The organism is Geodermatophilus sp. SYSU D00697, assembly GCF_054050175.1.
Window position 1 is genome coordinate 1 of sequence record NZ_JBJGYV010000030.1, and the last position, 56,781, is coordinate 56,781.

The 56,781-nt window shown below is 74.1% G+C and carries 51 protein-coding genes; 35 read left to right on the plus strand and 16 right to left on the minus strand.

Annotation, left to right across the window (positions count from 1 at the left end):
* Positions 1–196: 196 nt before the first annotated feature.
* Positions 197–1,435, minus strand: coding sequence for a polyhydroxyalkanoate depolymerase (locus ACI79C_RS20445; protein ID WP_456947523.1), 1,239 nt, complete (start codon positions 1,433–1,435; stop codon positions 197–199).
* 173 nt (positions 1,436–1,608) lie between these two features.
* On the opposite strand from ACI79C_RS20445, the gene ACI79C_RS20450 reads away from it, so the two are divergent.
* The 5 genes from ACI79C_RS20450 (at position 1,609) to ACI79C_RS20470 (ending at position 5,495) form a co-directional block, all read left to right on the plus strand.
* Positions 1,609–2,859 (plus strand): alpha-hydroxy acid oxidase, encoded by a 1,251-nt coding sequence (locus ACI79C_RS20450; protein ID WP_456947524.1) that lies wholly within the window; start codon positions 1,609–1,611, stop codon positions 2,857–2,859.
* Positions 2,860–2,867: 8 nt separating this feature from the next.
* On the plus strand, positions 2,868–3,869 hold the full coding sequence (locus ACI79C_RS20455; protein ID WP_456947525.1) for an acetamidase/formamidase family protein: 1,002 nt from the start codon (positions 2,868–2,870) through the stop codon (positions 3,867–3,869).
* Between the two features lie 28 nt (positions 3,870–3,897).
* A complete protein-coding gene (locus tag ACI79C_RS20460) occupies positions 3,898–4,659 on the plus strand; it encodes an SDR family NAD(P)-dependent oxidoreductase (protein ID WP_456947526.1) in 762 nt (253 codons plus the stop codon).
* A gap of 9 nt (positions 4,660–4,668) precedes the next feature.
* The gene (locus ACI79C_RS20465) at positions 4,669–4,947 is read left to right on the plus strand and encodes a hypothetical protein (protein WP_456947527.1); all 279 of its coding nucleotides are present in this window, start codon (positions 4,669–4,671) and stop codon (positions 4,945–4,947) included.
* 119 nt (positions 4,948–5,066) lie between these two features.
* A complete protein-coding gene (locus tag ACI79C_RS20470; RefSeq protein ID WP_456947528.1) occupies positions 5,067–5,495 on the plus strand; it encodes an ester cyclase in 429 nt (142 codons plus the stop codon).
* 4 nt (positions 5,496–5,499) lie between these two features.
* Here the strand turns inward: ACI79C_RS20470 and ACI79C_RS20475 are convergent, their stop codons facing one another.
* Positions 5,500–5,937, minus strand: coding sequence for a hypothetical protein (locus ACI79C_RS20475; protein ID WP_456947529.1), 438 nt, complete (start codon positions 5,935–5,937; stop codon positions 5,500–5,502).
* Between the two features lie 908 nt (positions 5,938–6,845).
* Positions 6,846–7,514, minus strand: a complete 669-nt coding sequence (locus tag ACI79C_RS20480) for an MBL fold metallo-hydrolase (RefSeq protein ID WP_456947530.1) — start codon at positions 7,512–7,514, stop codon at positions 6,846–6,848.
* A gap of 48 nt (positions 7,515–7,562) precedes the next feature.
* On the opposite strand from ACI79C_RS20480, the gene ACI79C_RS20485 reads away from it, so the two are divergent.
* From ACI79C_RS20485 to ACI79C_RS20525, 9 genes are all read left to right on the plus strand, one after another.
* A complete protein-coding gene (locus tag ACI79C_RS20485) occupies positions 7,563–8,987 on the plus strand; it encodes an amidase (protein ID WP_456947531.1) in 1,425 nt (474 codons plus the stop codon).
* Between the two features lie 138 nt (positions 8,988–9,125).
* A complete protein-coding gene (gene uvrA, locus ACI79C_RS20490; protein ID WP_456947532.1) occupies positions 9,126–12,017 on the plus strand; it encodes an excinuclease ABC subunit UvrA in 2,892 nt (963 codons plus the stop codon).
* 159 nt (positions 12,018–12,176) lie between these two features.
* Positions 12,177–12,479 (plus strand): hypothetical protein, encoded by a 303-nt coding sequence (locus ACI79C_RS20495; RefSeq protein ID WP_456947533.1) that lies wholly within the window; start codon positions 12,177–12,179, stop codon positions 12,477–12,479.
* The gene (locus ACI79C_RS20500) at positions 12,476–13,318 is read left to right on the plus strand and encodes a VOC family protein (RefSeq protein ID WP_456947534.1); all 843 of its coding nucleotides are present in this window, start codon (positions 12,476–12,478) and stop codon (positions 13,316–13,318) included. The genes ACI79C_RS20495 and ACI79C_RS20500 overlap by 4 nt, the downstream gene beginning before the upstream one ends.
* Positions 13,319–13,399: 81 nt before the next feature.
* A complete protein-coding gene (locus ACI79C_RS20505; RefSeq protein ID WP_456947535.1) occupies positions 13,400–14,377 on the plus strand; it encodes a Bug family tripartite tricarboxylate transporter substrate binding protein in 978 nt (325 codons plus the stop codon).
* 74 nt (positions 14,378–14,451) lie between these two features.
* Positions 14,452–14,919, plus strand: coding sequence for a tripartite tricarboxylate transporter TctB family protein (locus tag ACI79C_RS20510; RefSeq protein WP_456947536.1), 468 nt, complete (start codon positions 14,452–14,454; stop codon positions 14,917–14,919).
* Complete coding sequence (locus ACI79C_RS20515; RefSeq protein ID WP_456947537.1) at positions 14,919–16,484, plus strand: tripartite tricarboxylate transporter permease; 1,566 nt, start codon at positions 14,919–14,921, stop codon at positions 16,482–16,484. The genes ACI79C_RS20510 and ACI79C_RS20515 overlap by 1 nt, the downstream gene beginning before the upstream one ends.
* Positions 16,485–16,895, plus strand: coding sequence for a universal stress protein (locus ACI79C_RS20520; protein WP_456947538.1), 411 nt, complete (start codon positions 16,485–16,487; stop codon positions 16,893–16,895).
* Positions 16,896–16,908: 13 nt separating this feature from the next.
* Positions 16,909–17,829: an alpha/beta fold hydrolase gene (locus tag ACI79C_RS20525; RefSeq protein WP_456947539.1), complete on the plus strand. Its 921-nt coding sequence runs from the start codon at positions 16,909–16,911 to the stop codon at positions 17,827–17,829.
* A 3-nt stretch (positions 17,830–17,832) separates the two neighbouring features.
* Here the strand turns inward: ACI79C_RS20525 and ACI79C_RS20530 are convergent, their stop codons facing one another.
* From ACI79C_RS20530 to ACI79C_RS20540, 3 genes are read right to left on the minus strand one after another with little or no spacing between them, the layout of a single operon-like run.
* Positions 17,833–18,723, minus strand: a complete 891-nt coding sequence (locus ACI79C_RS20530) for an alpha/beta fold hydrolase (protein WP_456947540.1) — start codon at positions 18,721–18,723, stop codon at positions 17,833–17,835.
* Between the two features lie 26 nt (positions 18,724–18,749).
* Positions 18,750–19,634 carry an alpha/beta fold hydrolase gene (locus ACI79C_RS20535; RefSeq protein ID WP_456947541.1) on the minus strand — a complete coding sequence of 295 codons (885 nt, stop codon included), beginning with the start codon at positions 19,632–19,634 and terminating at the stop codon, positions 18,750–18,752.
* Positions 19,635–19,647: 13 nt separating this feature from the next.
* Entirely contained in the window at positions 19,648–20,988 is a 1,341-nt protein-coding gene (locus tag ACI79C_RS20540) for a hypothetical protein (RefSeq protein WP_456947542.1), read from the minus strand.
* Between the two features lie 165 nt (positions 20,989–21,153).
* Between ACI79C_RS20540 and uvrC the strand changes: the two genes are divergently transcribed.
* The 10 genes from uvrC (at position 21,154) to ACI79C_RS20590 (ending at position 32,385) form a co-directional block, all read left to right on the plus strand.
* On the plus strand, positions 21,154–23,232 hold the full coding sequence (gene uvrC, locus ACI79C_RS20545) for an excinuclease ABC subunit UvrC (protein ID WP_456947543.1): 2,079 nt from the start codon (positions 21,154–21,156) through the stop codon (positions 23,230–23,232).
* Entirely contained in the window at positions 23,229–24,359 is a 1,131-nt protein-coding gene (gene rapZ, locus ACI79C_RS20550; RefSeq protein WP_456947544.1) for an RNase adapter RapZ, read from the plus strand. Before uvrC ends, rapZ begins: the two co-directional genes overlap by 4 nt.
* An 8-nt stretch (positions 24,360–24,367) precedes the next feature.
* Positions 24,368–25,330 (plus strand): gluconeogenesis factor YvcK family protein, encoded by a 963-nt coding sequence (locus ACI79C_RS20555; protein WP_456947545.1) that lies wholly within the window; start codon positions 24,368–24,370, stop codon positions 25,328–25,330.
* A gap of 128 nt (positions 25,331–25,458) precedes the next feature.
* Entirely contained in the window at positions 25,459–26,439 is a 981-nt protein-coding gene (gene whiA, locus ACI79C_RS20560) for a DNA-binding protein WhiA (RefSeq protein WP_456947546.1), read from the plus strand.
* A gap of 197 nt (positions 26,440–26,636) precedes the next feature.
* The gene (gene gap, locus ACI79C_RS20565; RefSeq protein WP_456947547.1) at positions 26,637–27,641 is read left to right on the plus strand and encodes a type I glyceraldehyde-3-phosphate dehydrogenase; all 1,005 of its coding nucleotides are present in this window, start codon (positions 26,637–26,639) and stop codon (positions 27,639–27,641) included.
* A gap of 2 nt (positions 27,642–27,643) precedes the next feature.
* On the plus strand, positions 27,644–28,849 hold the full coding sequence (locus ACI79C_RS20570; RefSeq protein WP_456947548.1) for a phosphoglycerate kinase: 1,206 nt from the start codon (positions 27,644–27,646) through the stop codon (positions 28,847–28,849).
* Positions 28,849–29,658: a triose-phosphate isomerase gene (gene tpiA / locus ACI79C_RS20575; RefSeq protein WP_456947549.1), complete on the plus strand. Its 810-nt coding sequence runs from the start codon at positions 28,849–28,851 to the stop codon at positions 29,656–29,658. Before ACI79C_RS20570 ends, tpiA begins: the two co-directional genes overlap by 1 nt.
* A 32-nt stretch (positions 29,659–29,690) precedes the next feature.
* Positions 29,691–31,487 (plus strand): ABC transporter substrate-binding protein, encoded by a 1,797-nt coding sequence (locus ACI79C_RS20580; RefSeq protein ID WP_456947550.1) that lies wholly within the window; start codon positions 29,691–29,693, stop codon positions 31,485–31,487.
* Positions 31,488–31,694: 207 nt separating this feature from the next.
* A complete protein-coding gene (gene secG / locus ACI79C_RS20585) occupies positions 31,695–31,928 on the plus strand; it encodes a preprotein translocase subunit SecG (protein WP_456947551.1) in 234 nt (77 codons plus the stop codon).
* A gap of 115 nt (positions 31,929–32,043) precedes the next feature.
* Positions 32,044–32,385: an RNA polymerase-binding protein RbpA gene (locus ACI79C_RS20590; RefSeq protein ID WP_456947552.1), complete on the plus strand. Its 342-nt coding sequence runs from the start codon at positions 32,044–32,046 to the stop codon at positions 32,383–32,385.
* Positions 32,386–32,477: 92 nt separating this feature from the next.
* Here ACI79C_RS20590 and ACI79C_RS20595 read toward each other — a convergent pair whose 3' ends face one another.
* The 7 genes from ACI79C_RS20595 to tkt all read right to left on the minus strand — a co-directional run bounded on the left by ACI79C_RS20595 (position 32,478) and on the right by tkt (position 39,940).
* Positions 32,478–32,657: a hypothetical protein gene (locus ACI79C_RS20595; RefSeq protein WP_456947553.1), complete on the minus strand. Its 180-nt coding sequence runs from the start codon at positions 32,655–32,657 to the stop codon at positions 32,478–32,480.
* A 234-nt stretch (positions 32,658–32,891) separates the two neighbouring features.
* The gene (pgl, locus tag ACI79C_RS20600) at positions 32,892–33,704 is read right to left on the minus strand and encodes a 6-phosphogluconolactonase (protein WP_456947554.1); all 813 of its coding nucleotides are present in this window, start codon (positions 33,702–33,704) and stop codon (positions 32,892–32,894) included.
* Positions 33,701–34,798, minus strand: coding sequence for a glucose-6-phosphate dehydrogenase assembly protein OpcA (locus tag ACI79C_RS20605; protein WP_456947555.1), 1,098 nt, complete (start codon positions 34,796–34,798; stop codon positions 33,701–33,703). The genes pgl and ACI79C_RS20605 overlap by 4 nt, the downstream gene beginning before the upstream one ends.
* Positions 34,799–34,829: 31 nt before the next feature.
* Positions 34,830–36,347 carry a glucose-6-phosphate dehydrogenase gene (gene zwf / locus ACI79C_RS20610; protein ID WP_456947556.1) on the minus strand — a complete coding sequence of 506 codons (1,518 nt, stop codon included), beginning with the start codon at positions 36,345–36,347 and terminating at the stop codon, positions 34,830–34,832.
* A gap of 71 nt (positions 36,348–36,418) precedes the next feature.
* Positions 36,419–36,562 (minus strand): hypothetical protein, encoded by a 144-nt coding sequence (locus ACI79C_RS20615; RefSeq protein ID WP_456947557.1) that lies wholly within the window; start codon positions 36,560–36,562, stop codon positions 36,419–36,421.
* Positions 36,559–37,659 carry a transaldolase gene (gene tal, locus ACI79C_RS20620; RefSeq protein ID WP_456947558.1) on the minus strand — a complete coding sequence of 367 codons (1,101 nt, stop codon included), beginning with the start codon at positions 37,657–37,659 and terminating at the stop codon, positions 36,559–36,561. Before tal ends, ACI79C_RS20615 begins: the two co-directional genes overlap by 4 nt.
* A gap of 67 nt (positions 37,660–37,726) precedes the next feature.
* Positions 37,727–39,940 (minus strand): transketolase, encoded by a 2,214-nt coding sequence (tkt, locus tag ACI79C_RS20625; protein ID WP_456947559.1) that lies wholly within the window; start codon positions 39,938–39,940, stop codon positions 37,727–37,729.
* A 362-nt stretch (positions 39,941–40,302) separates the two neighbouring features.
* Here tkt and ACI79C_RS20630 point away from each other — a divergent pair, with 362 nt between their 5' ends.
* Positions 40,303–41,223 carry a heme o synthase gene (locus ACI79C_RS20630; protein WP_456947560.1) on the plus strand — a complete coding sequence of 307 codons (921 nt, stop codon included), beginning with the start codon at positions 40,303–40,305 and terminating at the stop codon, positions 41,221–41,223.
* A gap of 184 nt (positions 41,224–41,407) precedes the next feature.
* On the opposite strand, the gene ACI79C_RS20635 is transcribed toward ACI79C_RS20630, so the two are convergent.
* On the minus strand, positions 41,408–42,319 hold the full coding sequence (locus ACI79C_RS20635; RefSeq protein ID WP_456947561.1) for a COX15/CtaA family protein: 912 nt from the start codon (positions 42,317–42,319) through the stop codon (positions 41,408–41,410).
* Between the two features lie 138 nt (positions 42,320–42,457).
* On the opposite strand from ACI79C_RS20635, the gene ACI79C_RS20640 reads away from it, so the two are divergent.
* The 9 genes from ACI79C_RS20640 (at position 42,458) to ACI79C_RS20680 (ending at position 52,069) form a co-directional block, all read left to right on the plus strand.
* Positions 42,458–45,001 carry an ATP-dependent Clp protease ATP-binding subunit gene (locus tag ACI79C_RS20640; RefSeq protein ID WP_456947562.1) on the plus strand — a complete coding sequence of 848 codons (2,544 nt, stop codon included), beginning with the start codon at positions 42,458–42,460 and terminating at the stop codon, positions 44,999–45,001.
* A gap of 119 nt (positions 45,002–45,120) precedes the next feature.
* The gene (locus ACI79C_RS20645) at positions 45,121–45,975 is read left to right on the plus strand and encodes a helix-turn-helix transcriptional regulator (protein WP_456947563.1); all 855 of its coding nucleotides are present in this window, start codon (positions 45,121–45,123) and stop codon (positions 45,973–45,975) included.
* Positions 45,972–47,414 carry a Fe-S cluster assembly protein SufB gene (gene sufB / locus ACI79C_RS20650; RefSeq protein ID WP_456947564.1) on the plus strand — a complete coding sequence of 481 codons (1,443 nt, stop codon included), beginning with the start codon at positions 45,972–45,974 and terminating at the stop codon, positions 47,412–47,414. The genes ACI79C_RS20645 and sufB overlap by 4 nt, the downstream gene beginning before the upstream one ends.
* A complete protein-coding gene (gene sufD / locus ACI79C_RS20655) occupies positions 47,414–48,739 on the plus strand; it encodes a Fe-S cluster assembly protein SufD (RefSeq protein ID WP_456947565.1) in 1,326 nt (441 codons plus the stop codon). The genes sufB and sufD overlap by 1 nt, the downstream gene beginning before the upstream one ends.
* Positions 48,736–49,095: a non-heme iron oxygenase ferredoxin subunit gene (locus ACI79C_RS20660; RefSeq protein WP_456947566.1), complete on the plus strand. Its 360-nt coding sequence runs from the start codon at positions 48,736–48,738 to the stop codon at positions 49,093–49,095. Before sufD ends, ACI79C_RS20660 begins: the two co-directional genes overlap by 4 nt.
* Positions 49,096–49,110: 15 nt before the next feature.
* Positions 49,111–49,884 carry a Fe-S cluster assembly ATPase SufC gene (gene sufC / locus ACI79C_RS20665; RefSeq protein ID WP_456947567.1) on the plus strand — a complete coding sequence of 258 codons (774 nt, stop codon included), beginning with the start codon at positions 49,111–49,113 and terminating at the stop codon, positions 49,882–49,884.
* A complete protein-coding gene (locus ACI79C_RS20670) occupies positions 49,881–51,209 on the plus strand; it encodes a cysteine desulfurase (protein WP_456947568.1) in 1,329 nt (442 codons plus the stop codon). Before sufC ends, ACI79C_RS20670 begins: the two co-directional genes overlap by 4 nt.
* A 3-nt stretch (positions 51,210–51,212) precedes the next feature.
* Positions 51,213–51,683, plus strand: coding sequence for a Fe-S cluster assembly sulfur transfer protein SufU (sufU, locus tag ACI79C_RS20675; protein ID WP_456947569.1), 471 nt, complete (start codon positions 51,213–51,215; stop codon positions 51,681–51,683).
* Positions 51,680–52,069: a metal-sulfur cluster assembly factor gene (locus ACI79C_RS20680; RefSeq protein WP_456947570.1), complete on the plus strand. Its 390-nt coding sequence runs from the start codon at positions 51,680–51,682 to the stop codon at positions 52,067–52,069. Before sufU ends, ACI79C_RS20680 begins: the two co-directional genes overlap by 4 nt.
* A gap of 171 nt (positions 52,070–52,240) precedes the next feature.
* On the opposite strand, the gene ACI79C_RS20685 is transcribed toward ACI79C_RS20680, so the two are convergent.
* Both ACI79C_RS20685 and ACI79C_RS20690 read right to left on the minus strand, forming a co-directional pair.
* Positions 52,241–54,034 (minus strand): SCO7613 C-terminal domain-containing membrane protein, encoded by a 1,794-nt coding sequence (locus ACI79C_RS20685; RefSeq protein ID WP_456947571.1) that lies wholly within the window; start codon positions 54,032–54,034, stop codon positions 52,241–52,243.
* Between the two features lie 85 nt (positions 54,035–54,119).
* Complete coding sequence (locus tag ACI79C_RS20690; RefSeq protein ID WP_456947572.1) at positions 54,120–54,731, minus strand: hypothetical protein; 612 nt, start codon at positions 54,729–54,731, stop codon at positions 54,120–54,122.
* 232 nt (positions 54,732–54,963) lie between these two features.
* Between ACI79C_RS20690 and ACI79C_RS20695 the strand changes: the two genes are divergently transcribed.
* Positions 54,964–56,565, plus strand: coding sequence for an ABC-F family ATP-binding cassette domain-containing protein (locus tag ACI79C_RS20695; protein ID WP_456947573.1), 1,602 nt, complete (start codon positions 54,964–54,966; stop codon positions 56,563–56,565).
* Positions 56,566–56,781 lie beyond the last annotated feature (216 nt).

Sequence of the window (56,781 nt, forward strand, 5' to 3'; positions counted from 1 at the left end):
CCTCGCTCGTACCTCGCTGCGATGCTCCCGCGGCTGTCAGCCGGCGGTCACCCTGGCCGGCTTGCGCGCCGCGGTCCGCTCCTCGCTCGTACCTCGCTGCGATGCTCCCGCGGCTGTCAGCCGGCGGTCACCCTGGCCGGCTTGCGCGCCGCGGTCCGCTCCTCGCTCGTACCTCGCTGCGATGCTCCCGCGGCTGTCAGCCGGCGGCGGCCCGCTGGGGCGCGTGCTCGGCGACGAAGTCGCGCAGCACCGGGTACACCTCGGCCTCCCAGCGCGAACCGCTGAACACGCCGTAGTGCCCGACGCCCGGCTGCAGGTGGTGCCGCTTGTGCTCCTCGGGGATCCCGGTGCACAGGGCGTGGGCCGCCTCGGTCTGGCCGGGGGAGCAGATGTCGTCGCGGGCGCCCTCGACGGTCAGCAGCGCGGTCCGCCGGATGGCGCCGGGGTCGACCGGCTGCCCGCGCCAGGTGAACCTGCCGTTGGCGAAGTCGTGCTGCTGGAAGATGCGGCCGACCGTCTCCAGGTAGAACTCGGCGGGCACGTCCATCACGGCCCCGTACTCGTCGTAGAAGGCCCGGGTGGTGGCCGCCCGCTCGGCGTTGCCCGTCACCAGGTCGCGGTACATCTGCAGGTGCGCGCTCCAGTGCCGGCGCGGGTTCATCGACATGAAGGCGGTCAGCTGCACCACGCCCGGGTAGACCCGCCGCCCGGCGCCGGGATAGCGCGCGGGCACCGTGTCGATGAGCCGGCGCTCGTAGGCCGACAGTGGCCGCTTCTCGGCCGCCTGGTTGACCCGGTTGGGGTTGACCCGGGTGTCGACCGGTCCGGCCATGAGGGTGAGGCTCGCCGGCTGGGCGTCGTCGTCCGCGGCGGCCAGCAGCGACACCGCCGCGAGCACCGGGACGGCGGGCTGGCAGACGGCCACGACGTGCGTGTCCGGTCCCAGGTGTCGGAGGGCCGCCATGACGTGCTCGATGTACTCGTCGAGCCCGAAGGGGCCGTGCTGGACCGGGATGTCGCGGGCGTTGTGCCAGTCGAGGACGTGCACGTCGTGGTCGGACAGCAGGGTGCGGATCGTCGGCCGGATCAGCGTGGTGAAGTGACCGGACATCGGCCCGACGACGAGCACCCGCGGCTGGTCGGTCACCGAGGGCTTGCGGAAGTGCAGCAGGGTGGCGAACGCGGTGGCCGTCAGGTGCTCCTCGCGCACGTCGGCCAGCCGGCCGCCCACCGGCACGGCGTCGATGCCGTACTCCGGCCGGTCGTGCGTGGGCCGGGACCGCGCCACGATGTCGCAGGCCGCACGCAGGTGGCGCACCGGACCCCGGCCGGCCAGCGGCGACGGCAGCGTGGACAACACCCGGGCGGTGAGCCCGGAGGCGGCCACGACGGGCGCTCCCGCCCGGCGGTTCCACTCGTACGCGGTGTAGAGCATCGGGGCCTGCCTGTTCCTCGGGTGCGGCGACGACGGTGACGCGCGTCACTGTGGCAGGACGTTAACGGCGGTTCGCGTGCGGCGCGCGGTGAGGGCCGCTCCGTCGTCCCACGGGTACCGGCCGTCCCACGTGTCCTGGCAGGGTGGGCGGACGCCGACAGGAGGAGGCCCGAGTGGTCGAGCGCCGAGTGCCCCGCTGGTCCGAGCTGCGCGAGCTCATCCGTCCCCGGCGGGTCCCCGGGGACGCGACCGACCGGCGGCTGGCGGCGGCGGCCTCCGTCGGCGACCTGCGGGAGATCGCCCGGCGCCGGGTGCCCCGGGCCGTGTTCGACTACACCGACGGCGCGGCCGGTGCGGAGGAGAGCCTGCGCCGCTCCCGCGCGGCGTTCGCGAGCCTGGAGTTCCGGCCCAGCGTGCTGCGCGACGTCTCCGTCGTCGATCCGTCGACGACCGTCCTCGGCCGCCGGTCGGCCCTGCCGCTGGTCTTCGCCCCGACCGGCTTCACCCGGCTCATGCACACCGAGGGGGAGGTCGCCGTCGGCCGGGTGGCCGAGCGGGTCGGCATCCCGCACGCCCTGTCGACCATGGGGACGACGACGATCGAGGCCCTCGCCGCGGCCGCCCCGGGCGGGCGCCGGTGGTTCCAGCTGTACCTGTGGCGGGACCGCGAGGCCAGCGCGGCGCTGGTCGCCCGGGCGGCCGCGGCCGGCTACGAGGCGCTGGTGCTCACCGTCGACACCCCGGTGGCCGGCCCGCGGCTGCGCGACGTCCGCAACGGGTTCACCATCCCGCCGGCGCTCACCCTGCGGACGATGGCCAACGCCGCCGTCCACCCGCACTGGTGGGTCGACCTGCTGACCACCGAACCGCTGGAGTTCGCCTCCCTGCGCTCGTGGGGCGGCACGGTCGCCGAGCTCGCCGACCGGGTGTTCGAGCCGGCCGCGACCCTCGCCGACGTCCGGGACCTGCGCGAGCGGTGGTCCGGCGCGCTGGTCGTCAAGGGCGTGCAGACGGCGGAGGACGCCCGCGCGGTGGTCGACGCGGGAGCCGACGCCGTCGTCGTCTCCAACCACGGCGGCCGCCAGCTGGACCGGGCACCCACCCCGCTGCTGGAGCTCCCCGCGGTCGTCGCGGCGGTGGGGGACCGGGCGGAGGTCTACCTCGACGGCGGCATCCTCGACGGCGCGGACGTCGTCGCCGCCGTGGCCCTCGGTGCGCGCGCCTGCCTGGTCGGCCGGGCCTACCTGTACGGGCTGATGGCCGGAGGCGAGCGCGGGGTGCAGCGGGTGGCCGACATCCTGTCCCGCGAGGTGGCGCGCACGCTGCAGCTGCTGGGCGTCCCGTCGGTCGCCGAGCTGACCCCGGACCGCGTCCGGCTGCCCGCCGCGGCCGAGCCGTTGCCGACCCCATCGGCGGCTCCCTAGGGTGCGGCATGGACGTCGTCGAGGTCGTGCCCACGTTCGAGCAGTACGCGTTCACCTTCGGCGGCGTGGCCCCGCTGCGGCGCATCCGCCCGGGGACGGCGCTACGGGTGTGGTCCGACGACGCGTTCTGCGGCGCGCTGCAGAAGACGACCGACCTGTGCTCCGAGAAGGTGGACCTGCGGTTCGTCAACCCGCAGACCGGACCCTTCTTCGTCGAGGGCGCCGAGCCCGGGGACACCCTCGCGCTGCACTTCGTCGCGATGGAGCCGGCCCGCGACTGGGGCGCCTCGGCGGCGATCCCCTTCTTCGGCGGGCTGACCAGCACCGACCGGACGGCGACGCTGCAGGACCCCCTGCCGGACACCACGTGGATCTACGAGCTGGACCGGGCCGCCAACACGGTCACCTTCGCCGCCCAGCACACCGACCTGCAGGTCGCGCTGCCGGTGGCGCCGATGCTCGGCACGGTCGGGGTCGCCCCGCCCGGCGGTGAGGTGCGCAGCTCCCTGGTGCCCGAGCGCTTCGGCGGCAACATGGACACCCCGCAGATGCGTCCCGGCACCACCTGCTTCCTCGGCGTCAACGTCGAGGGCGCGCTGTTCTCGATCGGTGACGGGCACTACCGCCAGGGCGAGGGTGAGGCGTGCGGCACGGCCGTCGAGGGCGCGATGACCACCACGCTCGTCGTCGAGCTCATCAAGGGCGGGGCGCCGCTGTGGCCGCGGCTCGAGGACGACACGCACTGGATGACCGTCGGTTCCAGCCGGCCCCTGGAGGACGCCTGGCGCATCGGCCAGGTCGAGCTGGTGCGCTGGTTCGAGGAGCTGTACGGGCTGCACCCGATGGACGGCTACCAGCTGCTCTCGCAGATCACCGAGGTGCCGATCGCCAACGTGGTCGACGCCAACTACAGCACCGTGGTGAAGGCCCGCAAGTCCCTCCTGCCGCGGGCCACGGCCTACGGCGGGCTGCACGACGACCTGCGCCGCCGCGCGGCCGCCCTGCTCTGAGATCCCGCCACCCCGAGAGGACCCCGCCATGGACCTGCAGCTCACCGGCTCCCGCGTGCTCGTCACCGGCGGCACCCGAGGCATCGGCCGGGCGATCGTCGAGTCGTTCGTCGACGAGGGGGCCGTCGTCGAGTTCTGCGCCCGCGACGCGGGGGAGATCGAGGTGGTGGAGAAGGCGGTCGCCGAGCGCGGGGGGCGGGCGACCGGCGTCCGGCTCGACGTGCGGGACGGCGCGGCGCTCAGCGGGTGGGTGGAGGCCGCGGCCGGCCGGCTCGGCGGCCTCGACGCCGTGGTCGCCAACGTGAGCGCGCTGGCGGCCGGCCCGGGGGAGGAGAACTGGTACGCCTCCTTCGAGGTCGACCTGATGCACACGGTGCGGCTGGTCACCGCCGCGCTGCCGCACCTGGAGGCCAGCGGGAACGGCTCGATCGTCGCCATCTCCAGCGTCTCCGGGCGCGAGGCCGACTTCGCCTCCGGCCCGTACGGGACGATGAAGACCGCCCTGGTCGGCTACGTCTCCGGCCTGGCGTTCCAGCTCGCCGGTCGCGGGGTGCGGGCCAACGTCGTCTCCCCGGGGAACACCTACTTCGAGGGCGGCTTCTGGCAGGCGGTGGAGAAGGGCCAGCCGGAGCTGTTCGCGGACTCCCTGGCCCTCAACCCGACCGGCCGGATGGGGACGCCGGAGGAGATGGCCAGGGCCGTCGTCTTCCTCTCCAGCCCGGTGTCCAGCTTCACGTCGGGGGCCAACCTCGTCGTCGACGGCGCCCTGACCCGCGGCATCCAGCTGTAGGGGCCGGACATGGCGATCGTGTACCCGGTCCAGGCCGACGCCCCCGAGCCCGAGGACGGCACCGAGCCCGACTTCGGCGAGCTCGCCGCCGACCTCTCCGACACCTGGCTGGTCGAGGTCGCCCTCAGCGACGACGGCGACGACGCCTGCTTCGGCCCGCTCAGCGCCCGCGCGGCCTGGGACCTCGCACTCGGCATCGACGAGCGCCGTCCGGCCTGGACGGTCTCGATCGTCCCGCTGCACGTGGCCTGCACCGCCGACGAGCTCGTCGCCCTCTTCGAGGAGTAGCCACTCCGCCGCGGACGGCGAGCGGACCGCCGGGGCGCGCACCGGTCCCTGGTCGTCCGGTCGCGGCGCGAGTAGGCAGGCCCTCCGGCGTGCGGTGAGCCGGCCCGTGCGGAGGAGAGATGAGCAGCAGCCCGGAGGAGGTCCGGACCCTGGTGCGTCGGCTGGAGGACGCCATGAACGCCCGCCAGCTGGACCTCCTCGACGACCTGCTCGCGCCCGACTTCGTCCGCCACTGCCAGGCGACGCCACAGCTGTGCGTCACCAGCCGGGAGCAGTTCAAGGACTTCCTCGAGGCGGACGTCGCGGCGTTCCCGGACAACACCCAGACCTTCACCCAGGTCGTCGTGGAGGGTGACCGGGCCGCCGTCTGGGCCGTCTACGAGGGCACGCAGACCGGGCCGCTCGGCCCCTTCCCGCCCCTCGGCAAGCGGGCGCGGTTCGACTACGCCGGCGTCTTCCGGGTCGCCGAGGGCAGGCTCGCCGAGCTGTGGGTGACCTGGGACAACGTCACCGTCCTCACCCAGCTGGGCCACCTGCCGTCGGCGTGAGCGGTCACGGGGTGGCCGGTCCCGTCGGGATCCCCGGCTCCTCCTCCGTCCCGGCCTGCTCGGTGGCGGCCGCGGGCCGCCACCGGCCGGCGGCCAGGACCCGCTCCCACAGCACGCCGGCCACGGGATAGCAGACCACCGCCTGCCAGGTGTCGTCGGACTGCCGCACCCAGCCCGCGAGCTGTCCCCGGTGCCAGCGCCCGTCGGTGTGCCGGGCCTCCACCTCGGTCCGGCCCGCCGGGAGGTACAGGTCCTCGGGGCCCGCGGTCAGGACGCCGACCGCGCTCTCCGGCAGGTCCCGGCCGGTGCGCAGCCGGACCAGCCGCACGGCCAGCCGGACCGCCTCGGCCGGTCGCCACAGCGGTGCGCCCAGGCCGACCGCGGGGACCGAGAGGTACCAGTCCACCGCGCGGCGCCGGACGATCGCGACGTACTCCGCCATGCCGGACTCCTCCGGCGTCCTCGTCTCCCGCGAGCGCCGGGCGGGCTGCGTCGTCCAGCGCGACCGGGGTCGCGGGCGCACGGCGCGGCGGGCCCTCCGGCCGGCGGGGAGAACGTGCCGGAGGTCGGCGTCCTCGGTCGGCTGCTCGGCCGGGCCGCCTCCCGGCGCGGGCGACCGCGACCGGGTGGCCCGAGTCTCCGCCCCCTCGGGGGCCGGGCGGAAGACGCAACTCCCGATTTCTGCTGTGCAGTCGGGTCCGGCGACCGCCTCCAGGACGACGGTGAGGTCGAGGCGTTCGAGCCGGGCGACCAGCCGGCGGGCATGGGCTTCGTCGTTGCGGCGGGCAAGTCAGTCCGCGCCGAGCTCGGCGTAGGGCCGTCGTTGCCGAGCGTGGCGCAGGGCGAGACCAGGATCGAGTGCCCCACCGCGACCTGGCCACAGCCCGTGCCGCGGTCGTCCACCTGCGGATCCACCCAGCGCGGGAAGGACCGGAGTCGGTCCGGCTCGGGGGCGTCGATCCCGGCGCCGATGCGGCGGACCATCTGCATGACCTCGTCCGCCGCGAAGATGCCCAGCCCCTGGGCCCGGGCGTCGGCGGACCAAGCCCGCGTGACCGTCCGGGTCGCCTGTGCCAGGGGCACGCCCCGCTCGTCGCGGACGGTCATGATCTCCGCGACCACGATGGGGACCAGCTCGCGTCCCAGTTCGGCCAGGCGCTGCGCGGAGGTCATTCCTCAGCACGGACCCCGGCCGGGCGCCGGGAGGACGGCCCGATGACGCCGAGCCCTGACCGGAGGCGGCGGCGATCCCGGTGGGGCGGTACCGACGACCATCCCGGCCCCGTTCTCCTCGACGCGCGCCGTGTGGTCCTCGACCAGCAGCGGGGAGAGGGCCGCCGGACGAGCGGTCTACCAGCCGCGCTCCCGCCACTCGCCGAGGTGCGGGCGCTCGGCGCCGATCGTGGTGTCCTTGCCGTGGCCGGGGTAGACCCACGTGTCATCCGGGAGGACGCCGAACAGCCGCTGCTCGACGTCGTCGATCAGGCTGGCGAAGCGCTGCGGGTCCTGCTGCGTGTTGCCCACCCCGCCGGGGAAGAGGCTGTCCCCGGTGAAGACGTGCGTGCCGGCGTCCCCGGGGCCGCGCCAGACCAGCGCGATGCTGCCCGGCGTGTGCCCGCGCAGGTGGACGACCTCCAGCGTCTGGTTGCCGACCGTGACCGTGTCGCCGTGCTCCACCGGGCGGTCGACGGGCACCGGCAGGTCGTCGGCGTCCGCGGGGTGGGCCACGGTCGTCGCGCCGGTGGCCTCGACGACCTGCGGCAGGGCGCGGTGGTGGTCCCAGTGCCCGTGGGTCGTGACGACGGTGCGGACGTCGGCGTCGCCGATGAAGGCGCGCAGCGTCTCGGGCTCGGCGGCGGCGTCGACGAGCAGGGCCTCGCCGGTCTCCGGGTCGCGCAGCAGGTAGGCGTTGTTCGCCATCTCGCTCACGGCGATCTTGCTGATGGTCAGCCCCGGCAGCTCCCGGACGTCGGCGGGCCCGCCCACCTCGACGTCCCCGGTGTAGGTCCCCGAGCTCATCCCAGACTCCGTTCGAGAAGTGTCGGCGGCCGCGGATACGGTCCTGGCATGGACGCTAGCGGAGGTCTGCCGGTCGGTGCTCCGGGCGGAACGGTGGTGGGCCTCCCCGCCACCGAGCTGGCCGCCCGGGTGCGCTCCGGGGAGCTCTCCGCCGTCGACGTCGTCCGGGCCCACCTGGCCCACCTCGACGACGTCGAGCCCCGGCTGGGTGCCTTCCGGGTGGTGCGCCGCGAGGCGGCGCTGGCCGAGGCCGCCGTCGTCGACGCCGCGCCCGGCCGGGCGTCCCTGCCTCTGGCGGGGGTCCCGATCGCGGTCAAGGACAACGTGGCCGTGGCGGGGGAGGCCTGCACCGACGGCTCCCCGGCCTGCCCGGAGCGCCGAGCGGCGGAGGACCACCCGGTGGTCGCCCGGCTGCGGGCTGCCGGTGCGGTCGTCGCCGGCCTCACCCGCGCCCCGGAGCTGTGCCTCTACGCCTCGACCGACGGCCCCGGCGCGGTGAGCCGCAACCCGTGGGACACCTCCCGCTCGCCCGCCGGCAGCTCCGGCGGCAGCGCGGCGGCGGTGGCCGCGGGCGCCGTGCCGCTCGCCCACGGCAACGACGGGATGGGCTCGCTGCGGCTGCCCGCCGCCGCGTGCGGGCTGGTGACCCTCAAGCCCGGCCGCGGCACCGTGCCGGCCGGCATCGGCGCGGACGACTGGTCGGGCATGGCCGAGAACGGCGCGCTGGCCACCACGGTGGCCGACCTGGCGCTCGCGCACGCGGTGCTGGCGGGGGAGGTGCCGGTGCCCCTGGAGGCGCCCGGCCGCCCGCTGCGGATCGCCGTCTCCACCCGGTCGCCGGTGCCCGCGGTGCGGGCCGATGCCCCGGCCCGTGCCGCGGTGGAGCGCGTGGCCGCCGCGCTCACCGCGGCGGGCCACACCGTCGTGCGCCGCGACCCCCCGGTCCCTCCCGCGGCCGCCGCGGGCGCCGTCGCCCGGTGGCTGGCCGGCGCCGCGGACGACGCCGCCCACCTCGGCATCCCCCTGGCCGACCTGCAGCGGCGCAGCCGGACCCATGCCCGCCTCGGGCGGTGGGTACGCGCCGCCGGGCTGGTGCGGCCGCGCACCGCTGAGCGCTTCCGGGAGCGGGTGACCGGGTTCCTCTCCGACGTCGATGCGCTGCTCACGCCGGTCACGACCGGTCCGCCGCTGCCGGCCCGGCCCTGGCACGAGCGCTCGTTCCTCGCCAACGTCACGGCCAACGCGCGCTGGGCCCCGTGGACGGCGGCCTGGAACCTGGCCGGCCTGCCCGCACTGGTGCTGCCCGCCGGGACCAGGCCGGACGGGCTGCCGCTGGCGGTCCAGTTCGTCGGCCCCCCGGGTGCGGAGAGGCGACTACTCTGGCTGGCCGGAGAGCTGGAGCGTCGGCAGCCCTGGCGTCGTCATGCGCCGGTCTTCGACCCAGCGGGCGCCCCGTCCCCGGCTCCCGTCTGAGCACCTCCCGCCGCCGGCAACGTCGCCGTCGTCACGGATTGCGCCCGGACGGTGACGGCGTTGTCCGTACCGACATCTCGACACCTCCACCGCGGGCCCGGACCGACCGGCCGGCCCGGCTGACCGACAGGGATCACATTGGACCGTCTCGTCGTCCGCGGCGCCCGCGAGCACAACCTCAAGGACGTCCACCTCGACCTGCCCCGTGACGCGCTGATCGTCTTCACGGGGCTGTCCGGCTCGGGGAAGTCCAGCCTGGCCTTCGACACCATCTTCGCCGAGGGCCAGCGGCGGTACGTCGAGTCGCTGTCGGCCTACGCCCGGCAGTTCCTCGGCCAGATGGACAAGCCGGACGTCGACTTCATCGAGGGTCTCTCGCCCGCCGTCTCGATCGACCAGAAGTCGACCAACCGCAACCCGCGGTCGACGGTCGGCACGATCACCGAGGTCTACGACTACCTGCGGCTGCTCTATGCCCGCGCCGGGCAGCCGCACTGCCCGAACTGTGGCAAGCCCATCTCCCGGCAGACGCCGCAGCAGATCGTCGACCAGGTGCTGGGGATGGCCGAGGGCACCCGGTTCCAGGTGCTGGCCCCCGTCGTCCGCGCCCGCAAGGGCGAGTACGTCGACCTGTTCAGCTCGCTGCAGACCCAGGGCTTCTCCCGCGTGCGCGTCGACGGCGTCGTCCACCAGCTCACCGACCCGCCGAAGCTCAAGAAGCAGGAGAAGCACACGATCGAGGTGATCGTCGACCGCCTCACCGTCAAGGAGAGCGCGAAGCGGCGGCTCACCGACTCGGTCGAGACCGCGCTCGGCCTGGCCGGCGGCCTGGTCGTCCTCGACTTCGTCGACCTGCCGGAGGACGACCCGTACCGCGAGCGCACCTTCTCCGAGCACCTCGCCTGCGTCGACGACGGGCTCTCCTTCGAGGCGCTCGAGCCGCGGTCGTTCTCCTTCAACTCGCCCTTCGGCGCGTGCCCCGAGTGCACCGGCATCGGCACCCGCAAGGAGGTCGATCCGGAGCTGGTCGTCCCCGACCCGGAGAAGAGCCTGGCGCAGGGCGCCATCGCCCCGTGGTCGACGTCGATGAGCAACGAGTACTTCACCCGGCTGCTCACCGGCCTGTCCCAGCAGCTGGGCTTCTCCATGGACGACCCGTGGGAGCGGCTGCCGGCCAAGGTGCAGAAGGCCGTCCTGCACGGCTCGCCCGACCAGGTGCACGTCCGCTACAAGAACCGCTATGGCCGCGAGCGCAGCTACTACGCCGCGTTCGAGGGCGTGCTGCCCTTCCTCGAGCGCCGGCACGAGGACACCGACAGCGACTACATGCGGGACAAGTACGAGGGCTACATGCGCGACGTGCCCTGTCCGGTCTGCCACGGCACCCGGCTCAAGCCGGAGATCCTCGCGGTCAAGCTCAACAGCCGCTCGATCGCCGAGGTCACCAACCTCTCCATCGGCGAGGCGGCGCAGTGGCTGGGCGCCCTGGAGCTCGGCGAGCGCGAGAAGGCGATCGCCGACCGCGTGCTGCGCGAGATCCAGGCGCGGCTGTCCTTCCTCGTCGACGTCGGGCTGGACTACCTCTCCCTCGACCGGCCGGCGGCCACCCTCGCCGGCGGTGAGGCGCAGCGCATCCGGCTGGCCACCCAGATCGGCTCCGGCCTGGTCGGCGTGCTCTACGTCCTCGACGAGCCCTCGATCGGGCTGCACCAGCGCGACAACACCCGGCTGATCGAGACCCTCGTGCGGCTGCGCGACATGGGCAACACGCTCATCGTCGTCGAGCACGACGAGGACACGATCAAGACCGCCGACTGGGTGGTCGACATCGGGCCCGGCGCCGGCGAGCACGGTGGCGAGGTCGTCGTCAGCGGCACGGTCGCCGAGCTGCTGGCCAGCGAGAGATCCCTCACCGGTCAGTACCTGTCGGGCCGCCGGGAGATCGCCATCCCGCAGCAGCGCCGGGAGCCGACGCCGGGCCGCGAGCTGGTGGTGAAGGGCGCCCGCGAGAACAACCTGCGCGGGCTGGACGTCGCCTTCCCGTTGGGCTGCCTGGTCGCGGTCACCGGTGTGTCGGGCTCGGGCAAGTCCACGCTGGTCAACGACATCCTCTACACGACGCTGGCCAACCAGCTGAACCGGGCGCGGCTGGTGGCCGGCCGGCACCGCACCATCACCGGGCTCGACCAGCTGGACAAGGTCGTGCACGTCGACCAGTCGCCGATCGGGCGGACCCCGCGGTCCAACCCGGCCACCTACACCGGGGTCTGGGACCACGTCCGCAAGCTGTTCGCTCAGACCTCCGAGGCGAAGATCCGCGGGTACCAGCCCGGCCGGTTCTCGTTCAACGTCAAGGGTGGCCGCTGCGAGGCCTGCTCCGGTGACGGCACGCTCAAGATCGAGATGAACTTCCTGCCGGACGTCTACGTCCCCTGCGAGGTGTGCAAGGGCGCCCGGTTCAACCGGGAGACCCTCGAGGTCCACTACAAGGGCAAGACGGTCGCCGAGGTCCTCGACATGCCCATCGAGGAGGCCGCGGACTTCTTCGCCGCGATCCCGGCCATCGCCCGGTACCTGCGCACGCTCACCGACGTCGGCCTGGGCTACGTGCGGCTCGGCCAGCCGGCGACCACCCTCTCCGGCGGTGAGGCGCAGCGGGTGAAGCTGGCCAGCGAGCTGCAGAAGCGCAGCAACGGCCGCAGCATCTACGTCCTCGACGAGCCCACCACGGGCCTGCACTTCGAGGACATCCGCAAGCTGCTGCTGGTGCTCCAGGGCCTGGTCGACAAGGGCAACTCGGTCATCGTCATCGAGCACAACCTCGACGTCATCAAGAGCGCCGACTGGCTCATCGACATGGGCCCGGAGGGCGGGTTCCGCGGCGGCACGGTCGTCGCCGAGGGGCCGCCGGAGTTCGTCGCCTCGGTGCCGGAGAGCCACACCGGCCGGTACCTGGCCAAGCTGCTCGACCCCGAGGCCGTGGCGGCCGCGGCGGCGCCGAAGAAGCGGGTCCGCAAGAAGGCCAGCTGACACGAGCCGGCAGACGGCGGCGGTTCCTCCCCTTGAACGCGGAGTGGCCGCCGCCGTACTGTCGGCTGTGACGGACATCACGTCGGCGTGTCGGCGTGGTGGGGCCCTCGAGGAGGAGACGCGCATGGGCGTTGTCCCGGACCAGACCGGCACCCCGCGATGAGCGCGCTGACGCCCGACTGCGACCCCGACCTGTCCAACTGCGGCTCGCCGGTGGACGGCGCCTCGGGCGCCCGGGGCGGGCCCTCGCTGCGGTCGACCCTCGTCCTGCTCGCCGTCCTGGCCGGGTCGGTGCTGCTCGCCACCGGCGAGGCGGTGCCCGGCGCCGTGGCCTTCCTCGGCGGCGGGGTCGCGCTGGTCTCGGGCCTGGTGCTCGTCCGGCGGGGCGTCCGCCTCGCCCGCAGCGTCGGCGCGGCCGCGCCCGGGGTCGTCGCGGTGCGGCGGTCCCGTCCCGTGGGGTGACCGCGCCGCGGACCTACCCGCACGGCGTTCCCTGCTGGATCGACACCGAGCAGCCCGACCCCGACGCGGCCGCCCGCTTCTACGCCGGCCTGTTCGGCTGGACGCTGACCGACGCCGTGCCGCCGGGCATGCCGGGGTCCTACCTCATCGCCACACTGCACGGCGGGGACGTCGCGGCGGTCGCCCCCGCGCCGCCGGGCGCCGGTGCGGCGACGTGGAACACCTACGTCGCCGTCGACGATGCCGACACCACGGCGGCGGCCGTGACGCGGCTCGGTGGGACGGTGACCGCTGCCCCGGAGGACGCGGGGCCGGGCGGGCGGGCGGCGACGTGCACCGACCCCGCCGGGGCGGAGTTCCGGCTGTGGCAGGCGCGCCGGAGGCCCGGGGCGCAGGTGGTGAACACCCCCGGCGCCTGGAACTTCAGCGACCTCCACACGCCCGACCGGGACGCAGCCATGGCGTTCTACGCCCCGCTCTTCGGCTGGGTCGCCGCCGACCTCGGGCAGGGCGCCGGCACGCTGCTCCAGGTGCCCGGGTACGGCGACCACCTCGCCGCGACCGTCGACCCCGGCATCCGTGAGCGGCAGGCGTCGGCCCCGCCCGGCTTCGCCGACGTGATCGGCGGGCTGGTCGTGGTGCCGCGGGGGGCTCCGGCCTCCTGGCGCGTCGCGTTCACCGTGGCCGACCGGGACGAGACCGTCGCCTCCGCCGAGCGGCTCGGTGCGACGACGGTGACCTCGGCCGACGACGTGTGGACGAGGAACGCGCTCCTGCGCGACCCCCAGGGCGCCGAGTTCACCGTCAGCCAGTTCACCCCGCCTGACGGCGCCTGGTAGCCCGCACGGGAGCCGCTGACCAGCACGGGGGCTACTGTGACCCGTGTCACTCCGCGCACCGGAGGGGGTCCGGCCGTGCCCGTGAGCCGCAGGTCCTTCCTCGCCGGCGTGGTGGTCGTGCCGGCCCTGGGCGCGCTGGCGGGTTGCGCGGGCACCGTCGTGCAGCCCGGTGACCTCTCCCGGCTGCGGATCATGGCGCCGGCCAGCCCCGGGGGCGGGTGGGACACCACCGCCCGCGTCATGCAGCGGACCATCCAGAGCAGCGGCCTGGCCCGCAACGTGCAGGTCTTCAACGTCGAGGGGGCCGGCGGCGTCATCGGGCTCGGGCAACTGGCCCGCGAGGACGACGACGCGCTGCTGATGATGATGGGGCTGGTCATGGTCGGCGCCGTCGACACCAACGACTCCTCCACCCGGCTCACCGACGTCACGCCGATCGCCCGGCTCATCGGCGAGACCGAGCTCATCGTCGCCCCGCCCGACGCCCCCTTCGACGACATCGCCGGCTTCGTCGAGGTGTGGAAGGCCGACCCCGCGAACACACCGATCGCCGGCGGGTCGGCCGGTGGCACCGACCAGATCCTCGCCGGGCTGCTCGCCCAGGCCGCGGGGATCGACCCCGGGCAGATCAACTACATCCCCTACTCGGGGGGCGGCGAGTCCCTGTCGGCGCTGCTCGGTGGCCAGGTCACCGCAGGGATCTCGGGCACCGCCGACTACGGCCCGCAGGTCGCCTCCGGGGACCTCAAGGGCCTGGCCGTCTCCACCACCGAGCGCAGCGACCAGGTGCCCGACGTCCCGACGCTGGTCGAGTCCGGGTTCGGCGTCGAGCTGTCCAACTGGCGGGGGGTCATGGCCCGCCCCGGCATGACCGACGGCGCCCGCGACGACCTGACCGCCCTGGTCGTCGACATGCACGACAGCGACGAGTGGGCCGAGGCCCTGGCGAACAACGGCTGGGACGACCTGCTGCTGACCGGCGACGACTACGGCGAGTTCCTCGCCCAGGAGGAGACCCGGGTGCGCGAGATCCTGGTGCAGATCGGCCTGGTCCAGTGAGCACGGCGGCCGACCGCGAGCCGGCTCCGGCCCCTGCGGAGGAGCCCCGGGGGCGGAGCACCGGCGAGCTGCTCATGACCGTCCTGCTCGGCGCGCTGGGGGTGTACCTGGTCGTCGACGCCGGGACGATCGCCGTCCCCGGCTCGGCGAACACCGTCGGGCCGCGGTTCTTCCCCTACCTGGTCGGCGGCCTGGTCATCGCCACCGCGCTGGCGCTGGGCTACCGCGTGTTCCGCGGCGACCGCGGCCCCGCCGACGCGAGCGAGGACGTCGACCCCACCGCCGGCACCTCGTGGCGGGCGGTCGGCATCATCGCGGTCGCCTTCCTCGCCCACGCCCTGCTCATCAACGTGATCGGCTGGCCGCTGGCGGTGACCCTGATGTTCGGCACGGTCGCCTGGGCGCTGGGTGCGCGAGGCATCGTCCGGCCGCTGATCGCCGGCGGGGTCACCTCGGTGGTGGTCTGGATCGTCTTCGTCAAGGCGCTCAACGTGGCGCTGCCCGGCGGGACGCTGCTCGAGCTGGCGACGAGCTGGTTCTGATGGACGCCCTCAGCGACCTCGCCGCCGGTTTCGGCGACGCCCTCACGCCGGTCAACCTGCTGTTCGCGTTCATCGGCGTCCTCCTGGGGACGGCGGTCGGCGTCCTCCCCGGCATCGGGCCCGCGATGACCGTCGCCCTGCTGCTGCCGATCACCTACGTGCTGGAGCCGGTCGGCGCGTTCATCATGTTCGCCGGCATCTACTACGGCGGCATGTACGGCGGGTCGACGACGTCGATCCTGCTCAACACCCCGGGCGAGGCCAGCTCGATCATGACCGCGCTCGAGGGCAACCGGATGGCCAAGGCCGGCCGCGGCGCGGCGGCGCTGGCCACGGCGGCGATCGGCTCCTTCGTCGCCGGCACGATCGCGACCCTGCTGCTCGCGCTGCTCGCGCCCACGATCGTCGACCTGGCCATCGGGATCACCGCGGCCGACTACTTCGCCCTCGCCGTCCTGGCCTTCGTCGCGGTGTCCACCGTCCTGGGGGCCTCGCCGCTGCGCGGGCTGGCGTCCCTCGGCATCGGCCTCTACCTGGGGCTGGTGGGCACCGACGTCCTCACCGGCCAGGAGCGGTTCACCCTCGGCATCCCGCAGCTGTCCGACGGGATCGACGTCGTCGTGGTCGCGGTGGCGCTGTTCGCCGTCGGTGAGGCGCTGTACGTCGCCTCCCGGCTGCGCCGCGGGCCGGTGGAGGTCATGCCCGCGTCCGGCCGGTACATGACCGGTGAGGACCTGCGGCGGTCCTGGAAGCCGTGGCTGCGGGGGACGGCGCTGGGCTTCCCCCTCGGCGCGATGCCGGCCGGCGGGGCGGAGATCCCGACGTTCCTGTCCTACGCCGCCGAGCGGAAGCTCACCCGGCACCCCGAGCAGTTCGGGCGCGGCGCGATCGAGGGGGTGGCCGGTCCGGAGGCGGCCAACAACGCGGCGGCCGCCGGCGTCCTCGTCCCGCTGCTGACCCTCGGGCTGCCCACCTCGGCGACCGCCGCGATCCTGCTGGCCGCCTTCCAGGGCTACGGCATCCAGCCCGGCCCGACGTTGCTGACCACGGAGTCCACCCTGGTGTGGACGCTCATCGCGGCGCTGTTCATCGGCAACACGATGCTGCTGGTGCTCAACCTGCCGCTGGCCGGGCTGTGGGTGAAGCTGCTGCGCATCCCGCGCCCGTACCTGTACGCGGGCATCCTGCTGTTCGCCTCGCTCGGCTCGTACGCGGTCAACGCCGACCCGCTCGACCTCGTGCTGCTCCTGGTGCTCGGCTTCCTCGGCTTCGCCATGCGGCGCTACGGCTGGCCGGTGGCGCCGGCGGTCATCGGGCTGATCCTCGGCCCGGTCGCGGAGACCAACCTGCGCCGCGCGCTGGCCATCAGCGGTGGCGACCTCGGCGTCCTGGTCGACACGTGGTTCAGCCGGATCGTGCTGTTCCTCGCGCTGCTGGCGCTGGTGGTGCCGATCGTGCTGCGCGTCGTCCGCGGACGGCGGTCCACGCCCGAGGAGCTGCAGCACGGCGAGGGGCTCCGCCACCACGAGACCGCGGCCGCCGGCCGCGAGGGACGGGAGGACTAGGTGGGCGGGGTCGTGGTCGTGGGGGTGGTCCCGAACCCGCGGGGGCGGGCCGCGCTGGAGCACGCGGTGCTGGAGGCCGAGCGACGGGCGGCCCGGCTGGTCGTCGTCAACAGCTCGCGCGGGGACGCGCTGGTGGACATGGAGTACCTGCAGGGCGAGCCCCTGCGGCAGCTGCTCGCGGACCTGACGGTGTCCGGGGTGCCCTTCGAGGTGCGCCAGCCGATCGGCCGCGACGTCGCCGAGGAGCTGTCCGCCGCCGTGCGGGACACCGGCGCCGAGCTGGTGGTCATCGGGCTGCGCCGGCGGTCCGCGGTGGGCAAGCTGCTCATGGGCAGCGCCGCCCAGCGGATCCTGCTGGACGTCGAGTGCCCGATCCTGGCGGTGAAGGACCCACCCGGGGAGGCGACGTGACGGCGGCGAGGCGATGACGGCGACGGGCGAGGACCTGCGGGAGCTGGAGGCCGCCGACGGCGTCCGGCTGCGATACCGGCGGTGGCTGCCGGAGGGCGCCGTCCGCGGCACGGTCCAGGTGGTGCACGGCGCCTCGGAGCACTCCGGGCGGTACGGCCGCCTGGCCGGGGCGCTGACGGCCCGTGGCCTGGCGGTGTACGCCCTGGACCTGCGCGGCCACGGACGGACGGCGGAGTCCACCGGGCCGGGCCGGTTCGGTGCGAGCGGCGCCCCGGGTCTGCTGACCGACGTGCGGTCGCTGTCCGCGGTCGCCGCCGACGAGCACCCCGGCGTCCCGCGGGTGCTGCTCGGCCACTCGATGGGCTCGATCGTCGCGCTGGCCGCCGCCGAGGACGACGGCCGGGACCTCGCCGGCCTGGTCCTCTCGGGTCCGGTCGGCGTCGCGCCGCACCTCGCCGAGTCGGTCACCGCGCTGGAGGCCTCGACGGCAGCCGGCGCCGGCGACCAGCCGCTGGACGCGCTGGGCGCGTTCAACCAGCCGTTCGAGCCGGCGCGCACCCCGTTCGACTGGCTCTCCCGCGACCCGGCCGAGGTCGATGCCTATCTCGCCGACCCGCTGTGCGGGGACCGCATGCCGCTGACCACCGGCTACGCGGCCGGCGTCTTCGGCCTCGCCGTCCGCTCGGCCACCGCGGACGCGGTCGCCCGGCTGCCCGAGGGCCTGCCCGTGCTGCTGCTGGCCGGGCAGCGCGACCCGGTCGGCGGGGTCGAGGCCGCCCAGGTGACCGCTCTGGCCGACCTGCTGCGGGCCCGCGGCCTGCCCGTCGAGCTGCACGTCTACCCCGACGCGCGGCACGAGGTGTTCAACGAGACCAACCGGGACGAGGTGACCGGCGACCTGCTCACCTGGCTGGGCGTCCGGATCGGCGGCTGACCGTCACCCGGCCGGGCGCACGGGCACCGGCGGACGGTCCGGGGAGGGGGCGGCGTCGTCCGGGGCCGGACGCGGCGGCGGCGTCGCGGCGGCCGCCACCTCCTGCCAGAAGGCGTCGACGCGGGCGTTCCAGCGCTCGGGCACCTCCTGGAACGGCTGGTGCGACTCGGTCGCCCAGACCTCGAACTGGGCACCGGGGACCAGGTCGGCGACCAGTCGGCCGAGCTCCGGCCGTGCGGTCGGGTCGATCCCGCCGGCGAGCACGAGGGTCGGGGCGTTGACCTGCGGCAGCCGGTCGGTGGTGTCGTGGGCCGCGAAGGCATCGAGGTGCCGCTGGATGACCTCGGGGGACTGCTTGTAGGGGAAGGCGAGGGCCTCGTCGATGAACGCGTCGACGGTGCCGTCGTCGTGCGCGCGGGGCGTGTAGACCACCAGGAAGAAGGCCTCCAGGAAGGCCCGCTCGTCGGGGACCGCCTCGACCAGCCAGCGGATGAGCCGCACCCACCGGCGCATGTAGGCGTCCATGGCCGCCCAGGTGCTCTGCAGCACCAGGCTGCGGACGAGGTCGGGACGGCGCAGCGCCAGCTCCTGCGCGATCTTCGCCCCGCCGGAGAAACCGGCCACGTGCGCGGACGGGATGTCCAGGGCGTCCAGGACGGCGGCGGCGTCGTCGGCCATCTCGCCGACGCTGGTCGGGCCGTCGGGCAGCGCCGTCCGCCCCGCGCCCCGGTTGTCGAACGCCGTCAGCCGGTAGCGGTCGGCCAGCCCGTCGAGCTGGAACTGCCAGGACTCGACGGTGTCCCCGAGCCCGCCGATGAGCAGCACGTCGGGGCCCGACCCGACCTGCTCGGTCCAGATCTCGACGCCGCCGGCCGAGCGGATGCGCTGTCCCATGAGGGGCTCCTTCCCTGCGGACGTCGTCACCCGCGGCCGGCGGCCTCGGGCGGGCGGTCGGGCGACGGGCGGTCGAGGGCCGGGGCCTCCCGGGGGCGTGGGGTGGCGCCCGCCTCGACCTGCTGCCAGAAGGCGTCGACGCGGGCGTTCCAGCGCTCGGGCACCTCCTGGAACGGCTGGTGCGACTCCTCCGCCATGACCTCGAAGACGGCGCCGGGGATCGCCTCGGCGACCGCCCGGCCGAGGTGCGGTCGGGCGGTGGGGTCGATGCCTCCCGCCAACACCAGCGTCGGCGCGGTGACGCGGGGCAGCCGTTCGGTGCTGTCGTGGTGCCAGATGTCGGCGAGGAAGCGGTGCACGTCCTCCGCCGACTGCTTGTGCGGGAAGGCGACCACCTCGTCGATGAACGCGGCGACGGTGCCGTCGTTGTGTGCCCGCGGTGTGTAGATCCACAGGAAGAACGACTGCAGGAACGTCCGCTCGTCCGGGGCGTTGTCGACCAGCCACTCGACGAAGCGCAGCCACGCGCGGAAGAACGGGTCCATTCGCGCCCAGGTGCTCTGCAGCACCAGGCTGCGGACCACCTCGGGATGCCGCAGCGCCAGTTCCTGGCCGATGAGACTGCCGCCCGAGAAGCCTGCGACGTGCGCCGACCGGATGCCCAGCGCGCTCAGGACACCGGCCGCGTCGTCGGCCATCGCCGCCACGGTGGCTCCCTCCGGCGGCATCGCCGTCCGGCCGGCGCCGCGGTTGTCGAAGGCGGTCAGCCGGTAGCGGTCGGCCAGCCCGTCGAGCTGGAACTGCCAGGACTCGACGGTGTCGCCCAGGCCACCGATCAGCAGCACGTCGGGCCCCTGCCCGGCCTGTTCGACCCAGACGTCGACGCTGCCCACGTGGACGTGCCTGCCCATCGCCGTGCTCCTCTCAGGGGTGCCACCGCTGCAGGTGCTCGGCGTGCGTCCGCAGGTAGGCGCCGGGCCGGAAGAACCGGTCGTAGAACTCCAGGTCCAGGTGGTGGGCCTGGACGTAGTTGAGGATGAACAGCGTCGGCACGGTGCCCGGGAACTTGCCGAAGGTGTCCAGCACGTACTGCGCCTGCAGGGTGACGCACGCCTTGAACTCCTCGTCGTGCACCTGGGCGCTGCCGCGGAAGCCCGGGCTGTCGGTCCACGGGCCCGGGGTGGCGGGGTGGAACGGGCCGCCCTCACCGAACTTGCGCTCGGTGAAGGCCTCCACCGCCGCGGCCATGTCCGCGTGGTGCGGCGGGCAGAACGCCTCGAAGACGCCGGGGAGGCCGGTGGGGTTGGGGACGGCCCACCGCTCGTCGGTGTCGTAGCGGAACCCGAGGCCAGGCACGTCGGGGTTGCCGGAGGCGCCCAGCACGGAGAAGCGGTCGATCCCGTCGAACATCCAGCCGCCCAGGCCCATCGCCTGCAGCAGGAGCACCCCGCCGTAGCAGCTGGTAGCCAGCTCGGCGGTGGCCTCGGTGAGCGCGTACTGCTCGGCGAAGGTCAGCGGGAACGGGGCGTCGACGTCCACCAGGTCGCCGAACCGCTCCAGCCCCGGGATCTCCCGCCCGTTGACGTCGTCGAAGACCGCGTACCCGTTCTGGGTGAAGAAGCAGAGGATCGCCAGCATGTGCTGGGCGATGTCGGCGACCGGGATGACCAGCAGCGAGCCCGGCACGTTCACGCACCAGGTGTTGTGCCCCTCCAGGTAGGGCTCCTCCGCGGGCAGGTGCAGCCGACGGTCGGACAGCTGCCGCACCCGGCCGCGGTGGCGCTCGACCATCAACTCGGCCGTGACCTCCTCGGTGGCCGGGTCGACGAGGGCCCCGGCGTCCCGGGTGGGGAAGAAGTACACGCCGGTGTCGTCGGTGAAGAACAGCTCGGCGGTGTGGAAGCCGGCCGCGGACGGGAAGGTGCGCCCGGCCGCCCCGCCCGCGTAGTTGGCCGCGTGGGGCGCGTAGCGGGCGTTCCGGGTGATCGAGTAGTGCCAGCCGGTGGTCCCGCCCATGGCGCTCAGCACGAGCATCCGCTCGAGCTCGGTCAGCGGCAGCGGCTCGTGCCGCGACCGGTAGGCCAGGGGGCCGTCCGGGATCTCGTCGCCCAGGGCGAACCGCCGGGAGCGCCGTCCGAACAGCGCCTCCACCAGGGGGAAGGCCGCCAGGTCGGCCAGCGGGTCGGTCAGCGGAGGCGGGGCGGTGCGGGCCTGGGGGATGCCCACCGTGCGGGCCGGAGTCGTCGGGTGCTGCGTCGAGCTCATGGGTCCACCCCCGTCGGGACGACCTGACCGACCCGAGGTTCCGGCTCGGCCGGGCCGCCGGGCAAGGGGCGGAGGTCCCGGAGGGAATGCCACCGATGTCGTTCCCGTGGTCACATCCGCCCCCGGGGACGGCGGACCGTCGTCCACCCCACCTAATCTGGGGCCATGCCCGACCCGTCCACCTACCGACCGGCGGTCGGCAGCATCCCGGAGGACCCGGGGGTCTACAAATTCCGCGATCCCAACGGGCGGGTCGTCTACGTCGGCAAGGCCAAGAACCTCCGGCAGCGGCTGAACAGCTACTTCGCCGACGTCGCGGGCCTGCACCCGCGCACCCGTCAGATGGTGACGACGGCGGCGAGCGTCGAGTGGACCGTGGTCGGCACCGAGGTCGAGGCCCTCCAGCTCGAGTACAACTGGATCAAGGAGTTCGACCCGCGGTTCAACGTCCGCTACCGCGACGACAAGAGCTACCCGTCGCTGGCGGTCACCCTCAACGAGGAGTACCCGCGGCTGCAGGTCATGCGCGGGCCCAAGCGCAAGGGTGTGCGCTACTTCGGCCCCTACGCGCACGCCTGGGCCATCCGCGAGACCCTCGACACCCTGACCCGGGTCTTCCCGGCCCGGACCTGCTCCAACGGCGTCTTCAAGCGCGCCGGGCAGATCGGGCGCCCGTGCCTGCTCGGCTACATCGGCAAGTGCGCGGCGCCGTGCGTCGGCCGGGTGTCGGCCGAGGAGCACCGCGCCATCGTCGACGACTTCTGCGACTTCATGGCCGGCCGCACCGACTCGATGGTCAAGCGCCTCGAGCGGGAGATGGGCGAGGCCGCCGAGGCGATGGAGTACGAGAAGGCCGCCCGGCTGCGCGACGACCTCGGCGCCCTCAAGCGGGCGATGGAGAAGCAGGCGGTCGTCCTCGGGGACGGCACCGACGCCGACGTCGTCGCCTTCGCGCAGGACGAACTGGAGGCCTCGGTGCAGGTCTTCCACGTCCGCGGCGGGCGGGTGCGCGGTCAGCGCGGCTGGATCGTCGACAAGGTCGAGGAGGTCACCACCGGGGAGCTGGTCGAGCAGTTCCTGCTCCAGGTCTACGGCGGTGTCGACGACCAGACCGGCGTCGTCGAGGCGGGGGAGACCGTGCCCAAGGAGGTGCTCGTCCCCGAGCTGCCGCAGGACGCCGACGTGTACGAGGAGCTGCTCAGCGAGCTGCGCGGCTCGCGGGTCTCCCTGCGGGTGCCGCAGCGCGGGGACAAGCGCGCGCTGCTGGAGACCGTCGAGCGCAACGCGAAGGAGGCGTTCGCCCGGCACCGCGTCAAGCGGTCCAGCGACCTCACTGCCCGCTCCCTCGCGCTCGCCGAGCTGCAGGAGGCCCTCGAGCTGCCCGACGCGCCGCTGCGGATCGAGTGCATGGACGTCTCGCACGTCCAGGGGACGAACGTCGTGGCGAGCATGGTGGTCTTCGAGGACGGCCTGGCGAAGAAGTCCGACTACCGCCGGTTCAGCGTCACCAACGGAACCGACGACACCGCGGCGATGGCCGAGGTGGTGCGGCGGCGGTTCGCCCGGCACCTCAAGGAGGAACAGGACCGCAGGGACGAGCAGGGGGTCGCCGCGGAGGAGGGCCGGCCGCGCCGGTTCGCCTACCCGCCGAACCTCCTCGTCGTCGACGGCGGCGCGCCGCAGGTGGCCGCGGCCGCACGGTCCCTCGACGAGCTGGGCATCGTCGACGTCGCCGTCTGCGGGCTGGCCAAGCGGATGGAGGAGGTGTGGCTGCCCGGCGAGAGCGACCCGGTGATCCTGCCGCGCACCTCCGAGGCGCTGTACCTGCTGCAGCGCGTGCGTGACGAGGCACACCGGTTCGCGATCACCTACCACCGGCAGAAGCGGTCCACCAGCATGCTGGTCTCCCTGTTGGACGACGTCCCCGGTCTCGGGGAGACGCGGCGGAAGGCGCTGATGAAGCAGTTCGGGTCCCTCAAGCGGCTGCGGGCCGCGACCGTCGAGGAGCTGATGGCCGTGCCGGGCATCGGCCGGAGGACGGCGGAGGCGGTGCAGGCCGCGGTGGCACAGCCGGAGGCGGAGCAGTCGTCGGGAGGACAGCCGGAGGCGGGAGGACTGACGGCGGACGCCGCAGCGGTGGAGGAGGCGGTCGAGTCGACGACCGCGCCGGCCGGACCGGCGCAGCGGGGCACCCCGCAGCCGGGAGCCGGGGCCACCGCCGAGGTCGGGCTGGTGGCCTCGTGAGCGAGCTGGCGAGCTCACGCGGGGAGCAGGGCAGCGAGCTGGCGAGCTCACGCGGGGAGCAGGGCAGCGAGCTGGCGAGCTCACGCGGGGAGCAGGGCAGCGAGCTCGCGAGCTCACCCGGAGAGCCGGGCGGCGGGGACGCGCGGGACGGGCACGGCGGTGAGCTGACCGGTGCGCACGGCGCGGGGCCGTTCGGCACGTCCCCGGGCACGCCGGGGCACCCGCACACCGAGGTCCCGCCGCCGGTCGACCCGTCGTCCACCGAGACGCAGCCGCTGGACGTCGTCGTGGTCACCGGCCTGTCCGGCGCGGGCAAGAACAGCGCGGGGCGGGTGCTGGAGGACCTCGGCTTCTTCGTGGTCGACAACCTGCCGCCGGCGCTGCTGCAGCCGATGGTCGAGCTCGGTGCGCGGGGCGACCTGCGCCGCTTCGGCGCCGTCGTCGACGTCCGCAGCCGGGCCTTCTCCAGCGACCTGCAGGAGGCCATCCGGGTGCTCGCCGAGGCCGGCCACCGGCCGCGGGTCGTCTACGTGCACGCCCGCGACGAGGTGCTCGTGCGCCGGTATGAGTCGGTGCGGCGGGAGCACCCGCTGCAGGGCGACGGCACGCTGATCGACGGGATCTCCGCCGAGCGCGCGCTGCTCACCGGGATCGCCGGCGAGGCCGACCTGTGGGTCGACACCAGCGACCTCAACGTCCACCAGCTGCGCGCCACCCTGGAGAACGCGTTCGCGCGGGAGGGGCAGGCCCCGCCGCTGACCGCGACCGTGCTCAGCTTCGGGTTCAAGTACGGCCTGCCGCTGGACGCCGACCTCGTCGTCGACGCGCGGTTCCTGCCCAACCCGCACTGGCTGCCCGAGCTGCGGCCGCACACCGGGCGGGACCCCGACGTCCGCGACTACGTCCTCGGCCAGGAGGACGCCGGCCCGTTCCTCGACCGCTACACCGACGTGCTGCGGCTGCTCGTGCCGGGCTACCGCCGCGAGGGCAAGCGCTACCTGACCCTGGCCGTGGGCTGCACCGGCGGCAAGCACCGCAGCGTGGCGATCGCCGAGGAGTTCGCCCGCCGGCTCGCCGCCGAGGGCATCGCCACCACCGTCCAGCACCGCGACCTGGGCCGCGAGTAGTGGGGGCCGTGGGAACCGGGTCCCAGCGCCCGCTGCGCGTGGTCGCCTTCGGCGGCGGGCACGGCCTGGCCGCCGCCCTGGGTGCGTGGAAGCAGCTGACGCCGGACCTGACCGCCGTGGTCACGGTCGCCGACGACGGCGGCTCCTCGGGCCGCATCCGCCGGGAGATGCCGGTGCTGCCGCCGGGTGACCTCCGCATGGCCCTCGCCACCCTCGCCGACGACGCCGCGGACACCCGCCGCATGGCGGCGCTGCTGCAGCACCGGTTCGGCGGCACCGGCGTGCTGGCCGGGCACCCGGTCGGCAACCTGGTCCTCACCGGGCTCACCGAGCTGCACAGCGGGGACGCGGTGGCGGCGCTCGACGACCTCTGCCGCCTGCTGGGCGCCCGCGGGCGGGTGCTGCCGATGGCCGACGTCCCGCTCGACCTGGTCGCGCGGGTGGAGAGCACCGACCCCGACGACCCGTCCCGCACCCGGACCATCCGCGGCCAGGTGGCCATCGCGTCGACTCCCGGCAGGGTCCGCGAGATCCTCGTCTCGCCTCCGGACCCGCCGGTGAACCCCGCGGTCCTCGACGCGATCGCGGCGGCCGACGTGGTCTCGCTGGGGCCGGGCTCCTGGTACACCTCGGTCCTGCCGCACCTGCTGGTGCCGCGGCTGCGCGCCGCGTTGGCCGCGAGCAGCGCCCGCGTGGTCGTCGTGCTGAACCTGGAGCCGCAGCCGGGGGAGACCGACGGCTTCTCGCCGGAGGAGCACCTCACGGTGCTGCGTGCCCATCTGAGCGGGGTGGCGCTGCACTCGGTGATCGCGGATGTCGACTCGGTGGTTGACCGCTGTGGTCTCCTGTCTGCGGTGCGCGAGTGCGGCGCGGAGCTGGTCCTGGCTCCCGTCGCCGAGCCCGACGGGTCACCACGGCACGACCCGGTCCGCCTCGCGGCGGCGCTGGCGTCGGCCGTCGGAGTCCGCTAGGGCACAACGGGCATTGGAATTCGGGGCCGGGTACCGCAACCTTCGGTACCGGCACCGGTACGAGGGGGAGAAGAGGGGACGCCGCACATGGGGCCTGGTTACCCCGGGGGAACGTGGGGGTGGACGGCATGGCGATGACGGCCATGGTCAAGGACGAGCTGTCTCGGGTGGAGTGCACGAAGACCTCCGAGCGCAAGGCGGAGGTCACCGCCCTGCTGCGCTTCAGTGGAGGTCTGCACATCGTCGGTGGCCGCGTGGTCATCGAGGCCGAGCTCGACACCGGGTCCGTCGCCCGCCGCCTCCGTCGCGACATCAGCGAGGTGTACGGCTACACCAGCGGTGTGAGCGTGCTGGCCGGCGGCAACATCCGCCGCGGGGTGCGCTACCTGGTGCGCATCGCCAAGCACGGCGAGGGGCTGGCCCGCCAGACCGGGCTGGTCGACCAGCGCGGCCGCCCGGTGCGGGGCCTGCCGCCGGCCGTGGTGTCGGGCAGCATCAACGACGCAGAGGCCGCCTGGCGCGGGGCCTTCCTCGCCCACGGGTCGCTGACCGAGCCCGGCCGGTCGTCCTCGCTCGAGGTCACCTGCCCCGGCCCCGAGGCCGCGATGGCGCTGGTCGGCGCGGCACGGCGACTGGGCATCGCCGCCAAGGCCCGGGAGGTACGCGGCGCGGACCGGGTCGTCGTCCGGGACGGCGACGCCATCAGCGCCCTGCTGACCCGCATGGGCGCGCACGACGCCGTCCTGGCCTGGGAGGAGCGGCGGATGCGCCGCGAGGTCCGGGCGACGGCCAACCGGCTGGCCAACTTCGACGACGCGAACCTGCGCCGCTCCGCGCGGGCCGCCGTCGCCGCCAGCGCCCGGGTGGAGCGGGCGCTGGAGATCCTCAACGGCGACGCCCCCGAGCACCTGCTCGTCGCCGGCCGGCTGCGGCTGGAGTTCGGGCAGGCGTCGCTGGAGGAACTGGGTCAGCGCGCCGACCCGCCGATGACCAAGGACGCCGTCGCCGGCCGCATCCGCCGCCTGCTGGCGATGGCCGACAAGCGGGCCAAGGACCTGGGCATCCCCGACACGGAGTCCGTCGTCACCGAGGACATGCTGACCCAGTAGGAGGACCACCCTTCCCCCCACGCCTCGCAGGGTCGGCGCGGGACCGTGGAGGGTGGCCGCTCCGGGACGTCACGTGGCCCGGGCCGCCTCCGGGCGGCTCGGGTCACGGCGTACCCGGCCCGATAGGGTCTGGTCGGAGCGAGGCCGCCGGTGCGCGGCCCCCGAGGAACAGCGTCGACCGACATCGGAGGTCTGCAGTGACCGTACGGGTGGGCATCAACGGATTCGGCCGGATCGGCCGCAACTTCTGGCGGGCCGTCGCGGCCAGCGGCCAGGACATCGAGATCGTGGCGGTGAACGACCTCACCAGCCCCGAGGTCCTGGCGCACCTGCTCAAGTACGACAGCGTGCTCGGCAAGCTCTCCGAGGACGTCGCCGCCGACGGCGAGGCCATCAAGGTCGGTGGCAACACCATGAAGGTGCTCTCCGAGCGCGACCCGGCCAACCTGCCGTGGGGCGACCTCGGCGTCGACGTGGTCGTCGAGTCCACCGGCTTCTTCACCAAGGCCGCCGACGCCCGCAAGCACGTCGACAAGGGCGGCGCGAAGAAGGTCATCATCTCCGCGCCGGCGACCGACGACGACATCACGATCGTCATGGGCGTCAACGACGGCCTCTACGACGGCTCGCAGACGATCATCAGCAACGCCTCCTGCACCACGAACTGCCTGGCGCCGCTGGCGAAGGTCATCAACGACGCGTTCGGCATCGAGCGCGGCCTGATGACGACGATCCACGCCTACACCGCCGACCAGAACCTGCAGGACGGTCCGCACAAGGACCTCCGCCGTGCCCGCGCCGCCGCGCTGAACATGGTGCCCACCTCCACCGGTGCGGCGAAGGCGATCGGCCTGGTCCTGCCGGAGCTGAAGGGCAAGCTCGACGGGTACGCCATCCGCGTCCCGGTGCCGACCGGCTCGGCCACCGACCTCACCGTGCAGGTCACCCGCGAGGCCTCGGCCGAGGAGATCGACGCCGCCTACCGGGAGGCCGCCGCCGGCCCGCTGGGCAAGTACCTGAGCTACACCGACGCGCCGATCGTCTCCTCCGACATCGTCACCGACCCGTCGTCGTGCATCTACGACGCCAAGCTCACCAAGGTCTTCGGCCCGATGGTGAAGGTCCTCGGCTGGTACGACAACGAGTGGGGCTACTCGAACCGGCTGGTCGACCTCACCACGCTGGTGGGCACGTCCCTCTGACGATGCGCTCCCTCGACGACCTCCTCGCCGAGGGCGTCTCGGGTCGGCGCGTGCTGGTGCGCGCCGACCTGAACGTCCCCCTCGACAAGAACACCCGCGCGATCACCGACGACGGCCGCATCCGCGCCAGCCTGCCCACCCTGCAGGCGCTGCGCGACGCCGGCGCCCGGGTGGTCGTCGCCGCGCACCTCGGCCGGCCCAAGGGCGCCCCGGACCCGCAGTACTCCCTCGCCCCGGTCGCCGAGCGGCTGGGGGAGGTGCTGGGCGCCGACGTGCCGTTGGCCGCCGACGTGGCCGGCGAGGACGCGCGGGCCCGGGCCGAGGCGCTCGGCGACGGCGACGTGCTGCTGCTGGAGAACGTCCGGTTCGAGGCGGCCGAGACGTCGAAGGACGACGCCGAGCGCGGGGCGCTGGCCGACCGGCTGGCCGCTCTCGCCGACGTGTACGTCGACGACGCCTTCGGCGCGGTGCACCGCAAGCACGCCTCGGTCTACGACGTCGCCCTCCGCCTGCCGCACGTGGCCGGGCGCCTGGTCGCCCAGGAGCTCGATGTCCTGACCCGGCTGACGCAGGACCCGGAGCGGCCCTACGTCGTCGTGCTGGGCGGCTCCAAGGTCAGCGACAAGCTCGCCGTCATCGAAGCGCTGCTGCCCAAGGTCGACCGGCTGCTGGTCGGCGGCGGGATGTGCTTCACCTTCCTCGCCGCCCAGGGCCACGGCGTGGGCCGGTCGCTGCTCGAGCAGGACCAGGTCGAGACCTGCCGGCGGCTGCTCGCGGAGGCCGGCGACCGGATCGTGCTGCCGATCGACGTGGTGTGCGCGCCGGAGTTCAGCGCGGACGCCCCGACCACCACGGTGACCGTGGACGCCATCCCCGGCGACCAGATGGGCTTGGACGTCGGCCCGCGGACGGTCGAGGCCTTCGGGCGTGAGCTCGGCGGGGCGCGCACGGTCTTCTGGAACGGTCCGATGGGGGTCTTCGAGCTCGCGCCGTTCCAGGCCGGCACCCGCGGCGTGGCCGAGTCGGTCTCCACCGTCGACGGCCTGTCGGTGGTCGGTGGCGGGGACTCCGCGGCCGCCGTCCGCCAACTGGGCCTGGACGAGTCCGCCTACGGGCACATCAGCACCGGCGGCGGTGCGTCGCTGGAGTACCTCGAGGGCCGGGAGCTGCCGGGTCTCGCGGTGCTGGCCGACCGAGGGGGCGAGTGATGGCACGCAGGAGCGCACCGGTGCGCCGGGAGGGGCGCCGCCCACTGATCGCCGGCAACTGGAAGATGCACCTCACCCACCTCGAGGCCATCGGCCTGGTGCAGAAGCTCGCCTTCTCGCTCAAGGAGCCCGAGCTCGAGGCGGCCGAGGTCGTCGTCCTGCCCCCGTTCACGGCGCTGCGCAGCGTCCAGACGCTGGTCTCCGGCGACAAGCTGGAGATCGGCTACGGCGCGCAGGACCTCTCGGTGCACGACTCCGGCGCCTACACCGGCGAGGTCAGCGGGGCCATGCTCGCATCCCTGGCCTGCACCTACGTCGTCGTCGGTCACTCCGAGCGGCGCGCGCTGCACGGCGAGGACGACGCGGTGGTGGCCGCCAAGGTCCAGGCAGCCCTGCGGCACGGCCTGGTGCCGATCCTGTGCGTGGGGGAGGGGCTCGACGTCCGCAAGGCCGGTGCGCACGTCGCGCACTGCACCACCCAGCTGGACGCCGCGCTCGAGGGGCTCACCGACGACCAGGTGCGCTCGATGGTGATCGCCTACGAGCCGGTGTGGGCGATCGGGACCGGCGAGGTGGCCACCCCTGACGACGCCCAGGAGGTGTGTGGCGCCCTTCGGTCACGGCTCGCCGAGCGTTTCGGCCCCGAGACGGCCGCGGTGGTCCGTATCCTCTACGGCGGGTCGGTGAAGGCCGCGAACACGGCCGGGATCCTGGCCGGGCCGGAAGTCGACGGCGCGCTCGTCGGTGGTGCCAGCCTGGACGCCGACGAGTTCGCGCAGATCTGTCGGACAGCCGCCGGCGGCAGGTGACCGCCGCCGCCGGCGAGGCGGGGAGCGGGTGGGTGGACGACACGCAGCAGGGACCGGCGGGGCGGGGCCCGGCCTGGGCCCGCGGCACCCGTGCCCGGGTCGCGGCCATCGCCGCCACCGTCGTCCTCGTCGTCGTCGCGGCGGTGAGCTGCAGCACCGGCGGGGGCGGCGCCACGGGCGTGCCCGTGCACGGCGATGGCCCGGATGCCGGTCTCACCGGCGTCCGGGCGCCCTCCGAGGCCACCGGCGGGACGCTCCGGGTGGTCGCCGGGGAGGTCGACAACCTCGACCCGCAGCGCTCCTACCTCCCGGGCGTGTGGAACCTGATGCGGCTCTACACCCGCACGCTGGTCACCTACTCGACCGAGCCCGGGCGCACCGACGAGCTCGTGCCGGACCTGGCCACCGACCTCGGTACCACCCCGGACGGCGGCACCACCTGGACCTTCACCCTGCGCGAGGGGGCTCGGTTCGAGAGCGGGCGGGCGATCACCTCCCGCGACGTGAAGTACGGCATCGAGCGGTCCTTCGCCTCCGACGTGGTGGTGGGCGGGCCGACCCACGTCGTCGAGCTGCTGGACGACCCGGCCAACCCCTATGCCGGCCCGTTCCAGGACGAGTCGCCAGACAAGCTGGGCCTGGGCGCGATCGAGACGCCGGACGACCGGACGATCACCTTCCGCCTGCGCGCCCAGCAGCCCGACTTCCCGTACGTCATGGCGCTGCCGTCGAGCAGCCCGGTGCCGATCGAGGACGACCGGGGTGCCGACTACGGCAGGGACCCGGTCTCCTCGGGCCCCTACGCGATCACCAGCGTCGACCCGGTCACCGGCATCGTGCTCGACCGGAACCCCGAGTGGGACGCGGCGACCGACGACGTCCGGACCGCGCTTCCCGACCGGGTCGTCGTCCGCACCGGGCTCTCGGGGGTCGAGCGCGACCAGGCCCTGCTGGCCGGGTCGGCGGACGTCGACGTCTCCGGCACCGGCGTGCAGGCGGCGACGCAGGCGCGGCTGGCCGAGGGCACCGGCGGCGAGGTCCCGGTGACCGACCGGGTCGACGAGGTGACCAGTGGCGTGGTGCGGCTGCTCGCCCTGCCGACGAACGTGGCCCCGTTGGACGACGCCGACTGCCGAGCCGCGGTGGCCGCCGCGGTGGACCGGCGCGCGGTGCAGGAGGTCCTCGGCGGGCCGGTGAACGCGGTGCGGACCTCGCAGCTGTGGCCCCGCGGCCTGGCCGGCGGCCCCGAGGACCCCGACCCGGGGCCGGACCCGGACGCCGCCCGCGAGCACCTGGCCGCGTGCGGGCAGCCCGACGGGTTCAGCACCGTGCTGGCCGTCCCGGACGCAGCCAGCAGCGTGGCCGTGGCCGAGGAGGTCGCCGGCCAGCTGGCCGCAGTGGGCATCCAGGCCGAGATCCGGCCGCTGGCCGCGCCGAGCTTCTACGCGACCGACGTGGGCAACCCCGACAACGTCGCGGCGCAGGGCTTCGGCGTCGTGCTGGCCACCTGGACGGCGGACTTCCCGACCCCCGGCTCGTTCCTCGTCCCCCTGGTCGACGGACGGTCGGTCAGCCCCGTCGGCAACACCAACTTCGCCCGGCTCGCCGACCCGGCGCTCAACGGGCTGATCGACAGCGCCCGCACGGCCGGGGACCCGCAGGAGGCCCGCGCCGCGTGGCGGGAGGTCGCGGCCGCGGCCGCGGCGACGAGCGCGTACGTGCCCCTGGCCGAGGCCCGGGTGCAGCTGCTCGCGGGGCAGCGGCTGCGCAACGGCGTGGTGATGACGGCCTACAGCGGCTACGACGTCGCCACCGCCGGCGTCCGCTGACAGCCGCGGGAGCAGCGCAGCGAGCGCCGGCGAGCGAGGAGCGGACCGCGGCGCGGAGGCGGACCGGTGTGATCGTCCGCTGACAGCCGCGGGAGCAGCGCAGCGCACCGGGAGCGGACCGGCGCGGGAGCGACCGGAGCGACCGTCCGCCGGCCCGTCCGGGTCGTGTCGGCCGGGGGCCGGTGCGGAGTCGGTTACCCTCGAAGCATGATCGAGCTGGTCCTCAACGTGCTGCTGGTGCTCACCAGCGTGCTCCTCGTGGTGCTGATCCTGCTGCACCGCGGCAAGGGCGGGGGCCTGTCCTCGATGTTCGGCGGCGCGGTGTCCTCGCAGCTGTCGGGTTCCTCGGTGGTGGAGAAGAACCTCAACCGCCTGACGGTGTTCACCGGGCTCATCTGGGCCGTCTGCATCGTCGGTCTCGGGATCCTGCTCAAGGTCTGACCCCGCCCGCCTGCGCGATCCGCGAGAAAGGTGGGCGGAATCGCCCGGTCGAGGCCCTAGACTGCGCGGGCGGCCGGTCGACGCCGCAGTCCTCTCGAAGACACAGGGAGCGCTCGTGGCTGGTGGGAATGCGATCCGGGGCACGCGGGTCGGCGCCGGGCCGATGGGGGAGGCCGAGCGCGGCGAGTCCGCGCCTCGCCGGCGCATCGCCTTCTGGTGCACACAGGGGCACGAGACGCGGGTCGCCTTCGCCAGCGACGCCGAGGTCCCCGAGATGTGGGACTGCCCGCGCTGCGGGTTGCCGGCCGGTCAGGACCAGGCGGCCCCGCCGCCCGCGCCGCGCACGGAGCCGTACAAGACGCACCTGGCCTACGTCCGCGAGCGGCGCAGCGACGCCGACGGCGACGCCCTCCTCGAGGAGGCCCTCGCCAAGCTCCGGGCCCGCCGCGGCGCCTGAGCCGGGGCCCCTCTGGGGGCCCGCGGCGCCTGAGCCGAGGCTCCTCCGGGGGCCCGCGGCGCCTGAGCCGAGGCTCCTCCGAGGGTCCTCGGTCAGTCCAGCGGCGGGCGGGGGAGGGGCACCCGGCGGTAGGGCACCCACGTCGCCTGGTCGACGTCCCAGTAGCAGCCCCGGTGGTGCCGGTCTCGTCCCGTGCCCTCCTCGGCGGCGACGCGTGCGACGGCGTCCTCGGCGCGGGCGGGGTGCGGAGCAGGCGTGGTGGGGAGCGTCATGGGTCTCTCCGTGGAGTGTCCGACGGAGTGACCTGAGGCTGCCGTCGGCGTCTGGGGGCCGCGTGCGATCTGCTTGCAGCGGCCGCGTCCCGGAGTGTGCTCCGCCGGGGCTCGGCGAACCAGGGCCCTCGGGTACCGACCGCAGCGCGTCGCTCCACCGACCCCCTGCGGTCGGTACCCGGTACCCGGTGCCGGGGGCCCCGGCCGCCTCGCCGGCGGCGGCCGGGGTCCCGGCTACTCCGTGGGCAGTTCGCCGGCGGCCGCGGCGTCCAGCAGCCAGCGGGTGGCCCGCCGGCCGTGCACGCCGGCGGCGGGGAGCTGCTGCGGCCCGGTGTCGCCACGCAGGGCGGCCGCGACGGCGGGGGCCTTCCCCTCGCCGGACACGAGCAGCCAGATCTCCTCAGCGGAGTTGATCGCGGAGAAGCCGAGGCTGGTGCGCGTCGGCGGCGGCTTGGGGCAGTCGCGGACCGCGACCACCAGCCGCTCGTCGGAGGCGGCCGGCGACTCGGGGAAGATCGAGGCCACGTGCCCCTCGGGGCCCATGCCGAGCAGCAGCACGTCGAAGCGCGGCAGCTGGGCACCCTCCGGCGCCGCGGCCGCCAGCTGCTCGGCGTACCAGGCGGCGGCGTCCTCGGGTTCGGCGAAGCCGGCGTCCGACGCGGGCATGGCGTGCACCCGCTCGGCCGGCACACCGACGGGGTCCAGCAGCGCCCGGCGCGCGCCGGTCTCGTTGCGCTCCTCGTCGCCCGCGGGGACGAACCGCTCGTCGCCCCACCAGACGTCCACCGCCGTCCAGTCCACCCGCTCCCGTTCGGGCTCGGCGGCCAGGCCGGCGACCCGCTCCAGGACGGCGGTGCCGATGCCCCCGCCGGTGAGCACGACGGTCGCGGTGCCGTGGACGGCCTGGGCGGCGGCCAGCCGGGCGACCAGCGCGGAGGCGACCGCCCGGGCCAGCCGGTCGGCGTCGGGCTCGACGACGACGTCCGGCACCGGCCGACCCTCCTCCGCCAGCTCGGCGGCGATCCGGTCGCCCGGCGGCAGGCTCACGGCACGACCTCCTCGGCGTTGCGCTCGCCGTGCTCGGCGACCTCGTCGGTCCCCTGGGAGTCCAGCGGCACGGTCGGCAGCGGCTCGCCGTCGCCGCCGTGCGTCTCGGCCGGGTCGAACCACACGTGCTCGCGCACGGCCGAGCGCTCGGCGAGCCCCCGGACGCCGGTGGTGGCCTCCAGGGCCTCCGCGAACGGCTCGTCGGGGTCCAGGCGGCGCAGCTCCTCGCCGACGAGGTCCCCCAGCTGGCGGTCGGGCAGGGCCACCATCGCCTCGGGCCGGTACGGCTGGGAGATGACCGCGCCACCGCGGCGGTCGGCGGTCACCCGGACCTCCTCGTCCTGGTCGAGCTGGAGGAGCACCGAGGAGACCCCGCTGGGTCCGGGCCGCCGCTCGCCCTCGACGACGTCGATGGGGCAGCCGCACCGGGCGCTCAGCCAGCCGGCCAGCAGCCGGGCGGTCGCGGAGCCGGGGTCGCCCTCGACCCGGCCGCCGTGCACCCGGACGGCGTCGCCGCGGCGGCCGGACACCGAGTCGACGGTCGAGGTGAGCGTGGCCCGCCACGGCGTGCTGCGGGTCCAGGCCAGGTCGGTGTCGCCGGGGGCGTAGTCCTCGGCGCGGGTGCGCAGGGCGGCGAGTTGGTCGCCGGCCAGCGAGCTGTCGGTGATCCGTCGGTCGGCGATGACCGCCAGCGCGTCGGTGCACAGCCGTTCGGGCGGCGTGCCGTGCCACCAGGTGACCACGGGGGCGTCGGCGGCCAGCAGCGGCAGCACCACCGACTCGGCGTGCAGCGCGAGCCGACCGTACATGCGCATGACGACCGCCTCCCCGGGCCCCAGGCGGCCGCCGATGAGCACCTCGGCGTCCAGGCGGGGGGTGGGGGCCTCGATCTGGCGGCGCACCACGATGAGCAGTCGGCAGGGGTGCTGCTCGGCGGCGGCGGTCGCCGCCTCCTCGGCCTCGGCCACGCGCCCCTCGTCGGCGACGACGACCAGGGTCAGCGCCACGCCCGAGAGCACGGCGCCGCCGGTGCGCCGCTGGGCGGCCAGTTCCTTGACCACGGCGGAGCCGGTGGTGTCCCAGAGGGTGGTCATCGGGTCTCCTCGGATCGCGTGGGCCGGCCGCTCACGGACGCCGCCACCGGCGTCCCTCGGCGGCGAGCATCTCGTCGGCGGCTCGTGGACCCCACTCGCCGGCCCGGTAGGGCTGCGGCGTGGTCCCGGCCCAGAACTCCTCCAGCGGGTCGATGACCGACCACGACGCCTCCACCTCCGCGTTGCGGGGGAACAGCGTGGCGTCGCCGAGCAGCACGTCGAGCAGCAGCCGCTCGTAGGCCTCGGGGCTGGCCTCGGTGAACTGCTCGCCGTAGAGGAAGTCCATCGACACGTCGCGGACCTCCATGACGCTGCCGGGCACCTTCGACCCGAACTTGAGGGTGACCCCCTCGTCGGGCTGGACCCGCACGACGAGCTGGTTGTTGCCCAGCTCCTCGGTGTCGGTGTCGGCGAAGGGCAGGTGCGGAGCCCGCTTGAACACCAGCGCGATCTCGGTGACCCGCCGCGGCAGCCGCTTGCCGGTGCGCAGGTAGAACGGCACGCCGGCCCACCGGCGGGTCTCCACGCCCAGCCGGACGGCGGCGTAGGTCTCGGTCGTCGAGTCCGGGTCGACGCCCTCCTCCTGCCGGTAGCCGTTCGCCCGCTGACCGGCCAGCCAACCCTGCTCGTACTGGCCGCGGACGGCGGAGGTGCGCAGGTCCTCGGGCAGCGAGACGGCGCGCAGCACCTTGAGCTTCTCGGTGCGGATCTCCTCGGCGGAGAACTCGACCGGCTCCTCCATCGCCGTGAGCGCCAGCAGCTGGAGCAGGTGGTTCTGCAGCACGTCCCGGGCGGCGCCGGTCTGCTCGTAGAACTGCGCCCGCCCGCCGATGCCGACGTCCTCGGCCATCGTGATCTGCACCGAGTCGACGTGGTGGCCGTTCCAGACCGGTTCGAACAGGGTGTTGGCGAACCGCAGGGCCATCAGGTTCTGGACGGTCTCCTTGCCCAGGTAGTGGTCGATGCGGAAGACGTCCTCGGCGGTGAACACGGAGTCGACCAGCGCGTTGAGCTCCCGGCTGGAGGCCAGGTCGGTCCCGAACGGCTTCTCCACGACCACCCGCCGCCAGCGCTCGGGCGTGCTGTCGGCCATGCCGGTGCGCTGCATCTGCTTGAGCACCACCGGGAACATCGCCGGGGGGATCGAGAGGTAGAAGGCCGCGTTGCCGCCGATGCCGTGGGTGCCCTCGAGCTCCCCGAGGGTGGCGGCGAGCTCGTCGAAGGCGTTGTCGTCGTCGAACGACCCCTGGACGAACCGGACGCTGCCGGCCAGCCGCTCCCAGACCTCCTCCCGCCACGGGGTGCGGGCGGCCTTGCGGGCCGCGTCGCGGGCCAGCTCGGCGAAGTCGGTGTCGCCCCAGTCGCGGCGGGCGAAGCCCAGCAGGGCGAAGTTGGTCGGCAGCAACCCGCGGTTGGCCAGGTCGTACACCGCCGGCAGCAGCTTCTTGCGCGCCAGGTCGCCGGTGATGCCGAACACCACCAGTGCGCACGGCTCGGGCACGCGGGGCAGCCGCCGATCCCGCGGATCACGCAGCGGGTTGGGGATCATCGTCCGTCCTCAGGGTCGGAGGGAGCCGTCGTCCGGCGCGGCGGTGGACCGGACGGCGCGGCGGTACGGGTCTACTGCAGCGGACGCTCGGCGACCGGGACCGTCCGGGGCAGCGCGCCGGGTACCCGGACCGGCCGGCCGGGGACGACGTCCCCGGCCGGCCGGGACCGGATCGCGTGGGGGTCGTCCCCGGCGGGGGAGGACCCCGAGGTCACGCCTTGTCCTCCAGCTGGGTGCGCACCGACTCGGTGAGCTCGTCCCAGGAGTCGACGAACTTCTGCACGCCCTCGTCCTCGAGGACCCGGAAGACGTCGTCGAGGTCGACCCCGGCGTCGGCGATCGCCGCCATGGTCGCGGCGGCGTCGTCGTAGGTCTTCTGCACGGGAGTGCCCGCGCTGCCGTGGTCGGCGTAGGCCTCGAGGGTCTTCTCCGGCATCGTGTTCACGGTCCCGGGGGCGATCAGCTCGCTGACGTAGAGCGTGTCCGGGTACTCGGGGTTCTTCACGCCGGTCGAGGCCCACAGCGGCCGCTGCGGGCGGGCGCCCTTGGCCTCCAGCGCCTTCCAGCGGTCCGAGGAGAACACCTCCTCGTAGGCCTGGTAGGCCAGCTGGGCGTTGGCCAGGGCCGCCTTGCCCTTGAGCGAGGCGTCGGCCCCGGCCTTGTCCAGCCGCTTGTCGATCTCGCTGTCGACGCGAGACACGAAGAACGACGCCACGGATGCGATGCCGTCGAGGGATCCGCCGTCGGCCGCTCGCTGCTCCAGCCCGGACAGGTAGGCGTCCATCACCGCCCGGTAGCGCTCGAGGCTGAAGATCAGCGTGACGTTGACGCTGATGCCGCGGGCGATGGACGTCGTGATCGCCGGCAGGCCGGCCTCGGTCGCCGGGATCTTGATGTACAGGTTGGGCCGGTCGACCAGCCACCACAGGTGCGCCGCCTCGACCGCGGTGGCGTCGGTGTCGTGGGCCAGGCCGGGCGCCACCTCGAGGGAGACCCGGCCGTCACCGGGCCGGCGCGCGGCCACCGGGGCGAGGAGGTCGCAGGCGTCCCGGACGTCGGCGGCGGTGATGGTGCGCAGCCCCTCCTCCACGCTCACCCGGCGGACGGCGAGGGCGTGCAGCTGGTCGTCGTAGGACTCCGACCCGCTGATCGCCGCGGCGAAGATCGTCGGGTTGGTGGTGACGCCGACGACGGAGTACTCGTCGACCAGTGACTGCAGGTTCCCGCTGCGGATCCGGTCGCGGGACAGGTCGTCGAGCCAGACGGCGACCCCGGCCGACGACAGCTCGGCCAGCTTCTCGTTCTGTGCCATGTCTCTGCCTTTCGGTAAGGACCCCCTCGCCCCCGCTCGCGGCGGGAACGGGCGAGGAGGCCGGGGTTCAGCGGTCGCCGGTGGGGTGCGGCAGCCCGCCGGTGGCCGGCACGGGGCCGGCCGGGACGGCGGCGCCCGACCGCGCCGCCTCGATGCTCTCCCGGGCGGCGGTCACGACGGCCTCGTCGGTGAGGCCGAACTCCTCGTAGAGGACGCTGTAGGCGGCGCTGGCCCCGTAGTGAGTCAGGCCCACGATCCGGCCGGCGTCACCCACGAACTCCCGCCAGCCCATCGGCACGCCCGCCTCGACGCTCACCCGGGCGCGGACCGACGGCGGGAGCACCTCGTCCTTGTAGGCCTGGTCCTGGTCGGCGAACCACTCGACGCAGGGCACCGAGACGACCCGGGTCGGGACGCCCTCGGCCTCCAGCCGCTCCCGGGCGGCCACCGCGATCTGCACCTCGGAGCCGGTGCCCAGCAGGATCACCTCGGGGGTGCCGTTCGACGCCTCGGCCAGCACGTAGGCCCCGCGGGTCACGCCCTCCGCGGCGCCGAACTCCGTCCGGTCGAACACGGGCAGGTTCTGCCGGGACAGCAGCAGGCCGGCCGGGCGGTCGTTGTGCTCGAGGATCGTCCGCCAGGCGACGGCGACCTCGTTGGCGTCCGCGGGCCGGACGACGTCGAGCCCCGGCATGGCCCGCAGCGCGGCGAAGTGCTCGATCGGCTGGTGCGTCGGGCCGTCCTCGCCCAGGCCGATCGAGTCGTGGGTCCAGACGTAGATGACCGGCAGCTGCATGAGCGCGGCCAGGCGCACCGCCCCGCGCATGTAGTCGGAGAAGGTGAGGAAGGTGCCGCCGTACACGCGGGTCCCGCCGTGCAGGGCGATGCCGTTCATGATCGCGCCCATCGCGTGCTCCCGGACGCCGAAGTGCAGCGTGCGGCCGTAGGGGCCACCCGACCACATCTTCGTCTGCCGGTCGGCGGGCAGGAACGAGGGTTCGCCCTTGACCGCGGTGTTGTTGCTCTCCGCCAGGTCGGCCGACCCGCCCCACAGCTCCGGCAGCGCCGGGTAGAGCTTCGCGAGCACCTCGCCGGAGGCCTTGCGGGTGGCCACGCCCTTCGGGTCGGCGTCCCAGCTCGGCAGCTCCGCGGCGAAGCCCTCCGGCAGGCTCCGGGTGGTCATCCGCTCCAGCAGGGCGGCCCGCTCCGGGTCCTGCTGCGCCCAGGCGTCGAAGCGCTCCTGCCACGTGGCGTGCTCCTCGCGGCCGCGGTCGACCGCCGAGCGGGCGTGCGCGAGCACCTCGTCGTCCACCTGGAAGGTCTGCTCGGGGTCGAAGCCGAGGACCTCCTTGGTGGCCCGCACCTCGTCCTCGCCGAGGGCGGAGCCGTGCGCCGCGCCGGTGTTCTGCTTGTTCGGCGCGGGCCAGGCGATGATCGTCCGCAGCACGATGATCGACGGCCGGCCGGTCTCGGCCTTGGCGGCGGCGAACGCGGCGTCGATCGCGGCGAGGTCCTCACCGTCGTCGACGTGCTGCACGTGCCAGCCGTAGGCCTCGTACCGCTTCCCGACGTCCTCGGTGAAGGCGACGTTCGTGTCGTCCTCGATGGAGATCCGGTTGTCGTCGTAGACGAGGACGAGGTTGCCCAGCCGCTGCGTCCCGGCCAGCGACGACGCCTCGCCGCTGACGCCCTCCTCCAGGTCGCCGTCGGAGGCGAAGCACCAGATGGTGTGGTCGAAGAGGCTCTGCCCCTCGGGGGCGTCGGGGTCGAGCAGGCCGCGCTCGCGCCGGGCGGCCATCGCCATGCCCACCGCGTTGCCGACGCCCTGGCCCAGCGGCCCGGTGGTGGTCTCCACGCCCGGGGTGTGGTTGACCTCGGGGTGGCCCGGGGTCTTCGAGCCCCAGGTGCGCAGCGCCTCGAGGTCGGCGAGCTCCAGGCCGTAGCCGGAGAGGTAGAGCTGGATGTACAGCGTCAGGCTCGAGTGGCCCATCGACAGGATGAAGCGGTCGCGGGCCACCCAGTTCGGGTCGCTGGGGTCGTGCCGCAGCCACTTGTGGAACAGCAGGTAGGCGGTCGGGGCCATGCTCATCGCCGTCCCGGGGTGGCCGTTGCCGACCTTCTGGACGGCGTCCATCGCCAGGACCCGCACGGTGTCGATCGCGCGGCGGTCGAGGTCGCCGAAGCCCTCGGGCAGCGTCGGGTGCGGCTGGCGCGGATCGCCGGTCGGGGCGTCGGTCGCGGCCTCGGCCGGAGCCTCGGGCTCGGTGCTTCGGGTTCCCATGTCTCGCGTGCTCCTCGGGGGTCGGCCGGTTGCGGGACCGCCCGGGACGGTGTGGACCGACCGACCGCGGGCGGACGAGGGTGCGCGGCTCCAGCGACCGGCCTCGCGCGCACCGGATCCGGGGCGCTGGACCTGGACGCACCGTCGTCGTCGACGTCGGCCCTACCCGCTGCGTGCGCAGCACCAACGTGGTCGACCCTAGTCCGCTCGCGGGGAACGAGACGCTGGTCATGCCCACCGGCCCGCGACCGGGGCGGGGGATACAGTGAACGCGTTCTGCTGTCCCCGCTCGGAAGGGACCCCGTGCTGTCCTGGTGCCCGGTGGTGCCCTGCCCACGTCCCCGCGCGACCGGAGCCTCGCGGTGACGGCGCTGTCCGAGCGGCCGGCCGTCCAGGCCCGCCGCCTCTCCGGCACGGTCAAGGCCTACGTGGCGCTGACCAAGCCGCGGATCATCGAGCTGCTGCTGGTGACGACCGTCCCGGCCATGATGCTGGCCGCGCGCGGCTGGCCCTCCTGGCGGTTGCTGCTGGCCACGATGGTCGGCGGCACGCTCGCCGCGGGCGCGGCCAACGTCTTCAACTGCTGGTACGACCGCGACATCGACCGGCTGATGCACCGCACCGAGCGCCGGCCGCTGCCGATGGGCGAGGTGGGCCCGCGGGGTGCGCTGCTGTTCGGGCTGGCGCTGACCGTGCTGTCGGTCGCCCTGCTGGCGGCCACCACCACGACGCTGGCCGCGGTGCTGGCGCTGGGCGCGATCGTCTACTACGCGGTGCTCTACACGATGGTGCTCAAGCGGCACACCCGGCACTCGACGCTGTTCGGCGGCGTGCCCGGGGCGGCGCCGGTGCTCATCGGCTGGGCCGCGGTGACCGGGTCGCTGGCGTGGCCGGCGGTGGTCTTCTTCGGCGTCGTCTTCTGCTGGCAGCTGCCGCACTTCTGGGCGCTGGCGATGCGCTTCCGGTCCGACTACGCCCGCGCCGAGGTCCCGATGCTGCCGGTGGTGGCCGCCCCGCTGTCGGTGGGCCGGCAGACCGTCGTCTGGACCTGGCTGACCGTGGCGGTCTCGCTGCTGCTGTGGCCGGTCGGTGCCACCGTCGGCATCGGCTGGATCTACACCGTCGCCGCGGCTGGCCTGGGGCTGTGGTTCGCGATCGAGGCGCACCGGTTGCTCAACCGGATCCGCTCGGGCGCCGAGACCCGTCCCATGAAGCTGTTCCACATCTCGATCTCGTACATGGCGCTGCTGTCGGTCGCGATCATCGTCGACGTCCTGGTCTGAGCCGGTCCTCGCGGGCCGGCCGCCCCGCGAGGACACCATGCCCTCCGGGGGTGGGCGCACGCTCCGCTCACCGGACGCGGCTCGTGGTCGCCGACCTCGCGGTGTACGGCGTGGTCGGCGACGACGGGGTGGGTCCGGTGTCGTCCGCCGCGTCCCCGTCGGGTGGAGGGGCCGGCCCCGCGTCTCAGCGGGTGGCGGGCGCGGGGACGGAGGAGGCCGCCAGCGGCAGCTCGGACGCCGGGCCGCGGACCGACCAGGCCAGCCGGGCGGTGAACGCCGTGACCAGCACCGCGCCCAGCATGTGCAGGAGCACCAGGACCACGGGCAGGTGCGTGAAGTACTGCACGTAGCCGACGACGCCCTGCAGCACCTGCACCAGCAGGAGGTCGCGGGCAGCCCGCTTCACGCGGCCGGGGGAGTCGGTGGCGTGCAGGGCGACCAGGAGCGCCACGGTGAGGCCGAGGAGCAGGAAGACGACGTCGGCGTGCAGTTGGCTGACCAGCTCGGGGTCGAAGCCCGTGCGGCCGGCCTCGGGGTCGCCGCTGTGCGGACCGCTGCCGGTCACCACCGTCCCGAGCACCAGGACGGCGGCCGTGGCCACGCCGATGCCGCTCACCAACAGCGCGAACGGGCGGCGCACCAGCAGCTGGCCGACCCCCGGCTCGCGGGAGCGCAGCCACAGCACCGTCGTCAGCGCCACCAGGACCGACGAGAGCAGGAAGTGCGCCGCCACCGTCCACGGGTTCAGCCCGGTCAGCACGGTGACCCCACCGAGCAGCGCCTGGGCGGGGATGCCGAGGAACGAGACGACGGCGAGGCCGCGAAGGTCCCGCCGCGCCGAGCGGAACACCGCGACCACGGTGGCGATCGCGACCGCGGCCAGGACGAAGGTCAGCAGCCGGTTGCCGAACTCGATGACGCCGTGCCCGGCCAGCTCGGGGGTGGCGACGAAGCTCTCGTCGGTGCACCGCGGCCAGGTGGGGCAGCCCAGCCCGGACCCGGTCAGCCGGACGGCTCCGCCGGTGAGGACGATCGCGCCGTTGGCGACGGCGTTGGCGAGGGCGAGGCGCGAGACGACGGCAGGGGAGACCGGCACGTCCCGATGCTAGGCGGTCGGCCGTCCCGTGCCTGCCGTCCCCGATGGTGATCCGGGACCATCACGGGTAGGGCAGCGGGGACCGTGCACCGCCCGAGCAGGCGCGTGCGGCGCACACCCCCGACACGGACGGACGTCATGACGAGCGGTTTCTTCCCCGGCCCCTACGGCAGCCCCTTCGACGACTTCTTCGCCCGCTACCTCGGCGGCGGCCAGCCCCCGCAGCGGCAGCGCGTCGACATCACCCAGTTCCTCAGCCAGCAGGCCCGTGAGCTGGTCAACGCCGCGGCACGGCAGGCGGCCGCCGCCGGCAGCGCCGACCTGGACACCGAGCACCTGCTGTGGGCCATGGCCGGTGAGGAGACCACCCGCCAGTTCCTCGCCCGGGCCGGCGCCGACCCCGACCAGCTGCGCGCCCAGCTCGACGGCCAGCTGCGGCGGGGCGAGCCCCGCCAGGAGCCGCCGTCGCTCACCCCGGCCGCCAAGCGCGCGCTGCTCGACGCCCACCGCATCTCCCGGGCGCTGGGCTCCACCTACATCGGCCCCGAGCACCTGCTGTTCGCCCTCGCCGTGAACCCCGACTCCCCGGGCGGCCGGGTGCTGCGGGACCGCGGCGTCACCCCGGAGGCGCTCCAGCAGGCCGCCACGGGTGGCGCCCAGCCCGGAGCCGGGCGGCCCGGCGGCGGCGGGGGACAGCCCCCGTCGAACACCCCGACGCTGGACGAGTACGGCCGCGACCTCACCGAGATGGCCCGCAACGGCCAGATCGACCCGGTGATCGGCCGGGAGCCGGAGATCGAGCAGACCGTCGAGGTGCTCTCCCGGCGGCGGAAGAACAACCCCGTGCTCATCGGTGAGGCCGGTGTGGGCAAGACGGCGATCGTCGAGGGCATCGCCGCGCAGATCGTCGACGGCGACGTCCCCGAGACCCTGCGCGGACGGCGGCTGGTGGAGCTCGACCTCACCGGTCTGGTGGCCGGCACCCGCTACCGCGGTGACTTCGAGGAGCGGATCAAGAAGATCATCGACGAGATCCGCGAGCACAGCGACGAGGTCATCGTCTTCATCGACGAGCTGCACACCGTCGTCGGCGCCGGGGCCTCGGAGGGCTCCGGCGGTGCGGGCAACATGCTCAAGCCGGCGCTGGCCCGCGGCGAGCTGCACATCATCGGCGCCACCACGCTGGACGAGTACCGCCGCAACATCGAGAAGGACGCCGCCCTGGAGCGCCGCTTCCAGCCGATCCTGGTCCCCGAGCCGAGCGTCGAGGACACCGTGCAGATCCTCTGCGGCCTGCGCGACCGCTACGAGGCCCACCACGAGGTCCGGTTCACCGACGACGCCATCCGGGCCGCGGTCGAGCTCTCCGACCGGTACATCACCGACCGGCACCTGCCGGACAAGGCGATCGACCTCATCGACCAGGCCGGGGCGCGGGTGCGCCGGCGGGTCCGGATGCCACCGACCGACCTGCGCGGGCTCGAGCAGGAGGTGGAGCAGCTGCAGCGCGAGAAGGACCAGGCGGTCGCCGCGGAGCAGTACGAGCGCGCCTCGGAGCTGCGCGACCAGCTGGCCGCGGCGCAGGCGCGGCTGGAGCAGGCGCGCGGTGGCGGGACCCGCTCCTCCATCCCGGAGGTCGGCGTGGAGGACATCGCCGAGGTCGTCTCCCGCGCCACCGGCATCCCGGTGAACCAGCTGACCCAGGAGGAGATGCAGCGCCTGCTGCGGCTGGAGGAGCACCTGCACGAGCGCGTCGTCGGCCAGGAGGACGCGGTGCGCGTGGTGGCCGAGGCCGTGCGCCGCTCCCGCGTCGGTCTCGGGGACCCGGACCGGCCGATCGGCAGCTTCCTGTTCCTCGGTCCGACCGGCGTGGGCAAGACCGAGCTGGCCCGGGCGCTGGCCGAGGCGCTGTTCGGCGACGAGGACCGGATGATCCGCCTGGACATGAGCGAGTTCCAGGAGCGGCACACGGTCAGCCGGCTGGTCGGCTCTCCGCCCGGGTACGTCGGCTACGAGGACGCCGGCCAGCTCACCGAGGCGGTGCGGCGCCGGCCCTACTCGGTGGTGCTGCTCGACGAGATCGAGAAGGCCCACCCCGACGTCTTCAACACCCTGCTGCAGGTCCTGGACGACGGCCGGCTGACCGACTCCCAGGGCCGGACGGTGGACTTCAAGAACACCGTGCTGATCATGACGAGCAACCTGGGGTCGGAGCTGATCCAGGGCCGCAACGCCCCGCTGGGCTTCGGCGCCGGCGACGGCGCGTCGTCGGACGCGGGGCTCCGCGACCGGCTCATGCGGCGGCTGCGCGAGTCGTTCCGGCCGGAGTTCCTCAACCGGATCGACGAGATCGTGGTCTTCTCCCAGCTGGAGGAGGCGCAGCTGGCGCAGATCACCCGCCTGCTGCTCGAGGAGACCCGCCGCCGGCTGTCGGCCCAGGACATCGAGGTGGCCTTCAGCGACGAGGCGGTGGGCTGGATCGCCCAGCGCGGCTTCGAGCCGCAGTTCGGCGCCCGGCCGCTGCGCCGCACCATCCAGCGGGAGGTCGACAACCCGCTCGCCCGGCTGCTGCTCGACGGGCGGCTGGCGTCGGGTGGCCGGGTGACGGTCGGCGTCCGGGACGGCGCCCTCGACTTCGCCGTCGAGGCGCCCGCCGGGGCCGCGTCGGCTGCGACCGGGTGAGGCCCTCGTCACAGGCCGGCCGGGGGTCGACGCGGCCGTCCATCGCCGCAGGTCCCGGGTGCGGCGGGACTTAGGTCCCCCTTGCTTGCGGACCCCCGGAAATAGGCAACACTTGTGTTGTGGAAAGCGACCGGGTGCAGGTGGGCAGCGCGCCCCGGCCGTCGGCGACCGCCGACGACCGGCGCACGCGCCACCGCGTGACCGCGCTCCTGCTCGAGCACGGGCCGCAGACCGCGACCGAGCTCGCCGGCCGGCTCGGCGTCTCGCCGACCGCCGTCCGGCGGCACCTCGACGCCCTGGTGGCCACCGGCCGCGTCGAGGAGCGGCAGGCGACCGGCGCCCCGCGCGGCCGCGGGCGGCCCGCCCGGCTGTTCCACCTCACCGACGCCGGCCGGTCGGCGTTCCCGCACGCCTACGACGACCTCGCGCTCACCGCGCTGCGGTTCGTCGCCGCCCAGGGCGGGCCCGACGCGGTCCGGTCGGTGGCCGAGCAGCAGCTGTCGGGCCTGGAGCAGCGCTGCTCGACTGCGGTCGAGCAGGCCGCCGGCTCCGGTGCCCCCGTCGACCGGGCGCAGGTGCTCGCCGCGGCGCTGACCGCCGAGGGCTACGCTGCCTCGGCCTCGGCGATCTCCAGCGGCGGGCAGCTCTGCCAGCACCACTGCCCGGTGGCGCACGTGGCGGCGGAGTTCCCGCAGCTGTGCGAGGCCGAGACGGCGGTGATCGGCCGGCTGGTGGGTACGCACGTACAGCGCCTGGCCACGATCGCCCACGGCGACGGCGTCTGCACCACCCACATCCCCGGCCCGCTGAGGATGGGGGCGAGCGGCCGGGACCACACCCGCGCGGGGAACAGATCGGCCTCCGCGAACCCTGTACCAGGTGAGCGGGGAGCGCGGCCGGTACCGGCCACCCAGCGCACCGCACCGTCCACCAGCTCCACTCACACGTTCGACCGGGAGAGGACGCCCGCATGACCAGCACCCAGCAGCCGGTGACCAGCACGCCGCTGACGCAGGACGAGCAGATCGAGCAGCTCGGCCGCTACCAGTACGGCTGGGCTGACGCCGACGTCGCCGGGGCCTCCGCCCGCCGTGGCCTGGACGAGGAGGTCGTCCGGGACATCTCGCGCCGCAAGAACGAGCCGGAGTGGATGCTCGAGCGGCGGCTCAAGGCCCTCAAGCTGTTCGACCGGAAGCCGATGCCCGACTGGGGCTCGGACCTGTCCGGGATCGACTTCCAGAACATCAAGTACTTCGTCCGCTCCACCGAGCAGCAGGCCACCTCGTGGGACGAGCTGCCCGAGGACATCAAGAACACCTACGACCGGCTGGGCATCCCGGAGGCGGAGAAGCAGCGGCTGATCGCCGGTGTCGCCGCCCAGTACGAGTCCGAGGTCGTCTACCACAAGATCCGTGAGGACCTCGAGGAGCAGGGCGTCGTCTTCCTCGACACCGACACGGCGCTCAAGGAGCACGAGGACCTCTTCAAGGAGTACTTCGGCTCGGTCATCCCGTCCGGTGACAACAAGTTCGCCGCGCTGAACACCGCGGTGTGGTCGGGTGGCTCGTTCATCTACGTGCCGAAGGGCGTGCACGTGGAGATCCCGCTGCAGGCCTACTTCCGGATCAACACCGAGAACATGGGCCAGTTCGAGCGGACGCTGATCATCGTCGACGAGGGCGCCTACGTGCACTACGTCGAGGGCTGCACCGCGCCGATCTACAAGTCGGACTCGCTGCACTCGGCGGTCGTCGAGATCATCGTCAAGAAGAACGCCCGCTGCCGGTACACGACCATCCAGAACTGGTCGAACAACGTCTACAACCTGGTCACCAAGCGGGCGATCGCCCACGAGGGCGCGACCATGGAGTGGGTCGACGGCAACCTGGGCTCCAAGGTCACCATGAAGTACCCGGCGGTCTGGATGACCGGCGAGCACGCCAAGGGCGAGGTGCTCTCCATCGCCTTCGCCGGCGAGGGTCAGCACCAGGACGCCGGCGCCAAGATGGTGCACGCGGCGCCCAACACCTCCTCGACGATCGTGTCGAAGTCGGTGGCACGCGGCGGCGGCCGGACCTCCTACCGCGGTCTGGTCCAGATCGACGAGGGCGCCCACGGCTCGAAGTCCACGGTGAAGTGCGACGCCCTGCTGGTCGACACGATCAGCCGGTCGGACACCTACCCCTACGTCGACGTCCGCGAGGACGACGTCGCGATGGGTCACGAGGCGACCGTCTCCCGGGTCAGCGACGACCAGCTCTTCTACCTGATGAGCCGGGGCCTGTCCGAGGACGAGGCGATGGCGATGGTCGTCCGCGGGTTCGTGGAGCCGATCGCCCGCGAGCTGCCCATGGAGTACGCCCTCGAGCTGAACCGCCTGATCGAGCTGCAGATGGAAGGTGCCGTCGGCTGATGTCAGCCCCCGAGACCCCCAGCACCACCGAGGACGTCGCGGTCGCGCCCGCCACCCTCGCCGGCGAGCTGTTCGCCCCCGGCGTGGGTGCCCAGGCCGGCCCGCCGACGACCCCGGCCTCGGAGACGGCCACCGCCGGCCGGGCCGCCCCGGGCGCGCACTCGCACGGGGGCCCCGTGCCCACCGGCTCCCCGGCCGAGCGGTTCACCTCCACCGACCCGGAGGCCTTCGGCGAGCCGACCGGTCGCGAGGAGGAGTGGCGCTTCACCCCGATGCGCCGGATCCGGCCGCTGCTGCAGGGCGCGCCGTCCGACGCGCACCTGCAGTGGGACACCGACCTGCCCGAGGGCGTCGAGCTGAGCAGCGTCGAGGCCGACGACCCGCTGATCAAGGGGCTGCCCGAACCGGTCGACCGGCTGGCCGCCCTCACCCGGCAGCGCAGCGGCGGCGCCGCCGTCGTCCGCGTGCCGGCGGAGGCCCAGCTCGACCGCCCGGTCTCCCTGCGGCTGTCCGGCACCGGCGCCGACGACGTCGTCTGGGGTCAGCTGGTGGTCGAGGTCGGCGCCTTCGCCAAGGCCACGGTCGTCCTCGACCACGCCGGCCTGGCCCGGTACTCCGGCGGCGTCGCCGTCCTCGTCGGGGACGGCGCGCAGGTGACCGTCGTCTCCGTGCAGGACTGGGCGCCGGGCACGGTCCACGGCGGCCAGTTCGACGCCGTCGTCGGCCGCGACGCCACGCTCACGCAGGTCGTGGTCACCCTCGGCGGCGACCTCGTCCGGCTGGTGAGCAACGTCCAGTACGCCGGCCCCGGCGGGACGGCGGAGCTCTACGGCGTCTACTTCGCCGACGAGACCCAGCACCAGGAGCACCGGCTGTGGGTCGACCACGCCGTGCCCAACTGCACCAGCAACGTCCTCTACAAGGGCGCGTTGCAGGGCGAGAAGGCGCGCACGGTGTGGATCGGTGACGTCCGGATCCGCCCGGCGGCCACCGGCACCGACACCTACGAGCTCAACCGCAACCTCGTGCTCACCGACGGCGCCCGCGCCGACTCGGTGCCGAACCTGGAGATCGAGACCGGCGAGATCGTCGGTGCCGGCCACGCCAGCGCCACGGGACGGTTCGACGACGAGCAGCTGTTCTACCTCTGCTCGCGGGGAATCGACGCCGAGACCGCGCGTCGCCTGGTCGTCCGGGGCTTCTTCGCCGACGTCGTCCAGCGCATCGGCCTGCCCGAGCTGCAGGACCGCCTGATGGGCTCCATCGAGGCCCGTCTCGGCGCCCTCCCCGGGCTGGAGGACCAGCCGGTGGAGGTCCCGGCGTGAGTTTCGAGCGGGTGTGCGCGCTGTCCGAGGTCCCCGAGAGCGGCTCGCTGCGGGTCGAGCTCGCCGACGTCGACGTCGCCGTCGTCCGCTTCGAGGGTGAGGTCTACGCGATCGAGGACCTCTGCTCGCACGCCGAGGTCCCGCTGTCCGACGGCGACGTCGAGGAGTTCGACGGCGCCCCCACCATCGAGTGCTACCTGCACGGGTCGTGCTTCGACCTGCGCACCGGCGAGCCCACCAACCTGCCGGCCACCGAGCCGGTGCCCGTCTACCCGGTCCGGGTCGAGGGAGAGGACGTCTACGTCGACGTGACCGCCGACGTCGTCGATCTCCCCTCGACCGCGGCCCGCAACTGAGGAGCGAGAAGAAGAGTGTCCGTGCTGGAGATCCGCGACCTGCACGTCACCGTGGGCGAGGGCGACGACGCCAAGGAGATCCTCCGCGGCGTCGACCTGACCGTCCGCTCCGGTGAGACGCACGCGATCATGGGGCCGAACGGGTCGGGCAAGTCGACCCTGGCCTACTCGATCGCCGGTCACCCCAAGTACACGATCACCGGTGGCACGGTGACCCTCGACGGCGAGGACGTCCTCGCCATGAGCGTCGACGAGCGCGCCCGGGCCGGTCTGTTCCTGGCCATGCAGTACCCGGTCGAGGTCCCCGGCGTCTCGGTGTCGAACTTCCTGCGCACCGCCGCCACCGCGATCAAGGGCGAGGCGCCCAAGCTGCGCACCTGGGTCAAGGACGTCAAGACCGAGATGGCGGCCCTGGAGATGGACCCGGCGTTCGCCGAGCGCAACGTCAACGAGGGCTTCTCCGGCGGTGAGAAGAAGCGCCACGAGATCCTGCAGATGCGCCTGCTGAAGCCGGCGATCGCGATCCTCGACGAGACCGACTCCGGCCTCGACGTCGACGCGCTGCGGATCGTCTCCGAGGGCGTCAACCGCACCCGCGAGGAGGGCGAGGTCGGCGTCCTGCTGATCACCCACTACACGCGGATCCTGCGCTACATCAGGCCCGACTTCGTGCACGTCTTCGTCAACGGCAAGATCGTCGAGGAGGGCGGCCCGGAGCTGGCGGAGAAGCTGGAGAACGAGGGCTACGCGGCCTACGTCAAGGGCTCGACGGAGGTGGCATCGGCGTGACCCAGACCGTCTCGCGTCCCGGTACAGGGGCGCAGAAGGCACCCCTGCCGCTGGACGTCGAGGCGATCCGGGCGGACTTCCCGATCCTGTCGCGCACCGTCCGCGACGGGAAGCGGCTGGTCTACCTCGACTCCGGGGCCACCTCCCAGAAGCCGCGCAGCGTCCTGGACGCCGAGCGGGACTTCTACGAGACCTGCAACGCCGCCCCGCACCGGGGCGCGCACCAGCTGGCGGAGGAGGCGACCGGCCGCTACGAGGCGGCACGGGCCACGATCGGCGCGTTCATCGGCGCGCCGGCCGAGGAGATCGTCTTCACCCGCAACAGCACCGAGGGGATCAACCTCGTCGCCTACGCGCTGTCCAACGCAGCCACGGCCCGGGAGGAGCGGTTCCGCCGGTACGCCGTCGGACAGGGCGACGAGATCGTCGTGACCGAGATGGAGCACCACGCCAACCTGGTGCCCTGGCAGCAGCTGTGCGAGCGCACCGGCGCCACCCTGCGCTGGCTCGGCCTGACCGACGACGGCCGGCTGGACCTCTCCGACCTCGGCACCGTGGTCAACGAGCGGACCAAGCTGGTCGCGGTCACCCAGCAGTCCAACATCCTCGGCACGATCAACCCGCTCGAGGAGATCGTCGCCCGGGCGCGCGAGGTCGGTGCCCTGGTGCTGGTCGACGGCGCGCAGTCGGTGCCGCACCAGCCGGTCGACGTGACCGCCCTCGGCGCGGACTTCCTCGTGTTCTCCGGCCACAAGATGCTCGGGCCCACCGGCGTCGGCGTCCTGTGGGGCAGGTACGAGGTGCTCGACGCGCTACCGCCCTTCCTCACCGGCGGCTCGATGATCGAGGTCGTGCGCATGGAGGGCAGCACCTTCATGCCGCCGCCGCAGCGGTTCGAGGCCGGGGTGCCGATGACCGCGCAGGTGATCGGGCTGGCCGCCGCGGTCGAGTACCTCCAGGGCCTGGGCATGGCGAACGTGCAGGCGCACGAGGAGGCGCTCACCGCCTACGCGTTGGCGAAGCTGGCCGAGATCCCCGGCGTGACCGTGGTCGGCCCGCCCGACACGGTGGCCCGGGGCGGCGCCATCTCCTTCACCGTCGAGGGCATCCACCCCCACGACGTCGGGCAGGTCCTCGACGACCTCGGCGTCGAGGTGCGGGTCGGGCACCACTGCGCCTGGCCGGTCGTGCGGCGCTACGGCGTCCCGGCGACGACCCGCGCGACGTTCTACGTGCACACCGGGTACGACGACATCGACGCGCTCGCCGACGGCATCCGGAAGGCGCAGGAGTTCTTCGGCGTTCCCCCGGTGGAGGTGTCCTAGAGCATGCAGCTCGAGTCGATGTACCAGGAGATCATCCTGGACCACTACCGGAACCCGCACGGCCGCGGACTCCGCGAGCCGTTCGAGGCCGAGGTGCACCACGTCAACCCGACCTGCGGGGACGAGGTCACCCTGCGGGTGCACCTGGACGGCGACCGCCTCGCCGACATCTCCTACGAGGGGATGGGCTGCTCGATCAGCCAGGCGTCGGTGTCGGCCATGTACGAGCTGGTCATCGGCAAGTCGGTGCCGGAGGCGCTGGAGACCGGTGAGCACTTCATGACGCTGATGCAGAGCAAGGGCGACCCCGCGGTCGCCGAGAAGCTCGAGGACGAGCTGGAGGACGCCGTGGCGTTCGCCGGGGTGTCCAAGTACCCCGCGCGCATCAAGTGCGCGCTGATGAGCTGGATGGCCCTCAAGGACGCATCCGCGCGGGCCCTGGCCGTCGCCGATCCCACGGGAGGCAAGTCATGAGCGAGACCACCGAGAACGCCACCCCGGCGACCGACGGGGCGCCCGGGGACCTGCCGGCCTACAAGTCGGCGCTGCTGGAGGACGTCGAGGAGGCCATGCGCGACGTCGTCGACCCCGAGCTCGGCGTCAACGTCGTCGACCTCGGCCTGGTCTACGGCATCGACGTGGTGGACGACGTCGCGGTCATCGACATGACGCTGACCTCGGCGGCCTGCCCGCTGACCGACGTCATCGAGGACCAGGCGCGGCAGGCGCTCACCGGCGGCCCCGGTCCCGGCCTGGTCGACGACATCCGCATCAATTGGGTCTGGATGCCACCGTGGGGTCCCGACAAGATCACCGACGACGGCCGCGAGCAGCTGCGCGCCCTCGGCTTCCGCGTGTAGAAGGACCCCTCCCTCCCCACTCTTCGGGGGAGGACCCCGTCCTCCTCACCCCTCGCACACTCGGGGCGAGTCTCGGGACGGGGCCTGAGCGGGACCCTGCAGGGCCGCTCGAGCACGTCACCTCGGCCCGCGTCCCTCCCGGGGACGCGGGCCGTCGTCGTCCGCGGCCGCTCAGCGCATGTCGGCCAGTCGGCGGGTCCACCAGCCGACCGGGAGCCGCTCGCGCCAGGCGCCGAGTGCGGCCAGTGCGGACCCCACGACGAGGGCGGTGCTCACCGGCCAGGGCAGGGCGACGAGCCCCAGCCCGCCGGCCATCGCCAGCTCGGTGCCGGACCCGGCCACCAGCGGAGCCCGGGCCCCGGTGTGGACGCCGTAGAGCATGGCCAGCGCGGCGACGACGATGACGAGCACCGGTCGCGGGCTGTTGGGCACCACGACCGACCACACCACCGACGGGACGGCGGCCACGAGCAGCGCCGGACCCCACGCCGGCCAGGAGGGCCCGGCGATGAGCCGCGGCCCGGCGGCGAGCAGGAGGCCCGCGGCCAGCGGCAGGGTGTAGGCCTCGAGCACCGACCACCCGGCCAGCCCCACGGCCGTCCACGCCGCCACCACGAGTTGCGCGGCCCCGGCCCGCCAGGCGGGGGCGGAGACCGGCGGGTCCGGCCGCGGCGTCGTCGTCCGCCAGGCGTGCCAGGCCCACGCGCAGGTGAGCACCCCCTGCTCGGCGAGCAGGACCGCCAGTGGCCCCCGCTCCCGCGTCCCCACCAGCAGCACGACCGCACCCGCCGCACAGACCGCGCCGGCGACCAGCGTCGCCCGCCGCGAGTCCGCGTCGAGGACGTACCCGATCACCAGCGAGGCGGCGTAGAGCCCGCTCAGCACCACCGCCGCGGCCACCGGGGTCAGCGCCCCGGCCGCGATCGCGAAGACCGCGGCTCCGGCCAGGCAGCCGACGGTCGTGGGCGCCGCCGCCGGCCGCTCGTCCCGCCGCCGCGCCGCGACCAGCGCGCTGGGCACCGCGGTGAGGAGCAGCAGGAGCGACAGCTCCAGCCACCGGGCACCGGCGACGAGCTGCACCACGCTGACCAGGACCAGCGTGCCGCCGGCCGCGACCGCCAGCGGCAGGAGCATCCCCCGCGGCCAGCCGGTCAGGAGCGCCGCGGCCACCGAGGCCACGACGACGCCCGTGTACCCCGCGAGCATCACGCCGCCGGGGCCGGGGAAGGCCAGCGGGCCGCCGACGGCGGCGCCCACCGCCACCCCCGCCAGCACCGGGACGGCGACCGGTGGGCCGAGCAGCGGCTCGAGGTCCGCTTCCAGCCGGGCGACGAGCAGGACGGCCGCCGCGAGGGCCGTGAGCACCGCGGAGGCCCAGCGGTCGGCCGGGTCGCCGCTCCACGCGGTGACGACGGCGGCGACGACACCGGTGACCCACCACGGAGCGGTGCTGAGCAGTGCCACCCGGGCGACCAGCCGGCGCCCACCCAGGGCCACGAGGAGGCCCACGACGGCGACCCCGAGCAGCCACGCCGTCCGCGCCACCCCCGCCTCCATGCCCTGCAGCCCGCGGAGCACGGCCAGCTGGCCGGCCGCCCAGGCAGCAAGGGGCCACGTCGCCGGGCGCCGCAACAGCAGCGCGAGCGCGAGGAAGACACCGGTCAGGACGGCGAGCGGGACGACGGAGCCGCTGAACACCGGCGCGCCCGCAGCACCGGCGCCCAGGACGGCGAGCACGACCGCGGCGACGGCGAAGGTCTCCTCGGTTCCCCGCAGCCGGTGGGCCGAGCCCCAGGCCGACCCGGCCGCCGCGATCCCGGCCAGCCCGAGCAGCAGCACCCTCGCGGGTCCGGCGCCGAAGACCGCGGCCGCCGTGCCGCCACCGCTGACGAGCAGTGCCGCCCCGACGACGAGGAAGACCAGCGGCGGGCGTGCGCGGTAGGGGAGCGGTGGCGTGGAGCCCATGGCCGTCCCCTCCCGTCCAACCGCCGACGGGTTCCACGGTAGGGCCGGGGGCGCGGGGCCACCCGCCGGCGGTCAGCGGTGCGGCTCAGCGGAGACCGTGGAGGAGCGACCCGGCCAGGGCGAGGCCCACGGGCACCGCAGCCCCGCCCGCGAGCACCGGGGCGGATGGCAGCCGTGCAGCCAGGCGCGGACACCGCGGCAGGAGGACGGCCACCGCGCCGGCCGCGGCGAGCAGGCCCGTGGTCGTCCACGAGGCCACCGGCATCGCCACCCAGGCCAGGAACGGGCCGAGGAACACCCCCGATGCGACGGCCAGCCGCATCAGGACCTCCGCCACGTCGGCGAGGGGTCCACGAGACCGGGCGAGCACGAGCACGTCGAGCAGCACGGTCCCCAGCAGCCCGAGCAAGAACCCGGCGGCGGTCGGGAACACCGGTGGGACCAGCAGCACCGGCACCGGCTGCGCGGCGAGCAGGGCCATTCCCGGCCAGGCTCGGGTGCTGCCGGTCAGCCGGCCCACGACGATCGCGACCGCCGTCACGACCACGCCCGCAACGCCCGTCCGGACCTCCAGCGCCACCCTGCCCGCGGACCCGGAGCCGTCCAGCGCCACGGTGACGAGCGCGGTCGCCCCGATGACCACCCCGAGGGCGCCGACGGCCAGCAGCGCCTCCCGCAGAGCGGCCAGGAGGGACACAGGTGGGGTCGGTGGGCCGGAGTGGGGGCCGCCGGACCTGGAGGAAGCCGCCGCGGCGCGCGGCATCCCGCGGAGCCGGCAGTGCCGTCGCCACCGATCGTCGTTCTCCGAGGTCATGCCGGGGATGCTGGCCCCCCGCGGGCCCGGGTGGGGTGGGGGCGCCGTACCTGTGGACGGACGTCACCCCGGAATGCGGTCGGAAGTCGGCCGCCGAGCGCCTACCCTGGGATCAGTGATCACGACGACCGGTCTCGAGTTGCGCGCCGGCGCCCGCATCCTCATCAGCGAGGCCTCCCTCCGCGTGCAGCCCGGCGACCGCATCGGGCTGGTCGGCCGCAACGGCGCCGGCAAGACCACCACCCTCACCACGCTCGCGGGGGAACGGCTGCCGCACGCGGGCAAGGTGGAGGTCACCGGGGAGATCGGCTACCTGCCGCAGGACCCCCGCAGCGGCGACCTGGACATCACCGCCAGTGACCGGGTGCTCTCCGGTCGCGGGCTGGACGTGTTGCGCACGCAGATGACCAAGGCCCAGATCGCGATGGCCGAGCCCGCCGACGACGCCGAGCGCGACCGCGCGGTGCGCCGCTACGGCCGGCTCGAGGACCAGTTCGCCGCTCTGGGCGGGTACGCCGCCGAGAGCGAGGCGGCGCGCATCTGCACCGCCCTGGGCCTGCCCGACCGCGTGCTCGCCCAGCCGCTGCGCACCCTCTCCGGCGGTCAGCGCCGCCGCGTCGAGCTCGCCCGCATCCTCTTCTCCGACGCCGAGACGCTGCTGCTCGACGAGCCGACCAACCACCTCGACGCCGACTCGATCACCTGGCTGAAGGGCTTCCTGTCCGCGCACAAGGGCGGGCTGATCGTCATCAGCCACGACGTCGAGCTGCTCGACGCCGTCGTCAACAAGGTGTGGCACCTCGATGCCAACCGCGCCACGGTCGACGTCTACAACCTGGGCTGGAAGCCCTACCTCGCCCAGCGCGAGACCGACGAGCGTCGCCGGAAGCAGGAGCGCGCCAACACCGAGCGCAAGATCGACGCGCTCACGGCCCAGGCCGACAAGATGCGCGCCAAGGCGACCAAGGCCAGGGCCGCGCAGAGCATGGACAAGCGCGCGCAGCGGCTGGCCGCCGGACTCGAGGAGGTCCGCGTCCAGGACCGGGTGGCCAAGCTGCGCTTCCCGACCCCCACCGCGTGCGGCAAGACGCCGCTCACCGCGGAGGGGCTGTCCAAGAGCTACGGCTCGCTGGAGGTCTTCACCGACGTCGACCTGGCCGTCGACCGGGGGGCGCGGGTCGTCGTCCTGGGGCTCAACGGCGCGGGCAAGACGACGCTGCTGCGCATGCTGGCCGGCACCGAGGCGCCCGACACCGGCGAGGTCCGGCCCGGGCACGGCCTGCGCGTCGGCTACTACGCGCAGGAGCACGAGACCCTGGACCACGACCGCTCGCTGCTGGAGAACATGCGGGCGGCCGCGCCGCAGAGCACGGACACCGAGCTGCGCAAGATCCTCGGCGCGTTCCTCTTCTCCGGGGACGCCGCCGACCAGCGGGCCGGCACGCTCTCCGGTGGCGAGAAGACCCGGCTGGCGATGGCCACCCTCGTCGTCTCGGGTGCCAACGTGCTGCTGCTCGACGAGCCGACCAACAACCTCGACCCGGCCAGCCGTGAGCAGGTGCTCGAGGCGCTGCGCACCTACGCCGGCGCGATCGTCCTGGTCACCCACGACGAGGGCGCCGTGCGGGCCCTCGACCCCGACAAGGTGATCCTGCTGCCCGACGGCACCGAGGACGCCTGGAGCGAGGACCTCGCCGACCTGGTGGAGCTCGCGTAGCGGAGGGTGTCGTGAGGAGTGGGGGCCCGGAGGGTCTCCGCGAGGAACGACGGTCCGGCTCAGCGCGGCGGGGGACGGCAGGTGGCCGCGGTGTCGTGAGGAGTGGGGGCCCGGAGGGTCTCCGCGAGGAACGACGGTCCGGCTCAGCGCGGCGGGGGACGGCAGGTGGCCGCGGTGTCGTGAGGAGTGGGGGCCCGGAGGGTCTCCGCGAGGAAC

Bases quoted from the DNA above. Each gene is read 5' to 3' on its own strand.
- ACI79C_RS20445 (WP_456947523.1), bottom strand. From the start codon at position 1,435: ATGCTCTACACCGCGTACGAGTGGAACCGCCGGGCGGGAGCGCCCGTC.
- ACI79C_RS20455 (WP_456947525.1), top strand. From the start codon at position 2,868: ATGGACGTCGTCGAGGTCGTGCCCACGTTCGAGCAGTACGCGTTCACC.
- ACI79C_RS20460 (WP_456947526.1), top strand. From the start codon at position 3,898: ATGGACCTGCAGCTCACCGGCTCCCGCGTGCTCGTCACCGGCGGCACC.
- ACI79C_RS20465 (WP_456947527.1), top strand. From the start codon at position 4,669: ATGGCGATCGTGTACCCGGTCCAGGCCGACGCCCCCGAGCCCGAGGAC.
- ACI79C_RS20470 (WP_456947528.1), top strand. From the start codon at position 5,067: ATGAGCAGCAGCCCGGAGGAGGTCCGGACCCTGGTGCGTCGGCTGGAG.
- ACI79C_RS20475 (WP_456947529.1), bottom strand. From the start codon at position 5,937: ATGGCGGAGTACGTCGCGATCGTCCGGCGCCGCGCGGTGGACTGGTAC.
- ACI79C_RS20480 (WP_456947530.1), bottom strand. From the start codon at position 7,514: ATGAGCTCGGGGACCTACACCGGGGACGTCGAGGTGGGCGGGCCCGCC.
- ACI79C_RS20485 (WP_456947531.1), top strand. From the start codon at position 7,563: ATGGACGCTAGCGGAGGTCTGCCGGTCGGTGCTCCGGGCGGAACGGTG.
- ACI79C_RS20495 (WP_456947533.1), top strand. From the start codon at position 12,177: ATGAGCGCGCTGACGCCCGACTGCGACCCCGACCTGTCCAACTGCGGC.
- ACI79C_RS20510 (WP_456947536.1), top strand. From the start codon at position 14,452: ATGACCGTCCTGCTCGGCGCGCTGGGGGTGTACCTGGTCGTCGACGCC.
- ACI79C_RS20515 (WP_456947537.1), top strand. From the start codon at position 14,919: ATGGACGCCCTCAGCGACCTCGCCGCCGGTTTCGGCGACGCCCTCACG.
- ACI79C_RS20525 (WP_456947539.1), top strand. From the start codon at position 16,909: ATGACGGCGACGGGCGAGGACCTGCGGGAGCTGGAGGCCGCCGACGGC.
- ACI79C_RS20530 (WP_456947540.1), bottom strand. From the start codon at position 18,723: ATGGGACAGCGCATCCGCTCGGCCGGCGGCGTCGAGATCTGGACCGAG.
- ACI79C_RS20535 (WP_456947541.1), bottom strand. From the start codon at position 19,634: ATGGGCAGGCACGTCCACGTGGGCAGCGTCGACGTCTGGGTCGAACAG.
- ACI79C_RS20540 (WP_456947542.1), bottom strand. From the start codon at position 20,988: ATGAGCTCGACGCAGCACCCGACGACTCCGGCCCGCACGGTGGGCATC.
- uvrC (WP_456947543.1), top strand. From the start codon at position 21,154: ATGCCCGACCCGTCCACCTACCGACCGGCGGTCGGCAGCATCCCGGAG.
- whiA (WP_456947546.1), top strand. From the start codon at position 25,459: ATGGCGATGACGGCCATGGTCAAGGACGAGCTGTCTCGGGTGGAGTGC.
- ACI79C_RS20570 (WP_456947548.1), top strand. From the start codon at position 27,644: ATGCGCTCCCTCGACGACCTCCTCGCCGAGGGCGTCTCGGGTCGGCGC.
- tpiA (WP_456947549.1), top strand. From the start codon at position 28,849: ATGGCACGCAGGAGCGCACCGGTGCGCCGGGAGGGGCGCCGCCCACTG.
- secG (WP_456947551.1), top strand. From the start codon at position 31,695: ATGATCGAGCTGGTCCTCAACGTGCTGCTGGTGCTCACCAGCGTGCTC.
- ACI79C_RS20595 (WP_456947553.1), bottom strand. From the start codon at position 32,657: ATGACGCTCCCCACCACGCCTGCTCCGCACCCCGCCCGCGCCGAGGAC.
- ACI79C_RS20605 (WP_456947555.1), bottom strand. From the start codon at position 34,798: ATGACCACCCTCTGGGACACCACCGGCTCCGCCGTGGTCAAGGAACTG.
- zwf (WP_456947556.1), bottom strand. From the start codon at position 36,347: ATGATCCCCAACCCGCTGCGTGATCCGCGGGATCGGCGGCTGCCCCGC.
- tal (WP_456947558.1), bottom strand. From the start codon at position 37,659: ATGGCACAGAACGAGAAGCTGGCCGAGCTGTCGTCGGCCGGGGTCGCC.
- tkt (WP_456947559.1), bottom strand. From the start codon at position 39,940: ATGGGAACCCGAAGCACCGAGCCCGAGGCTCCGGCCGAGGCCGCGACC.
- ACI79C_RS20640 (WP_456947562.1), top strand. From the start codon at position 42,458: ATGACGAGCGGTTTCTTCCCCGGCCCCTACGGCAGCCCCTTCGACGAC.
- sufB (WP_456947564.1), top strand. From the start codon at position 45,972: ATGACCAGCACCCAGCAGCCGGTGACCAGCACGCCGCTGACGCAGGAC.
- sufD (WP_456947565.1), top strand. From the start codon at position 47,414: ATGTCAGCCCCCGAGACCCCCAGCACCACCGAGGACGTCGCGGTCGCG.
- sufU (WP_456947569.1), top strand. From the start codon at position 51,213: ATGCAGCTCGAGTCGATGTACCAGGAGATCATCCTGGACCACTACCGG.
- ACI79C_RS20680 (WP_456947570.1), top strand. From the start codon at position 51,680: ATGAGCGAGACCACCGAGAACGCCACCCCGGCGACCGACGGGGCGCCC.
- ACI79C_RS20685 (WP_456947571.1), bottom strand. From the start codon at position 54,034: ATGGGCTCCACGCCACCGCTCCCCTACCGCGCACGCCCGCCGCTGGTC.